Genomic DNA, 57,043 nt, shown 5'->3' with positions numbered 1-57,043 from the left:
CTTCGAGATGATTTCCGGGGGGCTCGGTTACAGGTTCAGTCCGGCCTTCAAGGTTACCTCGGGCTTCTATTACCTGAAGGATCGTAACCACTCGTCCAATCAATCGGATGAGTTCGCGCTGGGCGCCGAATACAGCCTGTCCAAGGCGACCCTCGCCTATGCGCAGGTTGGCTACGTCAACAACCGCGGCAGCATGAGCCAGACGATCACCTATGGCGCGCCCGTTCCGGAAGGCAGGTCAACCACGGCGGCGATGATCGGTATCCGCCACGGCTTCTGATCACCTCACACAGACAACGACGACTAGAGCATGCAATGAAAGCATACTGGGCGCTCGGGATTGCGGGCGGCGTATTGATCGCTTCGGCATCTGTTCATGCCTGGGCGCAGGCGGGCGCAAGCGAATCGAGCACCGCTTCGAACGGAACCGCGATCGCTGCCTCGGGCAGCATGTCGGCGAAAGATACCCGGAAAGCCGATCGTGCGCTGCGCCGCAAGGTCTACTCCGCGATTGTCACGCACAAGGAGATCAACGCCGGCAACATCAGCGTCATCGCGAAGGCCGGCGCAGTGACGCTCGACGGAACCGTGGTCGATGCATCGCAGCGGTCAGGCGCGCAATCCCGCTACCTCGCAGACCACGAAGCGGCGCAGGCATGTTTCCGGGACGCCATCGCGATCGCCCGTCAGCAAGGCGCCAGGTCGCTCGAGTTGCGTACGGCGACGAGTCTGGCTCGATTGTGCCAGCGCGAGGCCAACGTGGGTGCCGCCCGGCAAACGCTAGCCGCGATCCATGGTGCTTTTGCAGAGGGCTTCGACACCGCGGACTGGCAAGAGGCCAAAGCGCTGCTGGACGCGCCGGTGTGAATCGGATACAGACAATCTCGACAAGAGAGACGGTTATGTCGTCGATGTGACGTTGCAGGCGTTGCGTCAACAACGCCATCAGGAAGACCCGTTCGCGTTCATCAAAACATCAGCGGTGCGGGTCACGCGCGGCAACGCGTGGGTCTTGCTGTCAGTTGTAGCCCAGAATCGCAGCCGTCGCGACATCGGGCCGATCGTTCGGGTTACCGGCCAGCGAGACGGTCGGCTCCCGTAATGCCAAAAGATACGACGGCGTATATGCTGCGTTCGCTTTATTCGCATCGCGATGCATGCGTTCCTGCGCGTGGCTGTTTTCCGGATAATTCATCGATGTTCCTGCTCGCGGGCTTGTGGTTTCAAATCGATTGATTCAGAGGACGACGACCTGTGATTCATCGCTCGCATTGCGCTTCAATAACCGGCTGCGGGTCCGTCGTGTGATCGCGATCACGGCCAGCACGACGGGCCCTATCGCGAGGCCTTCGGCCAGCTCGGGCTCGATGGGAAGACTCAGCACATGCAACGCCTTGAACGCCGCGGCCGCCAACGAAAGCACGTAGTACGAGATTGCGGCCACGGATAGCCCTTCGACGGCATGCTGCAAATGCAGCTGGTTGCGTGCCGTGCGCTCCATGCCGGCTAGCAGCCGGGTGACGTCCTTTTCCTGCGCGAGATTGACGCGCGTGCGCAGCAGATCAACGGCGCGCGCGATGCGGGCCGCGATCTGTTCGTGGCGTGCCCAGACACTGCGGCATGTTTCCATCGCGGGTGCGAAGCGCCGTTCCATGAATTCCTGGATGGTCGGCATGCCCTCGATGCGTTCTTCACGCAGTTCCTGAATGCGCGCCAGCACCAGTCTTTCGTAGGCTCGCGAAGCACTGAACCGCCCGCCCGATCCCGACAGCGATTCAACGCGAACCGCGAGGTGCGTGAGTTTGACGAGGAGCTGTGAGTCGTCACCATCGGCGCCTTGCGCATCCATGCTTTGCATCAGCGACTGAAGGGACGCATGGATCTCGTCCAGATCACGGCTCATCCGACGCGCGATCGGCAGCGCCAGCAGTGCCATCATCCGGTACGTCTCGATTTCATAGAGCCGCTGCAGCAGCCGTCCACCTTGCTCCTCGCGAAAGCCCTCGTCGATGACGAGAAAACGCATGAAGCCGTCCTGCCTCACGTTCCAGTCGCAGAACACCTGGCCGCCGCCAAGCACGTTGCTGCCGACGAGAATCGGCCCGTCGATCCATTGACGCAACGAATCGCGCGCCGCGCGTGCGCTATCTCCCGTCAACAGTTCCATGCGGGACGCGACGAACCGGCTTCCGGCGAGTTGCGTGAACCAGCCGGCGGGGATGCACTGTATCGCACTGTCGTTGAAATAGTCGCTGTCGTTGCGCGGGATGACGAAAGTGAACGTGGAGAATTCGGTGTGACGCTCCCACTTCAGATGCCATCCGCTCGGCGATTGCACCGAATAATGCGTCGCGCCTTCCGCAGGCATCGGTATGCCCGTGTTGCGGCACAACGCATGTAGCAGCGTCTCGTGTATCGATGGATTGTGTTCGGCGTAAATCGCGTAGTGCGTGAGGGCTACAGACTCGGCCAGCTTAAGGAACGGGCGAGCATGCAATTCTGCCGCCAGCATGGCGCGCAATGGATGGTCCATGGTTGATGTTTTCACGGGTTGCAATTCACGCAGCCATCGATGCTGCAACACACCTGCATGCAGGAACTATGGCAGAAGAGTGCCGACTATGAAATCTCATAGTTTTGATCGCGGCCTTCAGGTTTTCTGATTGCATGAGGACAGCACGGCTGCGAAGGATCACGTGTCATAGATCCCGTTTCGCCGGCGCATAGCCAGGCCGAGCCGATAGTAGGTCATACGCCGGTGCAGGCCGAAATCCATTCGCGAAACGCTGGAACGTGAGGCCGCCGTCGCGTGTGCCCGTGACGAGCAACCGGTCATCCACCGGGATGCGGCACTTGTCTTTCACTACGGGCACGCAAAAGCTGGTGCGCACTCGTGTTGCTCGCGAGCAAATCCGCTCCCGTCGTGCTCACGTCCCTGCAGATCTGGCAAACGGTATCAATACAGCAACGAACTGACGGTCTCAATCCTCGCCGGGAAACGCACTCGCGCTCGCATTCGCATCGGGCGTACGGCAGTGAACCCGGACCTCTGTGTTGTGATCGGGTTCGCTGCCTCATATATCCGTGCACCAGAAAAAAACTCGTAGGAAACTAGCTATAGTGTCGGGCGCGGACTTCAGCCGCTGCAGCCAGTGCTTGCCGATAAGCAGCTCTTTTGGCCCTGGCCTCCGGCTTCATTTGCTCGCGGTTCTCGCGACTCTTGTGGTAGGTCTTCGATTCGATGAAAAGACGCAGGCTTCCGCCCGTGACGGATCCCAGGTTACGCAGCACGGGAGGTTGATCCGGATCGACCCAAAGAATCTGCTGCATCTCGTTCGTCGTCGGATCCACCCAGCTGATGTACCCGCCGGGGAGAACCTGCCGCGGCCTCTTCACCGCTCCCGTGAAACTGTAGCGCGCATCGGGCGCGGCATCGGGGTCGTAAAAGTGCGGCGTAATGAAATCGGAGACCGCGATTCCATCAATCATATAGGTGTATGGATCAGCTTCACACGGGTCGCAGGCTTCGACCAGATATTCGAAGCGGCCTGTCCCATCCTGGATTTTGCCACCGACGATCTCTATCGCATTCGAGGTCTGTAGCCGGTTGCCATTCGGGTCGATGAGCATTTCAATGGTTTCGTGACTCGCATCGACTGCCCACTCGTCACTGCCGGGCGTAACGATCACCTTCGCGTACGGCTGGTTATGGCGCGTCATATGGAAGCCGCCTTCGTCGGGAGGCAGGGTTTTAACGAGCTGCACGGGCCACACGCCCTGCGGGATTGTTTTATGGTCGGTAAGGTATGAGACCGACGCACTGACTGGCCAATATTTCGGCAGATCCCGCGTCACCTGAATATTCAGCGCCGCGGCAACCGCGGCCATCGTTTGCATATCGACCGTACCCGTCGTGTCGACGAGACCAACTTTGGTTGCCAACATAATTACCTCCTGTACATCCGTTCGGATGATGCGAACTACCACTCGGGCGGATTTCCGCCTGGTACTTCCGCATCGTCACTTTCGAAAGGCGACAGGCGATGCGGTCCCTTGCGACTGCGGTCCGGCGGCAGACAGGCGTTATTCTTCAAGCGCTGTGCCTACCAGCTCACCGCGTCGCTGACTGCGGCGCTGCCGGACGATGGTGTATTCAGCGTGCGATTGCCTCCGTCCGGCAGGTTCTCCCACGTCACGCTGCCGTCGGCGTTCTTGCGGTAGTACTTGTATTGAATGGTGCTGGCCGCCGGCAGATTGAGCGTATTGCTCCATATCGGGTAGGCGGCAGGATCCACGGGCAAGCCGAGATTGGTGTTCCAGTTGCCTAGTGCATCAGCACTCCCGGTGACGTAGAGGTACTGCCCGGGCTGCGTTTTCGCGTTGACCCTGATCGAAATCGAAGCCTGGCCGGGTGCCGGTGCTACCGCGCAGTTGCTGTAGCGGGCGCACACGATCGACGGAATGTCGACGACCTTGCCTGCCTGGATGGAAGCCAGCAGGCTGATGTATTCACCCATCGCCCAGTTGAGCGGCGCCATGGATTTTGTCGGCGCACCAGGGGCAAATCCCGGCGGCGTGACAACCTGCCAGTTGCCAGGCAGCGTTGCAGTCTGGGTCCAGACCTGCTCGGGAATGAAGCCTTCGGGCGTTGCGTAGGTCCGGATGGCATTCAGATATGACATGCCGCTCGAGCCGACGCCACTTTTCGCGATGCTGTACATCCCCCGCTCGGCAGTGAAAATGGGCCACGCGCGCCCGACACCCGTACCGTCGAAGTCGCTGCCGTCGTTGTGTTCGCCATAGCCATCGGAGTTGTAGCGAAACCAGGCCGGACTGGCGTGCGGTTCAGTCATCGCGAGCACTGCGTCGTAGGCTGCCAGCGTACTGACGATGGTTGGATCGTCGGCCCGTTTCACACCCATGCGTACCAGTTCGAGAAAGCCGCCGTCAACCACCTGGCGCTCGTCGTGGGTGCCCCCACCATTTCTCAACACAAAGGCTTGCCCTAAGTCCGGGTAGCCGGCGGGTTCGTATACCTGGGGACCGCTTCCCGATCCGCTCATATTGGCCGGATTGATGCGCACATAATAGTGACCGTTGCCGTAGAAGCCCGTGTTTGTGTAGGTCCAGTGCGTGACGTTCTGCTGCCAGTAGTCGGCAGCGGCGAGGTAACTGCCGGCGCGTGCGTTGTCGCCGTTCTCCTGGGCAATGTACGCCGCGGCCACCAGTCCGGCGATTTCCGCGGCGATCGTTGATGGCGAATAGCCCGAATTCTCTTCCCAGCGATCCTGGTACGTCCACGGTCCCGTGTGGAGAATGTAATCGGCTGTCAAACGGATGGCAGGCCACAGTTGGTTATAGACGGCCGGACCGAGACGCCACGCGAGCAGGATCGGCATGGCCTGCTCGTCCATCTGCGTGCCTTGCCAGTACTGCGAGCCGCTGACCCACGAATTCTGCGGAAAGCGGCCGATCCGGCTGAAGCCTTGAGGGCAGCCGGCGGCGTTGTATTCGGCGGCGCCGCAGTCCGTCTTCTGTTGCAGCGTATCGAAGAGATAGTGGACGACGGTAACGGGCGTCGTGGTGTCACCCGCGGTGATCAGCGCATTGGCGAACTTGAACAGATCCCGCGACCACACGAGATGATAACCACCAGGATTTCCGTCGCCCTGCGTCTCGCCCCACGGCGTGCCGATGCCCGCGATCATCGCGCCGTTGCTCTTGTCCTGCATCGTTTTGAGCACCATTGCGGCGAGATAGTACTCGTTGTCAGCCGTGCCGTTTTGTGTCGAGAGGCCTGAAGTGTACTGATGCCATGCAACGTCGTACTGCGATTGCAGATCGTCGAGGTTGTCGTCGAGCGTGGCGGCCGCCGTCCGCATTGCGTTACTGGCAGACGTGCTATCAAAAGACAGCACGATGTTGAACGAGATGCTGGTCCTGGCTCCGTCGCCAAGGTCGAGCCAGCCTATTTGCGCAACGTTGCCGCCTGTCGCCGACGAATAGGTCCAGTCCATCTTCCTGTCGGGCGATGGGCCGCCAAGCAGATCGGTCCAGCCATCGCTGCGCCCGACAAAGCCGTTCGACACCATCATCGTGCCCGTCTGCATCGTCCACGGTAGTGAAGGTGCGAGCGCCGCATAGCGGGAGTTGCGGCTGGCTACGAGCATCGTCCGGCCATCGGTGCTGACTGCGGCGTATGCCGTGTTGCCTGAGCCGACGTTATCCAGATGCGGCTTGAACAGCAGATACAACCGGAAGTCACCCAGTGTCTTTCCGTTCAGTACCTCTAAGGTGACACGTTCGATCAGCGAATTGCGTGTGGGATCCGTGTAGATTGTTTTGCGGACCTGCCAGTCGTGGTTGGCATTGCCCGTTGTGACCTGCCAGCTCATCGTGCGCGGATCGGTCTGTTTCGCGCTGTACGGCGCGAGCTTCTCTTCGTCGACGAAGGTGCCGGCGGCATCGCCAATGAGTAACTGAAGGTCGACCGTCTCCGTCGTATCCAGCACCGGGTAATACACCTCCGACACGATTCCACGATACCCGGTGAAATAGATCTGCGAGGAGGGACTGAGTGCAGTGCCGAGAAAGGACTTCTGTGCTGGTCCGTGCATCGCCGCCACGCCCGGACTGCCGAACGCTTCTCGCGCAGCCGTCGCATGAGCGAGGCTGAACAGCAACGCGGTTGCGGCCGCGGTCGCTGCCCGACGCATGGTTACGAGTTTCATCGCGTCATCCTCGATTCACCATTTCCCGCGATGCGGGTCGGTCAATGCCTGACGCCAGAGGTCAGCTGTCCGATCATGTTACGGATCGAGCGCATCTGAACGCCTTGCTGGTCGGCGAAGTGACTGTCCGTGTAGCCCCACCAGTCCCAGCAGCCGTTCGGGTTGAGTGCGGGAATGGAAACAGCCTGCGGAAACAGCACGACGATCCGGTTGTTGTCCGCCCACTGTGTGTAGCCTGCGTGCCGGACGAAGGTCGTGCCATAGAACAGTCCCGCAGACCGCGAGCTGAGCGGCAGATAGTCCTGACCCTGCTCGCAGCCATGCAGCGCGACGTGCAACCGGCAAGATGCACCGGCATCACATGCGTTCGGTACATAGAGCCAGCCGGTAGTATCCATGCCCGTCGTCCACGTGAAACTCGAAGGGCGGTTCGTGGGCAGATAGCGGGTCTGGTCAAAACGGATGAAGCGACCCTCTCGATTCGTCGTACCCGGTGGCACGAGCGGGTCGGGACCGTAGATCCACCCAAGTATGTCCTTCGCGCCATCAACATGGCATTTGCCGATAAAGGGCGATTCACTCCTGGCGCACGCGACTCCATAGTTCGCGGTGGGCATCGTATGGCCGGCATCGGCGAGCTCGACCTTCGAGATGCTTTGCGCCGGCACGCCCAGTGCGGCATAGAACTGCTGTAACTGGGTGACGACTGGCGGCGGTACGGTCGCGTCGCTCGCGCCCGAGATCGTGATGATGCGTTGCCGCGTGATGTTCGCGATGTCGTCAATGCTGTGACCTGCCGAAGAAGCCCTCGTCAACGAGACGAGCTTCGGCACGTCGGTGCTGGTTTGCGAGACCTCACAGGCGCTGGACGGCTGGATGGTGCACGAGCATCGGGACGTGGCGATCTGCAGGTCATTTTGGGAACAGTAGTACGGACCGGCCGCGACAACCCCCACGCCCTTGATGATCGACGAATAGGCAACTGCCAGTTGCACCGCCATGAACCCGCCTGACGAGAGTCCGGAGACGGACGTTTCCGAGATGTCAATGTTGAGCGCGGGTAATGGCGGATACGTGGCCGGATTGCAGTAAGCATGTGATGACAGCATCGACAAGGCGATGGCACGGACGTAAAGAATGACTCTCACGGCTCGCCTCCCATTCGGGTGCAGTGCCTGCAGACGCATCGCAAACAATTCACATCCGCCTTGAGGCGGTGTATGTCGAGAAGTGCCCCGTGGATAGTGCTGCCTGCATCCGGGGTGGCGGCTGGGGGTAATCAACGTACAGCCATGCGATCGCGACGCGGAATCCTTTTTTGTAGAACGGACAGCGGAGTGCGATTTCAAAGACTTTGAAGCTCAATCTTACGCGGTACTTCTTGCATCCGATGGGGCGAGCAGCTATTCGATGCAGGTCGTTTCGAGCTCATACGTCGTTAGCGTGTGACCTGAAGCAGTTGACCGGCGCACATGGGAGCATAGCGGAAAGAAAAGGGCTGGAGTGTGTTGGCGCCAAGGTTTCAGCCGGTCAACACGGCTACACAGCAAGATCGGCCCGAGGAACCGCTGAGCACTTTCATGATCTCGCTCAGGCTTGTACCTGCTCGCAGTAGCGTATCGACCGCTCGAACGGCCGCACGATTGACGATGATGGCTCATTGACGCGCGTAGGCCGACGCGTTGTGAAAACTGCTTTATGCCGTCGAGGCAATATACGCAGAAGATGCGTGTATAGGGCGTCCGGATGTCAGTTGAGCTGTGCCACGAGGTCAATGTGCTTGCGGAAGCGGCTCGGTGCCGCTTCCGCAGCGAACACATCTCTATTATTTGATTGTCATTGCCAGTCGATCTGCTACTACTGACCGGAGACTGGAAGAACGCGCGGCTGGAGATTTCCAGTACAGAAGGGCTCTGGTTCCGGGCCAGCCTCGTTCGTGGCGGTGTAACAGCCCCGAGGCTTAGCCGGTTGCTCCCGTTGGTGGGCTTGACGACACTTGAGCCACGCGCGCGAGCGGGTATATATGCCTTTGGTGATAAGGACATTCAGTTATACCGCCGCGGCGAGATCGCATAGGCTTTCAAGGCCCGGGGCATGAAAGACGTAAAGACGGCGCAGCAGGGATAAGCGTGTTGGACCGTAGATGCGGGGCGTGTCGCCGAGGTGCTGCGCGAGCATCGCGGTGATGTCGAATCCGTGGAAGCGACTCCGGTGACAGCAATCGAGCGTCTCGTTGGGCCGCCGCGCCAGCCAGCAAGACCGGCAAAAGGCATCGGCCTGCCCGCCGGTCAGCGCGCTGACCCGCTATGGCTGCGGCCGGCATACGGCGATCTAAAAGTAGCGTCGCTGCCGAACGCGAGGAGCGTCCGATGAAAGTCGCTGCTGCCATTCATGGAATCGGCAATCAGCGCATGTGTGCTCAATGAATGCGGCGTGTAGAACTTGACTTCCAAACTGCAACAGGCGTTCCGTGCAAGTTTTCAGGAGCACGATGTTGAGATGGCTTGCCTGCATCGAATGACTTGCTCGGGTTGCCGCTGCTTTTACAGGGGGGCGACGGCGGGAGAGCAGGAGATGTAGAGCAACTATAAGGGCCGGCCAAGCCTGTCATGTAACTCGCGAACAGGCGCAAAATGAAGTCGGCGGGCACCTGTCCGGGTGCCCGCGCGGACGCTGCCGTGCCTCAGGCAGCAGGTATGACACTCATCAAGCCGCTGCGTCCTTCAGTTTCTTCAGCGCGCGGGCCTTGATGCGAACCGTTGCCGGCTTGGCGTCGAACCAGCGCTCCTCGCCTGTAAAGGGATCCCTGCCAAAACGGCGCTTCTTCGCCGGTACCTGCTGAACGCTGATCTTCAGAAGACCCGACAGCGTAAATTCGCCAGCTCCCTTCTTGTGGATCGAGCCGAGCATCGTGTCTTCCAGTGCGGCCAGAACCGCCTTGGCAGCTTTCGGCTTGACGTTGGCCGCTTGAGCAACGTGCGCGGCGAGCGATGCCTTGGTGAACTTGTCCTTCACCGGCGCGCCAGCGACCAGCTTTGTCCCCGTACCCTTTGCAGCCTTCGCGCTACCCGTGGTTGCAGGAGTAGCAGTCTTGCTTTTTGTGGCGACTTTCGGTGCAGCCTTCGTTGCAGTCTTTGCCATGGTCGTGGTTGATTCACTCTCGAGTTAGGAGGCGCTTGCTACGCTATTTATGCAGCAAGCAGGCGGATTCTATGACGCGCCATGATCGCTGTGTCAAGAAAAAGCCTTAAAAGATGCTCTCAAATGATTTTTTCATAGCAAAACTGGCCCGGGTAATTCAAGGGCGGGCGGCATCTACCATTTTCCCGCTCTAGCAGGCCAGGAAAAGGTGAGTTTCCAGGAGTCGGGGTCGGTGCCAACCTCCGAACGAGCCGGATCGTCACAGCAACGCAGAGGACGATACGGGGACCTTTCCATCATCGACCAAGCCGACACTGTGAACGGGCGTCGGCGCCGGACACGGCACTTCCCGCGAACAGCTCCCGGTGAAAACGTGCCGCCGTTTGCTTGCGACGGATCGAATTGTCCCGGAGGTGGTGAGTGACTGGCCGGACGCGGGCAAGGCAGCGGAAATCTGGGCCACTGGGATATCGGACGTTTGGCTGTTTTCCGGTGGCGCTGTTTCCTGACCGCAACGTTCATGGCGCTAATGGTCGCGCATACCCTGTCGCTCGAACTCATAAAGCTCATACATGAGCCCTGGATCCAGTGACGTTGATGGTCGGAGCGATGTAGTGACTGGAAAAGCGTGTGAAGCCGGTTGCGCCAGTATGCCGTCGTGGTGGCATCGGCAGTGCGTCGGAAAACATCCACGACGATGAGCCCACTCAGCTGGAAGCATGTTGTAGCAATCACAATCCCTATCTGGGAAGGAAAGCGGTACCTCTTGTGCCCCGGCCTCTCACCTTGCGATTCTCATCCCAAGCCTTCACCCAAAAGAAGGTCCGACGGAAGCGCTAACCGTCGTACGGGTAGCTTCCCGCATGCCCAGCGACGGTCGAGGGAAAACGACAACGTACAAGTGACCTGCCATGGTTCAGCGAGCGGTGTAGCGTTCGCCCCGCATATTCCAGAATTGCTGGCATTCACGCGGAATCGGTTCAGCCGTGCAAACAGATACGCTTTATGGAACAGGACATCATGCATCCCGGTCGGGTTTTTGCGCGCGTTCGGATGAATACAGGCTTCAAACTGGCTTGCGAGACCGACCAGGAATAAAATAGCCCGTCTCGTCGACACGACTGCAATCGCCGAGCGGCGTGCAGGGAAGAAACAGGATTTGCTCCGATATGAAGCGACGTTTCTGCGCGGTGAGTGAGGCCGAAAGGGTTGCTGACGTCGCATGTGCCTCCTTGCCGCTTGCTGAACGCAGGCTGAAGGCTAACAACAACGTAATCCAGACCAATGTCCAGCACTGCCGTTCTTCTTGTGGTCGCCCTGGTGTCATGCGTCGCAAGCGCCGCCGTGCTTGGCAGCCTCGCGCGTCATCGCATTGCGGGTCTTGAGCGATGGCTCGCCGCGCACTGCATCTTATTTGTCGCATTCGCTCTGCTTGTTTCAGGGCGCGGTCATTACCCGCCACCGATCGTACTCACTGCCTGTACCCTGCGTTCTTGCGGCTGCAGTGCTGATCCTGCAAGGCTGTCGTCGCTTTGCCGGTCATCCGGCTATCCGGAGGTACGAGTACCTCGGCCTGGCTGTGTCGGTCGGCGCCGTGTTTTATTGGGCTGTGTTTGCGCCCAATGAGAACGCGCGAGCAGCTGTGATGTCGGGCGTACTCGGCTATACACGAATGGCCGTGGGCTGGACCATCTGGAATTCCCACACGGTGCGTCGGCGTCAGTACGCGCACTGGCTGGTTATCCTCGCTGCGGCTGCAGGCACCGTGGTACATGCGTCGAGAGTCGTTCATTGCATTTTCTTCGCCAGTCCGACGGCAAGCGTTCTACAGCCGTCGGCATGGAATATCGGCTTCGTTTCAGCCGGCATCCTTTCGCTGCTATTGCTTTCCATCGGCCTCGTCATGCTGGTGAACGACAGTCTCGTGGACGATGCGCAACGCCTCGCAACAGTCGACGAGCTGACCGGCCTGCTGGCACGACGCGAGCTCCTGTTGCGCGGAGCAGAACTTTTGAAAGCGGCCCTTTCTTCCCGTTCGCTGCTCTCGGTTGCCATCATTGATCTCGATGACTTCAAGGTCATCAACGATCGGTATGGGCATCCGGCCGGTGACCGCGTCCTGCAGAACTTTGCGATTGACGTGTCGCGTCAGCTTCGCCGTACAGACCTTTTCGGGCGACTCGGTGGGGAAGAGTTTGCAATTTTCTTTCCGCAGACAGGACGGGAACAGGTCGCCCGACTGATCGAATCCGTTCTGTTGTCGGCCAGCGTTAGTTCAACACACAAAGATGCGCCTCGCTGGAGCTTCAGTGCCGGTATCGACGAATGCCGTTCTGGCGATACGCTCGGCGAACTGATAAGTCGCGCCGACGCAGCGCTGTATCGCGCGAAGCGGAACGGGAAAGGGCGCGTTGAACTGGCAAGTTCGGATTCCCTAACTGCGGCGTGAAACTTCGCAACTAAAAAGGCAGTCGTCTTCTTCTTTTAATACACGCGACATGCTCTTTGCTAGAGACGATTAACACTAGCGCCTGACTAGTGCTGTGTGGCATAGTGCGGCCATCGCTAAATCAAGGGGAAAATAATGGCGACGCTCGAACAGGTACAGGCACGCATCGCAAAGCTGCGGGCGCAGGCCGATGCTCTTGCCAATCAACAGTCGTCCACCGCCATCGCAAAGATTCGTGACCTGATGGAAAAGCATGGCTTGACCATCGCGGACATCGATGCACACATCAGCGGAAAGAAACGTGGCCGAAAGCCCGGCTCCAAAGCCGCTGTCAGCACGGCGACGTCGGCGAAATACCGGGATCCCAAAACAGGCGCGACCTGGACGGGGCATGGCCGTGCGCCTGCGTGGATTGCGAGCGCCAAAGACCGCACGAAATTTCTGCTCGGCGGCAGTGCTGTGCAGGCTGCTGTTGTGTCGAAGACGACCGCAAAGACGGGCAACTACGTGAGGGGACCCCAGGCTGCCAAATACCGCGACCCGAAAAGCGGGGCGACGTGGAGCGGTCGTGGTCCGGCGCCGGCTTGGCTGGCTGGTGCCAAAGATCGTTCGAAGTTCCTGATTGCAGGCGCGCAAGAGGGCGTCGCAGCGTCGAAACCGGTCGCGGCGAAAAAGGCGGCGGCGAAGAAAACAGCGACCGCCGGGGTAGCAAAGAAGAAGGTTGCTGCGAAAAAGAGCAGGACGGTCGCCAGGACGCCCCCTGCAAAGAAGGCCGCGGTAAAGAAAAGCGCGGCGAAAAAGGCTGTCGCGAGAAAGGCGGCAGCGCATGGAACTGCAGCAGCATCTGTAACCACGCCCAACGTTGCGGCAGCTTCCACTCAAGCATCGTGATCGGACGGAAGGGGCAGGGACCTTCAGAAAGAGCTGCCTCGCGTTGTCCGGAGCAGTCGTCCGACGTGCCGCTGCGGCCCCCCGATCGGTATGTCCAGCTGATCTGCGCCGGCCGTATCATCACGACTGTTCCGAGGTGGCCGGCGCGATCGCCCGATCATTCGGGATACTTTTCAGGCCGTGATTGGCGCCTTGTCGGGGATGTTTCGGCATCCTCAACAAAAGATCAAACAGGTTAGTCAGGGAGCACGTACGCGTGCAAGACGAAGATATCCAGGTCGATCGCTACGAAATTGCGGTGTCGGGCAGTGGCGACACCGTATGGATCAATGGCAACGATGGACTCTGCTGGGCGAGATTCAGCAAGAGATTCGGTATTGACGTCCACCGAAGTGCGTCGATGCAGCAGGCCGATACCGAGTGTCTCTATTGCACGCACGGCGAGGCCGGGGTCGACGATTGGGCGATCTTTCGTGCCGAAGTTTTGCGGCATCATGGCGTCGCCGTTGACGCAGATACGCTTTCGTTCGCGTGAAATCGAGACCCCGAGCGGGTCAACGTGACCGATAGCGCCGGCTGGCTATCGCGCGCCACCTCTCCGGGGACCTGCTCGCCCGAACACCTTAGCTATGATCGAGCGCGGCAAAGCCGTCCTGCAGCAAGGCAGCCTGCTGGGCAAAGCGCGTTGCGTCGCGCGCCTTGAGCTTGCCGAGATTCTCCAGCTTCCAGCGGATTGCCGGCAGCTTGCGCAGATGCTCATTGGGCATCAGTGACCAGTCGGACGCAAGCCGGACGAGCGAGACGAGAAATTCGCGGTGCGGCCCGCTCAATGCGCACGGGAGCTCATGATGGAGCCGTGTCGGCACCGTCTGCAGTACATGCAGATCCACCGGGTCAACCGTCATCCCGACAAAGCCGCCCTCGTACTCGTGCTCGAGCGGTCGCGGCTTCGCAAAGAGCACCTCGTGGACGGGCCGGTTGTGGCCGGCGAGGTAGCCGACAAACGCTGAGACGAAATCCTCGCGCAGCCCGTACGCGTCGTACATGTGCTGCACGTCGAAGATATCGCGCGGATGTTGCCGGTCGAGTGCAGCGACGAGCTTGCTGCCGTACAGCTCCGCATCATCGATGCGTCGGCACCTCAAGATCGACACGGAACATGCTCTGCGCGCGCGGCACGACACTGCGCATCACTGTTGGCATCAGCGTGCCGCGGAAAACGTAGTTAGCCTCGACTTTCACCTGTGCGTCTGCGGACGATGCGGTCAGCTTCACATCGTCACCCTGATGCCGGCCACTTGCTGCTGCCACCGTGACCGTGTATCCCTGCCTTTCGATGGCTGCCTTCGCACGCGTCAGCTCGGCGTCAATGATCGCAAGCGCCTCGCGTCGGTCAGGGCCACGCGCACGCATGACGACATCGATGTCGACCGACAGGCGGGGGAGGTCCTGCACGAACATGTTGATCGCGGTGCCGCCCTTCATCGCGAAGTGGGGCGTGTCAAGCACGTCAGGTGCAATCGCCAGCATCAGGCGAACGGTATTGAAGTACTTGCTTGTCGTTCATTGCATTCAGTTTTCACCGCAGAATCGCGGTCAGGCTTTCGGGGTGAAGCGGGGACCGTCCTTGCGGCTGCTCGTCCAGCGTCGGCCGGCCCCCAGTCGGTCGACATGCCGCTGCAGATCCTTGCCCCAGGCAAATCCGCTCGCCTCGCCAAGGTCGCGCACCAGCTTCACGACCTTGACCCGCGTGCAATGCGAAAGCCGGGTATCGAGAACTTTCGGGCGAAGATTGCGCAACGAGGCAGCGATGCTCATGGCTTCCTCGAGCGACTGGCCTTTCGCCCGCCGTTTGCCGACGTCACTGGCCAGTTCCAGCAGCGCGCGTTCGGGCTCGGACTCGACGAGTAAAGGATCGCGGTTGGGAAGCGGCGACAGACCCGTGTCGGCGGGCAGGCTGGCGTCGAACAGGCGCGTCGTCTGCAGCGTGTACGGCATGTGTTCGCCGACCCGGTCCGGCATGACAGAGGGGCGATCAGCCCACAGCACGACACGCTCGCGAAAGCTCACATTGTGGCGCACCCCCTGTCAGTCCAGGGCCGTCCTGCCGCCGACATGCAGGCCCCGTATCCGCAGGCTCAGGTAAGCCAGGATCCCGTCACGCGTTGGCGTATCGCCGGTGAGCAGATAGGCGCCCTTGGACAGACGTTGCAACCATCCGGCTTTCACCAGAATAGGTGGTCTGTTGCGCGCTGATGCCGCAATCGCGCAGCATCTCCGGATCGAGCGGCTGTCCGCGCGGCGCGACGTCCATCAGGCGTTGAAGTGTCTTGCTGGCCATCGGGTCCGGTTGCATGGTTTTTTCGGCAGAACATCGGACCCGCATCGCTGCCGCGCGCATGATTTATTCGCTGGAACATCCAAAAGCTTGCATTTGTCGAGAATAAATCATGGTTTGCGCCCGCGGTTTGTGCGATGCGCTCAGATCGCTTGAAAATCCCCCGAAGACTGTATATATATACAGTATGATCATACATACAGTACTGGAGGGCGTGATGGAGCATCTGGTGCGCGTGCAGAATGAGCGGGACCGCCGCACGCTTGCGTGGCTGCGCGAGCAGGTTGGTGATGCAGCAATCGCGGCAGCAGCGCAACGGTACGGCGCGTCGAAGCCATACCTGTCAGCGGTGTGCCGGACGCTCGGCGTGAAGGCGCCCCGGTTCGTCGCATCGCGCCGTCTCACGCCGAGCGCGGCCGCCGAGCAATCGCTGGCCACCATCCGGGAGATTCTGGCTACCCGGACCGGCCACCCGAGGTCCGCGCTCGTGCAGGTGCGATGGGGATAAAAACGCCGCCGCGCGCGGCCGCAGTGACTATCATGTAGACGTGGTGCGTGTTAACGGCATTAACGGCACGTGCCGCAACGCGAGGCACCGGCGGGGCTGGCGGGAAACTGGCCGCCTGTCTGTGCCTCGCCAGAAAAGGGTCCGCGAAGTGCGGGCCATTTTTTTGCCACCGCTTCAAAGGCCTGACGGGCATGGCGGGGATTGACCGCGTGTCCTAATGTCCGTATGCCGACGTATCGGCCGGCCACGCGAGGTGACGATCATGCTCGAACAGCAGATGCTCGGCAAGGTTCGGATCAGCTATCTGCCGGACTGCATCAGCCCGGATGAGGTTGAAGCAGCGTTGGCGAGAATCAGTCCCGCAGAAGCCAACGTATTTGCGCACGAGGCGCTGGACGGATGTTCGCTGAGCCTTGTCTGGACCAACCGGGCGGCCGGCGTGCTGAATGCGCCGATCAGCGGCATCGCCCAGACCTTCACGGCCCGCGATCCCGACAAGATCACCGGCCTGGCCAGCGTGATGATTCAGGCAAGCCGCAGGATCGCTCACCGGCTGACGCCTTGACGGGCGTCCGGGGCGGACCACGGCATGACGACGCTTGCGTCGCATTGTTTCGACCTAAAAAGCACGACCGTTCATTTTCGTTGATTCTTGGCACCTATGGTGTGGTGTTGCGTTAGGTTGTTTTTTCAGGTTTTGTTATATTTCAACGGGTAAGGCGGCCGATTTATCCACAGGATATCCACTTTTTCAAGTGTTTCCTGTTGCGTGACCGTCCTCCGCGCATTTGTTGCGTCGATACTCATCCAAGGACGCAACGGGATTGATCTTGGCAACAGGATATTGCCAGCTTCAGTGTTGCGCTCCTGCCGGAGCCGGATACATTTTTGACTTCACCCCCAATTCCCACAGCATGTCGATGTTCTTGAGATAGGTAGCGACGTTCTCGGCCGAACTGTGGATGATCGAATGTTCGTGGCCGTCAGTGCTATCGACTGTCGCCGACCATGGGTCTTCCAGGCACTGGCAGATTTCGTTGATGTCGTCGCGATACTGCTTCAGGGTTTCGGGAGCCCAATTGCGCACAACATCGGTGGCCAGGAGCACCGAGAGCGTCCCTTTCCGCTCGCCGATATACCGTACCGGCGCGAGCAGGCCACTGATGTAGAGCACCATAATCGCGTCAACCACGCGATCGTCGTGATCCTCATCCCAGATGATGGCGAAGTCGAGGAACGCGCAACGTTCGAGCCTGTTCATGGACTCGTCGTGCCAGACCGGTGCCCGTAGGACAGAGTAGTGAGTTCCCCTGCCGAGATTGCCCACCGGGCGCGTTTCATCGTGCAGGGTCTGGAAGAAGGGGCAATAGGACATGTGATACTCCTTTCGGGAGAGAGGCGGCTTCCACCGCAGAACCGCAGCCATTTCGTGGCTGAGAGGATCATGCGTACATTGTCGCGCCAACCAGACAGTCATCGACGTTTTGTTTCACGGCGATGCTTCGGGCTGTCCGCCGGCATTGGAGATACTGTCGCTTCAGGTATTGCGCCAAGCTCCGCAAGTTTGTCCCGTGCATCGCGATATTGTTCATAGAACCTGGCCCACTTGCTGAAGCCGCCGAGTTCGCCGACGGCGCGCAACATTGCAAGGTGGGAAGCGGTCAGTAGTTGCACAGTGGCTTCGAGTTCAGCGATCCGGATGTCCTTGTCGGCGAGCGATGCCGCGGTGTCGGTACCGGACCGTTTCGCTACGCGGCCTCGCCAACGCCGGTATTCGGTCTGCCGTTGTTGATATTCAGCGAGCAGCTTGCTTCGGGACCCGTTACGTGTGATCGACGACGCCGCGTTGATGGACGGGTGCAGCCGCGCGACCGCGCGAGCCGTAATGTCTTCGTCATTGGCCAGCAGCGTTTCAAGGATCTCGCGCATCGGCTCGTCGCCGGACGCTGTCGTTTCACTGGACTCAGTCATCAAGTACTCCACGTTGCGCCGGCGCCGAGAGGTCGACGCCGTCAGGGAAGGGATGTCCACCCGGCGCCGTCGCGAGCAGCTTCTGTACGCCGGCCAGCCGCTTCTCTGCGTGGTCAAGCTGGTTTTTCCAGCCAATGCTCGTTGAAGGACGGGCCCTGATCGTCTCCAGCGCCAGCTCGAACTTTCCTTCGAGACGGATGAGGTTCTGCCGGTGCTCCGGGAGGTCGGTCGCCGAGAGATGACGGCAGTCGGCGAAGCACTCGAGATGCTTCGGGCAAGGGTCGACAGTGAACGAGTTCAGGCAATGCCCATATGGTGTGGCATGGAAGCCGTCCGCTTCTGCGCGCAGGTATTCGTATGCAGCCATATCGCCCTTCGTGACCTGAATGCGCCGGAACATATCGACTATCGGCCCGTTTGCTTTGCCGCCCTTGATGAGTCGGGCGACCGTGCTGGCTTTCTCGCCCAGCATGACTTCGATCTCCTGTGGAATTTCAATGTGGTCAAGTTCTTCCGCGAGGCTTCGATGGTCGTACTCGTAGCTCTGGGCGACGCTGCGGCGGTTGAAGCGTTTAGATATGATCGTGTCGGCAACGCCGAGCCGGAACAGTTCCGTGTTTTGTAGATGACGCAACATGTGCGATTCCATCCGCAGCGTACGATCCTCATCCGTTTGCCCGTATTTCTCAAACACAGTTTCACAGGTTGAGTGCTCGCCGAGCGCCAACTGAATCAGATCGGGACCAGGGCGGCGGACACACATGTAACGATTAACGTCACAGAGCAGGTCATTACGTTCTTCTGCGAGTGAACGCTTTGGCTGCACGAACAGAAGCTCGTACGGGTGAACGGAGCCAACTGCCAGCGGTAAAGGCGTGGTGTCAGACACCTTCGTTGGTGTTGTCAGCCGGATGTGCTCCTCGAACTCTCCGACGTGCAGGTATGTTGCATGCCATCCCGTCCGTGCCAGGAGACTGATCGGTGAACCGTCGCCATGACGGAAGCGCAGGCGGGTCTTGCCTGCGCGCATCGCTGACTTCAGGCGATGTCCGAACTGATAGACGGCCATGTCGAGCGTCATATCGCCGCTGTGCCGCCGCGCATGCTGATAGTCCTGCAGTTCAGCAAGGACGGCTGGTTCGAAGCCGTTCCGATAGCGTTCGATGAATGGTTCCCGTTCAATGTCCAGCCAGAACGGATTGCCCATGAGGCGCGTATAGATTTCGATGAAGGGCACAACGCTGTCGACCGGATACCATGGCAGCAGTCGGCCCGTTTCGCATTGCAGCTTCAGCGTCGCACGCAGCGGTTCCGTGATCCGTGCCACGTGGTCAAGCGTCTCTGTCAGTAGCGTCCGGAACATCTCTGGTACCGGCTGGGTCGCTTCATACAAGACCCGGCTATCCGTTTCATCCCCCTGCTGCTTTTCTGCGAAGTGGCGAACCATCAATGAAGTCGAGATGCCACCGGATTCGCCGGCTGGCCGTCCCTTCGAATCCAGATACGTGCGCTCCCGCTTCCAGTCCGCGGGTAAAAGTGCTGCCTCACCCGACCGCATTCCCGTAATGATCATCGTGCGCAGCGCCGCAAAGCGCAGTTCATCCATGAATGTGCGCGGCTTTTCAGTCATCACGATGCGCGTCAGTTCCCAGAATGCCCGGCGTTCTGGCAGACGCTCGCTTCGCTTGCGGGCCTCGAGATCGTCACGAAGCTCGACCGGCGACCACGTATGTTTTGCCCTGATCGCGCTTTTGCCTTTCATCCGCGGAACGGCAAGCGCCGGGTACAACGGACCGGCGTCACAGATATGCTGGGCGTCGAACACGAGCTTGACGATGCCACTCACCGCATCCCCCAGTTTGCCCGAGGCCTGGACAGCCGTGCCTATACGGATGGCAACGTGCAGATCATCAACAGTCAATTCCCACGGCTCGCTGTCTACGCACGTAGCAACTATGCGCAGCGGGCGAAGAATGTGCTTGTACACATGTCCCGTGGTATTGCGCCTGAACAGCAACTGTTCTGCGACGGCCGCCTTGACCAGGTCCTGCCATGCGGTGGACAGCGGCTTTCTGGCCAGTGGTGCCAGTCCGCGCTCGGCGCGTTCCGCGTTGACGATTGCGAGCGCCTTCGTGTCCGCACCAAGGTCGCGCAGGTAGTGATTCGGCGGCGGTACGTCGCCGGCAATGACCGTGAGGTTCCATCCCACGCCGTCCTGAACCGTGCCCGACTCGTCTAGAGGCATCTCCCAGTGCAGCCCTTTTTGACGGGCAAGGGTCTTCCCCAGCTCAATGAACGCGGAGTAATGCGGGTTCATTGGTCCTCGCTTTCCATCTCGTCGATGACCATCTGTATTTCGGCAATCGTGCGCTGTAACTGCAGATAGGTCGGAGACCGGGTGTCGCCACGCGAACCCTGTTCGAAGAACACGACCACCTCGCGCATCGAGGCCAGCACGCTCTCGTGCGTCGCCCTGTCATGCAAGGGCATGAACTTCCTGCATCCGTAGCACGACGTCACCGGGTTATAGGGGCACGCGGGCTGTCCCGATGCGCAGCCGCCGATGCCGGCGATCGGAATGCCGTGAGGCACGCCGGCGATCTGCTGTTCACCCTTGAGTTGGGTGAGCTCTTCCGGGGAGATGAACCGGTCGTGCGCGATCTTCGCCACGCGTCGATAGACGTCCGACGCGCCGAGCGCCCGGTTGACCCGTTCCGCGTGGGAGGCTGACGTCCGGAAGTACACCAGTCCGGTCTGAACGTATGAATGCCCCATGAACTCGGCGAGCTCTTCGTGACTGGCGCCAGCGTCAACGAGCCGCTGGGCCGCCGTATGTCGAAGGTCCATCGCGCAGGCATCGTCTCCGATCAGGCGTTCCACGCGTCGCGCAATACGCGACCCAGCCTCATGGTTCGAGTCGACCTCGAAGACGCGATCGCCTGGCTCGCGATGCTGCGCGTCTGCGTGTGACACCAGGGCGACGAACAGTGCAGCCCATTCCTGCTTAACACGACGGACCATCGGCCTTTTTCGAAGCTTTCCCCGTTGCTTGACCATGAGAAACGTGAGGTGAACAGCCGGTTCGTCGCCAGGCTCGGGCTCCCAGATCCGTATGTCACGCCTCGTCAGCATCGCGATCTGAATCGGACGCATGGCAAACTGGTAGGAACAGAGCACCATCGCGGCGTCGCACAGCTCCTCGTACGCAAGACCTGACCAGCCGCGGGTTCTAACGAGGTCTGACGTTCCGTCCAGATAGCGAACGATCGCCGCTTCTTCATCAGCAGTCAGGAACACATCGCCCGACCGCACGCGGGCATACGAGTCCGACGCAGGGCCGGGCAGGGCAGTGCCCACATAGGTCAGATACGACTCGGACCACCCATACAGGCGATGTTTGCACAGAAGACGCAGAACAGCCTTGACGAAACGGTAGGCGTGGATAGCTAACTGACGGGCACGTAGCGCCATCCATACCGCCGATATACCGGTCGGGCCAGCGTCCACGACGCGTTCGACGTCGTTGGCATCGAGGTGCATGGCCGCATTCAATACGTTGAAGCAGGTCGAGATATGCAGGTCTTCACCCAACAGGAAGACGAGCAGGTGCTTTTGCAAAGCACCGTAGGCAGTGGGATACCGGCCAAGGTCGAGCCGGAACAGCCGGCCGTTAATGTGAAGCGCGAACACATCGGCCTGGCACACCCCGGAGATGGAACGCGGTTTTTCCTCAAAGTCGTCGTAGTAACGAATGACGGGTGGTAGCTCTGGCAGGGCTGCCACGATCCTTTCGAGCAGCGACGACGGATCGGCTTGCCCAAGAGAGAACGGGACATCGCTTTGCATGGTCATTGCCCCTGCGGAAGCGCGCGCAGCATAGCCACACGATCGTCGAACTCATCGTTCCATACGTTCGCGAGCCGACTCTCAAAGACAGCTCTGGCATAACGTGATGGCATGTCCGATTCTTTCGACCATCCGAAGAACGTACGCAGTTTCTGCAAAGCTTCAGGCATCGCGTCACCACGCTCCAGCAGTTGGTGAAGGCGCAGGACCGCGCAGGTGTGGCGGAGGTCGTGGCAGGTAACCGACTTCTTTCCGGTGCGGTCATGCAGTTCCTGCAGCACTTCACTGGGCAACGCTTTCGATATCGCTGTAAAGATCTTCGTCAATGATTCCGTGGAGAGCGGGCCACCAGTCTGGGCGCTCAGCATGAACGAATGGGAGGGCCGTCCCCGGTAGTTTTCGCAATAGGTCTGCACCAGACGCGCTGTCGCGTCGCTAACGGGAATCTGCCTGACCGAATGGATCGTCTTGATGCTCGGCTTCGAGTATCGGCTGTCGCTGTCCGCCTCTTCATATCCGTTTTGCTGGATGTTCAGCCAGTGCCGTGTGCGGCCGAGCTTGCGGTCATGACCGCTCTTGATGGCGTTCGCAGGCAGCAGCAACAGTTCACCGCGACGCAGGCCCTGATGGAGCATCAGCACGAAGGCGATGAAGACTCGCCAGCGTGTGTGCGTGCGTTGGAACGGATTGGCATCCGATTCCGGATCAAGCATCTGATAGAGACCCTCGACCACGCAGGCAGGCAACGACCGGACCGCCTCACTGCGGCCGCCTTGTCGAATGTGAAGCTGGCTGTAAAGCGTCGAGAGCCGGTGGATTCGCGCTTCGATCCGCCGCATCTTCGCGTCCGCCGATTTCGACAGCCAGTTGACTACCGACGTCACGAACGCGAGTCCGGTCTGCCAGCGGTCCTCGTTGCTGCGCGTAGCGACAGGCTGGTTGCGCAGGCTCACGAACCACGACTCGAGAATGTCCGCGAGCCGTGCATCATCCAGTTCAGACAGCGAGTCGTCCAGCGCATTCGCCTTGAACGCCCGGTCCGCGTGCTCATACAGGTTTTCGACGTACCGAAGCCGCATCGTCTGCGTGGACGTTGCCCATTGTGATCCAGCAACGATCAGCCAGACTGCGGCCCAGTATCTCGGAACGTGATTGCTGTCGACCAGCGCGACACCCCGCAGCGCCCGCGCCACGCCCTCGGTGCTGACCTGAACGAACATAAAAAGGTCCAGAACAAAACGCAACGGCGGAACATACCATAAATGAGTGTCGCCGTTGCGGTATCCGGAGCCTCAATGCCGTTCCATGCGCAACACTTCAGAACATACCAACAGCGTTGATAATTAAGATTATGTAAAATCAATATCCATCGGCGATGTTCGGCCTATCTGGGCAATCTCCTGTCACGCGTAGTCATTCCTTTGACGCGTTTAACCAGCACTTACACGACGACCAAGGGTTGCGCGGGATCTCTCACCCATCATTGAGATCGAGTGAGAGCCGTTCGTGCTTGAAACGCCGTTGCTCGGCGCGGTCCGGACAGGTGACCTCGGCCCCGCGAGTCGTACGCTCAAAGGTGAACAGGACCGCATCAGTGCAGCGCTCAATCGTCTATTCCGCGCTTACTGATCCCACTTATCCAGCGTCTACTGCGAGGAAGTGATGACCGATGCGACAGTATCGGCCCCGGACCTCCATGTCGCGGCACCCTCACCGCGACACATCCCGAGGCGGCTGGGGCATGTTCTATGTGGTCATTTCCGGTCGCGCCAACGCGAGACCTGTTCAACTGCTCACCAGCGACCAGTCGCTTTCGCATTCAGTCGTGCTTGTTGAACTCTCATATGTCACTCTGCCTGCACCGCGCGCCCGGACACTCCGCGACATAGGGCTAGCTGTAACGGCCCGGCGCCGATGATGCCCTCCGATGACGCCTTCGTCACGGTCGACATGCTTTCCACTGACGCGAAAGAACATCGGCGGCATCGTACTGGCGCTCTTGGTGCTGCCTACCGAGGCGCAGTCGTCACCCATCGGTCTGCGCCCCTGGCTAAGCGAAAGACTTCGTCTTCGGGTGGCGTCTACTTATCGGTGCAGGTCGAGGACGATCGGACGAGAGTACGGCCGAAATTGCAGGACGGCACATAAACCAACATTTGGTCTTCTGTCGCATGGGAACGGTCTCAGACCCCATGCCTGCCAGCGACTGCGGGACTTCCGACGCGCAGCATCTTCACGGACTGACTCAAATCACTCATTGACAGATCACGGCTATCATGTTCATATTTGCGATCACCATTCCATTTTACGCATGAAAGCTGCCGATCCGGCGAGTACATCGAGCGATCCATACGCGGTGTCACGCGTGACCTCCAAAGTCTGAGCCCAATGCCTTCAACGAAACCACCACCGGCGTCAGACCCGCTTCGCTATCGACCATTCCGGGCGATATGGATGGCCATGCTGGCCGCGAGCCTTGGCGCCTGGGTGCAAAACGTGGGGGCAGCCTGGTTAATGACGTCGCTCACGACGTCCCCAGTGATGGTTGCGCTGACCCAGGCTGCCACCACGTTGCCGGCGTTTCTGTTCGGGATGCCGGCGGGAGTGCTCGCCGATTTGATGGACAAGCGCCGCCTCTTGCTGGCCGCGCATTGCTGGACGCTGATCTTCTCCGTCCTCTTTTGCATCCTGCTGGTGCTGAACGCGATCAATCCGATCAGGCTGCTGCTTTTTACTTTTCTGCTCGGAGCAGGGAGTGCCGTGTCAGTTCCGGCGTGGCAATCCTCCACTGCTGAAGCAGTGCCTCGGTCAGCGCTGCTCTCCGCGATCGCGCTCAATGGTGTCGCTTTCAATGGCGCACGAGCAGTCGGTCCTGCTCTAGCGGGTGCGGTTATCGCCGGATCAGGATTGCACGCGGTCTTCGCTCTCACGACGGGACTATTTGCAGTCGCGGTGTCCATCTTTCTGTTTTGGTACAAGCCGGAGAGAACAGTCGTTTCGGAGCCCGAGCGTCTGGTAAGCGCGATGCGTATCGGTGCACGCTATGTGCTTTGTTGTGTCGCGCTGCGCGGGCATCTTGTTCGCACAATCATTTTTGTAGGTAGCGCAAGCGCCTTGTGGGCGCTACTACCGCTCGTAGCGAAACATCATCCAGGTTCTGGCCCCGGCGGGTATGGAACGTTGCTCGGTAGCCTGGGAGCAGGAGCCGTTGCTGGTGGAATTGCGCTCGGTCGGATACGTCGCTATTTGACGCTCAATACTCTAGCTAGCGGTGCGTCTGTGCTATTCGGTTTGGCAACATTGATTGCGGCCCATGTGCCATACGTCGCACCTGTCTGTGTGTCTCTGCTCGTCGGGGGGGCCGCATGGATCACATTCAACTCCACCGTCTCTTCCGCCTTCCAGGCGAATCTTCCCGCGTGGGTGCGCGCTCGCGCGTTAGCCGTTTTCTTGCTCTCGTTCCAAGGCTCTATGGCCGTCGGTGCGTTCGTGTGGGGTGTCTGCGCGGATCAATTTGGCGTATCGAAGACGCTAACCGTTGCTGCTTTGTGCATGGTCATGGGGCCGCTATTTGCGCGGCGACATCCCGTGCAAATGGAATCTGAATTCATGCAAACACCCACAACGATTGAATCCCCGAGGTAGAAACTAATCAGGGAGCGGTTCAGTAAGGCTGACATTTCGAAATCTGACAATGCGAGCCCGGCAGTAGCACAGCCCCAAAGTTTCGCGATTTAATGCGCCCAAAGCGCTTTTGCAGGACTAGCACTTCTAGCGGGTCGTTCCGTACCACTTCTACTAACGGTTGAAGCGATTGCTTATCAACGACTGACGTGATGTCGAACGGCTCTGAACTTCCCTGATATTCGGCTTTCGAAAACACCTCTCCGCCCCGATTCAAGGTGCCCGTCAATCGGCAAGGTTGAAAGTGCCCTTCCGACGACAGCTGACGCACGGGTTTGCTCTGCGCCCTGATGCGAAGGCATGACCAAACTCAGGTGAAAGCAGCCCGTCAACAATGAGTGTATGTATATCGCTTCCGCGGCATAGTCGACATGGTTCGTGACCTCGAGATGTGCGGCCGTGAGCCTTAGCGCGGATTTGATAGACGACTGCGCGACTCGTGCAGCTGCCCCCAGCATCGATGTAGAAACAACAGCATTTCCTTCGGATCTTGCTGTGGAGAATGCAAAGACGTCGTTGTGGGCCGGGTTGAAGGACATCGGTCAATCGCTGTTCAAGTTCCGTGCGCAAAGCATTGAACGTTGCCCCATTTAACCTCTCCGCCGAAATTGTGAATGGGTCTAGAGGCAGCGCCGATCGCTCAAACAGAGCCGCAATGAGTGCCCATTTGTTTGAGAAGTGCCCATAGATAGCGCCCCTTGTCATACCAGCCGCGTGAGCTATGTCCTGGAGAGACGTGGAGCTAACGCCACGCTCGAAAAATAAAATGTCCGCGCTGTCCAGGATCTTTTCCCGGGTAACGAGTCCTTGTACTTTCGCTTCACTATCCCCTCATCTTCTACGCGCTCCCGTTTCGCGCTGCACCGCTTTCAGCCTTTTCTGCCGCGAGATGTGAGGTCTTGTCCGCGTGCCTACTCGAATTTGACGAACATCACGTCGCGCTGGCTGGATGCGAGATGTTGACCGCCGTCAACAACCAGAGTCGTCCCGGTAACTCCGCGGGCCTCGGCGAGATAGATGGCTGCATCGATGATGTCCTGAAGTTGAGATCCGCGCCGAAGTGGAGTCATTCTGTGAGCCATCTCAAACTGCTCTTGCGTTTGATCACCAGAGACAAGCGTAAGTCCGGGAGCCAAACCGACCACCCTGACCTTCGGCGCTAACGCCTGCGCAAGCGCAATCGTGGCATTCGCCAATGCGGCTTTCGTCAAGGTATAGGAGATGTAGTCTGGATTCATGTTGTAAAGCTTCTGGTCCAGAACGTTCACAACGACGCCGCGCTGCACCTCGTCGGCAACTGCACAATCCGGTATCGCGTCGTAGAGCCCCCGCGCGAGAGCCAGCGGTGCAGCGACGTTAATTTCCATGAGGTTCAGCAGGAGATTGTAGGTAAAGGTCTGTGCCGTATCTTCCTCGAACCGCGACGCGCAGTTCAGGACACAATCGAGTCGTCCGAACGCTTGCACACAAGCGGGCACAAGTTCTCTCACTTGTTCCTCGTTCGAAAGATCTGCGCAAAGGGAAATCGCGCGTCCGCCTTGCGCTGCGATCTGATCAACAATCTCCTGCGCTTCGCGCTTCGACTCGTGATGGTGAACGGCAATGTCCCATCCTCGGGCAGCAAACCCCATGGCCACCGCCCGACCGATTCGTCGGGCGCCTCCCGTCACAAGCACCGATCGCCTACGGGAGCCGTCGTGATGAATCGCTGGTTCAGTCATAACGAAACGTTAATTTCAGGCAGGCGCAGGCCGCGCCTTCGAGTTGCACTCTCGCCCTACCTCTCGATAACAGTGGCAAGGCATAGCATCGGAGGTTCAAATCTCAATGTTGTCAATAAGGCGCGTGCTGCCGAGACGCGCTGCTGCTAGCACAACGAGCTTTTGCTCGACGACATCCGGCTCCGTCGGAAAGCGTAAGTCGGCTTGCTTTCGGACCGAGATGTAATCAGGCTTCCAGCCGCGATCGACGAGCGTTGAGAATACACGCCGCTCAATTCGCTGAATATCTTGTCGCCCGCTCAAGATATCCTCGCGCACGCTGTGCAGGAGCCGATGCAGCGTGGGAGCCTCCACCCGTTGCTCCGGCGTGAGGAAGCGGTTGCGCGAGGACAGCGCGAGTCCATCAATGTCGCGGATGGTTTCGCCGGCTATTACATCCGTGGGCATGGCGAACTGCTTACACATTTCCCTAACTATCATCAGTTGTTGGTAGTCCTTCTTTCCAAACACCGTCACACGCGGCTGCGCGCATAACAGCAACTTCATTACGACCGTGCAAACGCCTTGAAAGAAGCCAGGCCGGAACTCCCCCTCCAGCATGTCGCCAAGCCCGCCAGGAGGCTGCACACGATACTCTTGCGCTTGCGGATAGAGGTCTCGTTCCGTCGGGGCAAAGACAACGTACACATTCTCCTTCTGGAGTTTCTCCAAGTCCGCCTCGAGTGTTCTCGGATAACGCTCGAAATCTTCGCCGGGTCCAAACTGCAGCGGATTCACGAAAATGCTGGTAACGACAGGATCGCCATGCTGCCGCGCAAGCCTGATAAGCGACAGATGCCCTTCATGCAGATTGCCCATTGTTGGCACGAAGGCCGTGCGGTTTTGTCCGCGCAACTGAGCTCTCAACTCCTCGATAGACCGAATCAGTTTCATACTGGATCTTGCCTCTGAGACTCATCTGGTACTGGTCACATATTCGGATAATTCGGCCCGCCGCCGCCTTCGGGCGTGACCCATACGATGTTCTGCGTCGGGTCCTTGATGTCGCAGGTCTTGCAATGCACGCAGTTCTGCGCGTTGATTTGCAGACGGTCGCTGTTGTCGTCGTTCTTCACGAACTCATAGACGCCTGCTGGGCAGAACCGCGTCTCGGGTCCCGCGTACGTTTGAAGGTTGATACCGACGGGCACCGTGATGTCTTTCAACGTCAGGTGCGCGGGCTGGTTCTCCTCGTGGTTCGTGTTCGAAATGAACACCGACGAGAGCCGGTCGAACGTGAGCTTGCCATCAGGTTTCGGATACTCGATCGGCTTGCACTGCGACGCGGGTTTGAACATCTCGTGATCGCGATGGTGGTGATGCAGGGTCCACGGCACGTTGCCGCCCAGCAGCTTCTGCTCGATGCCGACCATCAGCGTGCCCAGGTACAGGCCCTTGCTCATCCACTGCTTGAAGTTCCGCGCCTTGTACAGTTCCGTGTACAGCCACGACTGCCTGAACGCCTGCGGGTACGCGGCAAGTTCGTCGCTCTGGCGGCCGGCCTGCACGGCTTCGAATGCCGCGTCCGCTGCGAGCATGCCGGTCTTGATCGCCGCGTGGCTGCCCTTGATCCGCGAGGCGTTCAAAAAGCCCGCATCGTCACCGACGAGCGCGCCGCCCGGGAAGGTAAGCTTCGGCAGCGACAACAGGCCCCCCGCCGTGATCGCGCGCGCGCCATACGACACGCGCTTGCCGCCTTCCAGATACTTGCGGATTTCCGGGTGCGTCTTATAGCGCTGGAATTCCTCGAACGGAGATAGATACGGGTTCTGGTACGCCAGCCCGACAACGAAGCCCACCATCACCTGGTTGTTGTCGGTGTGGTACAGGAACGAGCCGCCGTAGGTGTCCGACTCCAGCGGCCAGCCGGCCGTGTGAATCACGAGACCGGGCTGGTGCTTCGCGGGATCGATTTCCCACAGTTCCTTGATGCCGATGCCGTAGACCTGCGGATCCGAATCCTTGCCGAGCTTGAAGTTCTCGTTCAGTTGACGGCCCAGGTGCCCGCGGCAGCCTTCGCAGAACAGCGTGTACTTCGCGTGCAGCTCCATGCCGAGCTGGAAGTTCTCGGTCGGCTCGCCGTCCTTGCCGACGCCCATGTTGCCGGTGGCGACGCCCTTGACCGAGTCGTCGTCGTTGTAGAGCACTTCGGCGGCCGGAAAGCCGGGGAAGATTTCCACGCCCAGCGCCTCGGCCTGCTGACCCAGCCAGCGGGTGACGTTGGCGAGGCTGATGACGTAGTTGCCGTGGTTCTTGAAGTTGGCGGGTAGTGCCCAGTTCGGCACAGCCGTAGCCCCCGTTTCGGAAAGAAAAAGGAATTTATCCTCGGTCACGGGCACGTTCAGCGGCGCGCCTTGCTCTTTCCAGTCCGGAATCAGCTCGTTTAGGGCACGCGGATCCATAACAGCGCCCGAGAGGATATGCGCCCCGATTTCCGAGCCTTTCTCCAGCACGCAGACGCCGATTTCGACGCCTTTTTGCGCGGCCAGCTGCTTCAGGCGGATCGCTGCGGACAGCCCTGCGGGGCCACCGCCAACGATCACCACGTCGTATTCCATCGACTCGCGTGGACCATGCTCTTGCTGATTCACCTCCCCCATCCCCACTCTCTCCCTGGCCTCGTAACGTCGCCATGCTCGTTGGACTCTCGCCCGTCGAGGGCGCCGTCAACACGGGGAATCGCTTCGAGCATCTCCCGTAGATGACAGCACGGAGTATACATAAATGAATACCGTATAACAATATGAACGCACGGGTGGGGGAAGCGCCACATGGACGAGCACGTCCATGTGCACAGCCGTCACCGGCTCAGATCGGCGCGCCTCGAAACACGTCGAGGAAACCCATCGCCTGGAGTTTGTCGAAGATCGCTTCTACAGCCGTTTCCGGGGAAGAGCTCGTGGTGTCGATGCGCATTTCCGGATTTTGCGGACGCTCATAGGGCGAATCGATCCCGGTAAAGTTCTTCAGCTCGCCGCGGCGTGCCTTTTTGTAGAGTCCCTTAGGGTCGCGCTGTTCAGCCACTTCGAGCGGAGTGTCGATGAAAACCTCAATAAACTCACCGTTTTCCATAAGATCACGCGCCATGCCTCGTTCAGATCGGAACGGCGAAATGAACGCAGTGATCACAATCACGCCCGCGTCGGCCATCAACTTCGCCACCTCGGCGATGCGCCTGATATTCTCGACGCGATCCTCAGCCGTGAATCCCAGATCTTTGTTCAACCCGTGCCGGACATTGTCGCCATCGAGTAAATACGTGCGCATGCCCATTGCGTGCAGGCGCTTCTCCAGCAGATTGGCAATGGTCGATTTGCCCGCTCCCGATAGTCCGGTAAGCCAGACCACACCGCTTTGATGCCCGTTCAGCACCCGTCGCGCGCGTTTGTCGACCTCCAGGGTCTGCCAGTGGATGTTGCTTGCGCGGCGCAACGCGAACCGCAACATGCCGGCGCCAACCGTGTTGTTGGTCATGCGGTCGATCACAATGAAGCCGCCCGTTTCGCGATTGTGGTCGTATGGGTCGAAAGCAATCGCGCGGTCAAGCTCAATTTCCGCAACACCAATTTCGTTCAGGGTCAGCGTCTCGCCGGCCACATGTTCGAGCGTATTGACATTCACTTTGTACTTTAGTGGCAATACGGTTGCCGTGACGGTCCGCGTGCCCAGCTTGAGCAAATAGCTGCGTCCACGCAGCATAGGCTCGTCGCTCATCCACACGAGTGTTGCTTCAAACTGGTCGGCTACCTGCGCGGGGGAATCGACCGTCGAAATCAGGTCGCCGCGAGAAACGTCCACTTCGTCGGCAAGCATGAGTGTGACGGATTGCTCCGCGTAGGCCACGTCGAGATTGCCGTCCGCCGACACGATCCGGGCCACGGTGCTCTCCCGTCCTGACGGCTGTACCTGTATGCGTTCCCCCACGCGCACCAGGCCGGACGCAATCGTCCCAGCGAAGCCACGAAAGTCGAGGTTTGGACGGTTGACCCACTGGACCGGGAACCGGAAGGGCTGCGCCTGCAAACGCGCCTCGTCGATCTCGACACTCTCGAGGTGATGCATCAATGAAGGACCGTCGTACCACGCGGTCTTTTCACTTTTCCCGATGATGTTGTCGCCGTTCACGCCGGAGATCGGAATGGCCGTCACATCTCGAATGCCGATCTTCCCTGCAAAGTCACAGTATTCGCGCGAAACCTCATCGAATCGTTCGCGCGAGTAATCGACGAGGTCCATCTTGTTGACCGCGAGCACCACGTTGCGAATACCGATCAGCGACACAAGATAGCTGTGTCTGCGCGTTTGTTGCAGCATGCCCTTGCGGGCGTCGACCAGGATAATGGCCAGATCGGCCGTCGACGCTCCCGTGATCATGTTGCGGGTGTACTGCTCGTGCCCAGGCGTATCGGCAACGATAAACTTGCGGCGATCGGTCGAGAAGAACCGGTAGGCGACATCGATGGTAATGCCCTGCTCGCGCTCCGCGGCCAGGCCATCCAGCAGCAACGCATAGTCCATCTCGCCGCCGCGTGTGCCTATTTTCCTGGAATCGGCTGCGAGCGCCGCGAGCTGGTCCTCGAACAACATCTTCGATTCGTACAGTAATCGGCCGATCAGTGTGCTCTTGCCGTCATCCACGCTCCCGCATGTGATGAATCGCAAAAGGCTCTTCGTTTCGTGCTGTTTCAGGTACCGCTCAATGTCGGTTCCAATCAGGTCTGAGACGTGTGCCATTAGAAGTACCCCTCCTGCTTCTTTCTCTCCATGGATGCCGCCCCGTCATGATCGATGACACGGCCCTGCCGCTCCGAGGTCGTCGTGAGAAGCATCTCTTGAATGATTTCAGGCAAAGTCGTGGCGCGCGACGCCACCGCACCGGTCAGCGGATAGCAGCCGAGCGTGCGAAAGCGCACCATCTTTTCCTCTGGCTTTTCACCAGGTTTGAGTGGCATGCGGTCGTCGTCGACCATTACGAGAACGCCGTCTCGCTGCACTACCGGACGTTTCGCCGCGAAATACAGCGGCACGATCGGAATGTTCTCCAGGTAGATGTACTGCCAGATGTCAAGCTCAGTCCAGTTGGAGATCGGAAACACGCGAATCGACTCGCCCTTGTTCTTGCGTGCGCTATACAGGCGCCATAGCTCGGGCCGCTGGTTTTTCGGGTCCCATTGATGCGTCGCAGTACGAAACGAAAAGACGCGCTCTTTTGCACGCGACTTTTCTTCGTCTCTGCGTGCTCCACCGAAGGCCACGTCGAAACCATGATTGTCGAGCGCCTGCTTCAGACCTTGGGTTTTCCACACGTCGGTGTGGACTTGCGACCCGTGATCGAATGGATTGATTCCGAGTGCCTTGGCTTCAGGGTTCTGGTGAACGATCAACTGCATTCCCGTCTCACGTGCCATGCGATCGCGCATCGCATACATGTCCCGAAACTTCCACGTGGTGTCCACGTGCAGCAGTGGGAACGGTGGCGGCGCAGGATAAAACGCCTTCTTAGCGAGATGGAGCATGCAAGCGCTGTCCTTTCCGATCGAATAAAGCATCACCGGACGCTCTGCTTCTGCGACGACCTCTCGCATGATATGAATGCTTTCGGCTTCGAGCCGCCGCAGGTGAGTCAATGTAGGCATGTCAGGTCCTTCAAGAGAAACAATTCACTGCGAGGCCGCAATGGCGGCCAGCATCGATCCGGCGATCTCGCGACGACAAATGAGCAGATCAGGCATTCGGGCATCCGAGCCGTTATAAATGCATGGGCTTCCATCAATGCGGCTCGCGTGAAGGCCGCAGCGAGTGCGACGCCTACCGGTGCACACGAATCCCATTCGTATTGGCCACCGGCATGGAGATAGGCGTGCGCCTCCCCACGCACAACCGCCATTGCCTTTGCGCCTGCCGAGCCCATCGGCACAAGTTCAGCGCTCAGGCGCTCGGCGACCTTCTGCGCCAGTTCGGGTACACGCGTACGGCTAACGAGAATTTTCAGTTGCCCTTGGGGTGCTGCGAGCAACTTTGCTGGCGTGCCGGTTGCGAACGTCCGCCCCAGAGCCGGAAGCGCGACTGCACATGCATCAGGCTTGCCTCCGACAGTCAGCGCAACATGGACCGCCCAATCGTCGCGTCCTTCGATGGACTCGCCATACTCGCGCGTGCCGTCGAGCGGATCGATGATCCACACACGATCACACTTGAGGCGTCTCGCGTCGGGCGCTGATTCCTCCGAGAGAAAGCCGTCGTCAGGTCGTACCTGGGCGAGCATTCGCACGATGAGCTCGTTCGCCGCAGCGTCGCCGACTGCACCCAGCGGCTTTCCGGCAAGTACCGCCGATGCGCGTATCGCGTTTAACGCCTCGCCGGCCGCTGTCGCGATCCGGGCAGCGAGACGATGGTCGTCATCCAGCGAGAACGCTTCGTCGAGTGGGTTCATAGCTCCACCCCATTGCGCGGCAATTGCTCCATTCCTGCGAGACCAGCAGGCGTATACCAGATGTGCTCGATATAGTGGCCCAGCGTGGCACGGTGGTCTGTGTAGAAGTAGCGGGCGGCTCCCGGCGACTGGCCGTCGATGACGATGGGTACACCTCTCGCAGCCATGTCGTCACGCTGCGTTTCGAAATCGGCTTCGCTTTCGATCAACTGGGCGAAGTGATGGTGGCGAATGGCGAAGCCGGTTTGAGGCAATGCGTCGCGGTAGATGCGATCGTCGCCCGAGAGCGGTTCGATCAACTCAAGTTGTGTCTCTCCGACGAACGCGAGTGCGATATTCAGTTTGCAGTGGCGCCCGCCCATGGATTCGATTTCGATACCCGGCAACCGCGCCCATGCCGGAACGTTGTGTTCAGCAGCGAAGCGAGCAATCGCCTCGTCCACATCTGTCGTTACATAGGCAATCTGGAGGAAGCCGGAAAAACTTGAAAGCGAAAGGGTTTTCATCTGTCGAGTCCATAGATGGTCATGTAGCGGGAAAAGCGCTCTCTGGTCGCTCCCGGTGCAAGACCGAATTCTTCCGGCGTGTAGTCGTGCGCGCCGTGAGCGCGCTCGGGATTCTGCTTGACGCGCTCGCGCATCGCGTCCTCAGTTTCCGCACTCAACCTGAAGCCGAAGTAGCCGTAGATCCGCCTCACCGTACCGATCGGATCGGCCTGAAAGTCCTTTTGTCGGATATCGAGGAACTGCTTCGTTGGCAAATGGGCGCGCGCCTCCATTGCCGCATCGGCGGCGCGCGCCCAGTTTTCCATTTCACGCAGGCCTATTTCCCCCTTGTCGACGCGCTCGCCCTCGGAGACCCGGCGCGCCATCGTCAATACACTCGCGAGCGAAGGTAGCGCCTGCACCGGATCACGGTGCGTCTGCACGACACAAGCACCGGGAAACACCTCGAAGAGCGCGGGCAACTGCATGATGTGGCCGGGATTCTTCAGCAGCCACGTCTTCTCGTTATCGCTCGCCCCGATCAAACCAATGGCCTTCGCAAAGTAGCGATATGCGGGCAATTCGCTTTGCTCGCGCCACCAGCCGTCGTATTGCGGTACGCGGAACGACGATCCCCAGAGATTGCTGCAGAAGCCTTGCTTGAGGATCTCAAGGCATTCGTCCACCTCATCAGCCACAATGTTGTGCGCCGCGCGCATTTCGGGCGCAACTTTGAAGAACGCTTCGAGACCCGCCGCGGTTGCCTGGAACTGTGCATGGCCGCCCCACGTCCCCCGCGGGGGGCGCGGCTGCGGAAAGACCGTCAGCCATTTCTCCAGTCCCTGGAACTGGGGATCCACTGAGAGCAGCTTATGCAAGGCCGTTGTGCCGGTCCTTGGTATTCCCGTAATGACGAGCGGGCGTCGCGGCATTTTCGGCATGGCGCCGGCATGTTTGCGCAACCCCTCTACTAGCACGAGTCGTGAGACCAGCGCGCCGACAAGGGCATTCCAGGCAAACTCGCGCCCCCCGGATACGAAGCGTGGACCGTCTTCGTCGAGGGCGATCAAAAACTGCGTGAGGCCCGGCATATACTCCGTCGCGGCCCCGAAATCGCTCAAGCCGGAAACCCCGCTAGCGGCAGCGTGCAGCGCATCCTCCGCGCCTGTGAACCGCTCAGGCAATGTCATGTCGCATCTCCTCGAATCTATTTGCCAGGTTTACCAACGCCGCCTCAACTGCGCACCGATGCGTCGTTCCCGAATACGTTTTTCGCGCTCCCTTTCATCGATGAAGGGGGTTTGAGCGGGGAGGTGGCCACGCACATCAGCCAATGGAACACGTTTGAGCGTCGGAACCGGCTCCGAACTGCACGCATACCATCTTCCGATCGCCGTCCCGCGATTCATGCCACAGGTATCGAGCCAGTTAGGCACGCCCGGGTCACGATGAGCGATCACTGCCCGAAAGCACCCGTCTTCGTCGACGTGCGCCTGATGTCCGTTGAGGCTGCTTTGATGGTCGATAAAGTCAAGCGTGTTGAAAAGCGCATCGTTTAACTGAACGTTCCAGTATCGGTGCGTCTGCGGCAGAGCAGTTTCAAGGATCAACGCCTCGTCGGGGCCAAAGTCGAAGATCGCCTGCCAATAGGCCTGCTTCGCGAGGCCACCGCCAAAAGCAAAGAACTCGAATTCGTTCACCTTGATACGCGCACGCAATTGCTGCATATGTGTGAGCCACCGACGCGACAACCGGCCCGCATAGTCCATCAGCTCGTCGGTTCGACGCGCGATTTCCTCGTACCCCATCAACGGCTTCGCGATTGGCGGATCGAGGCACTCGATGGCAATACGCGCGTCGCGTTCCATACCCCACGCATAGGAACGCTGGCGCAGCATCGCAAAGTCGGCTTCGCTGTGCAACGGCAGCCAGTTGCCCTCGTAACCGGCCGGTCGTTGTACGCTCAACAGCACCTCGAAGTGGCCGTCGCCGTCGATCGCCAGATCGTCGAGATCGAACTGTCCGAGCGGTGGATGGACTTCGTCGGTCGTGCCCATGATGCCGCGGCCGATATCGAGCGTCAGCAAATGTACGCTTCCGCGCTCCCCCACCAGCCGGTATCGCAGGTCGCCGCGCAGTGGGGCAATGAAGTACGTGTCGTCCGGATTTGGCTGGAGCATGAACACCGAGTTCAGGAAAGGCAACCAGTCGGGATGGAGCGGATCGGACTGGAAATAGATGAAGTACGCAAGCGCGAAATTCATCTGGAACTGACGATACAAATCGGCCCGCGTTTGAGGGTCGTCAGGCGCCTCGGTCAATTCGAGCAAATGCTCGGCCTCGGCGAGCCTCGCGAGGTATTTACTCCATGATTTCAGCTGAGCCATGGATTCACCATGACCTTGCATTGCGTCGAACGGCTGCGCAGCGCTTCGAAAGCGTCGGGCAGCGCGTCGAGCGAAATGCGATCCGTGATCATCATCTGCGGTTCAACGTGCCCCGCGTCGAACACATTCGCGACGTGCGTGAACTCCTGCATGCTGTACGTAACAGCGAACTGGATCGGTACTTCCTTCCACACCGCCGCAGCAGGAACAAATTGATCGGGGACCGTGCAGAAGCCGAGCACAACGACGTCACCCTGCGGCCTGACACAGTGAATCGCCTGCGCGATCAAGCCCTTCTGTCCCGCGCATTCGAATACGACATCCGGTGCGCCTCCAAGTGCATCGGCGGCCAGCGCCGCCAGATCCTGGCCGGTGTCAGGAACCACGAACGCATCAGCACCCATATGTCGTGCGAGTGCCTCGCGGCGCCATGAGGATGCCGTCGCAACGATGCGTCCCGCGCCGAGCCGCCGCGCCCAGAAAATCGCTGCAAGCCCAACGGGGCCGGCGCCGATTACCAGTACCTTCGCGCCCGGCGTCAGTTTCGCGAGCGCAACGCCGTGCAAACCTACCGCCATCGGTTCGATGAGCGCGCCGTCCTCCATGCTCAGCGTCTTTGGAAGCTTCGTCGCGACGCGCTCGGCAACGACCGCATACTGCGCAAAGCCAGCCGCAGCGCCCTTGAAATCCGCACAAAAATTGGGGCGACCCGAAAGACAGGTTCCACAATGGCCACATCCCGTGAACGGGAGCGCCGTAACAGGATCTCCGATTTTCAGTCTCTCTACGCCTTTTCCAACAGCAATCACTTCTCCGGCAAATTCATGACCCAGTGTCGAGTTTTCCGGAAGAGTAAAGTGCGGCGCGTGTCCGTCCGTCATGTGAAGATCCGATCCGCAAATCCCGCAGCGGTGAATTTTCAGCACAACTTCGCCAACGCCTGGAGTTGGATCTGAAAGACTCCTAATTTCCAGCGGCGAACCTACCCTCGTAAAATACGCGGCTTTCATCGATCGCATCTCCGTTTCGCATGAATGTCCTGCTCAGATCGAGCATCTGAATTTACTTTACTGGGAAAGTATATGGATTCCACCAGGTGTTTATACGGAGAGCGCGCGGGAAATCCGCTTCCGCGCGGAGTGCCGTCAGGCAGTTGCAACGCGCGAAGATGTACCGCGCATGCCGTCGATCACGGCCGCGCGAATCGCGGGCAAAGAAAGATGAGGGAAGCTGCTGGCGAAAGAATGCCGGCGTGAGACCTGCTTATGACCGTGGCCAGCGTAGCGAAGTGCCACGGAGCGTGACCCGGAATCCAGATACGGTAGACGATCGACGAAAAGGATCAGGCGCGTTCGTCGCTTCTGCGTGCGGCCTCCGCATCGGCATAAAGCTGAAGTTCGCGCAATAGAATCGAGAGCGCAGCACGCCGTTCGGGCGGCATATGGCTGGATGCCACCCAGTCGGTTCCGTATGCCCCTTCGCGGAGAATGTTTTCCAGGATTTTGCGCGCTCGCGGCTTCATTCGCACGAGAATCCCGCGTCCATCCGCGGGGTCCGGCGTTCGCTCCACCAACCCCATCTGCTCCAGACGGCTAACGCACTTCGTGATGCCGCCAAGCGTCATCGCCAGAGGCTTCTGAAGCTGTGTCGGCGACTGCGTATAGGGCGGCCCCGAAACCAGTAGCGCGTCCAGCAGCAGCAACTCGGCAGACAGAACGCCTTGGCTTGCAGCGGCCTCCTTGAGCGCCCGGTCGATGTGCGTCGACAGTCGAAGCAGTCGTTGCCCGATAAGATAGACGTTCGCGTCTTCGGTTGGCCACTCTCGCGCCCACGCAGCGGCCTGGGCGTCCAGGACGTCGCCTGCTTCAGGGCTTGCAGGTGTCTGCAACGCGACGCACTCCGCAAAGAATTGCGCTTCGGCGTGCGCGCGCTTCGAGTACAGCGCTTCGCCGCTGTCGTCATGAACGACGTCGACCCAGCCCGCCTCGTTCAGTGCACCTAGGTGACTGAGCACACTCGCGCGCGATATGTTCAATTCGCGCGCCAGCGCAGGCGCGCTTTGCGCACCCGCGCCAAGCAGCGCCAACAACTGTCGTCGGCATGCGTCCGCGAGAGCGGCAAAAAGCGAATCGGCGGTCTTGCGAGCACCCATACCATCATCGATCGGTCAAGACCCGCCTGCCACATCGCGAAAGCTCGTAAGAGCCATGGGCGCAATGATGTGGACGGTAACTCTACAGCTCACGTCAGCGCCATACAGGTGCCGGTTCCTGTAGCGGGGGTCATTTCGGCAACGCTAAGTTACCAGAAAAACCCGCCCGGAAAGCAACACATCAGAATGGCGCGCGCATGGCTCAGCGTATGGCTCCAACTATTGTCCCACCAGATCGTACGCTGCGAGGGCTGCGACCTCCGTTACGCCGCCGTCCACTGGCAAGCATGTGCCGGTGATGAACCGGGACTCATCGCTGGCGAGAAACAGCGCGGCAGACGCAACATCCCACGCGTCCCCTTCCAGTGGAAGCGGTGCAATCTTGCGGCGGCGCTCGCGCGCGTTTTCATTGAGCATGCTCTGCACCATGGGTGTAAAGATGTGCCCGGGCGCGATGGCGTTGGCGCGCACATTATCGCGGCCGTACATCACCGCTAACTCCCGCGTAAACGCAACCATACCTGCCTTCGATGAACCGTATGCGGCCGACCCGTGACTGCGTATGCCAGCAACCGAACTGATGTTGACGATTGCCCCGCCTCCGCGCGCCACGATGTGCGGCACCGCGCTCCGACTCATCAGAAACGCGCTCTTCAGGTTCACATCCATCACACGGTCCCACGACGCTTCGTCGATGTCCTGCAACCTTCCCGGAGCACCCGAAATTCCGACGTTGTTCACGAGTATGTCCAGACCGCCATATCGCTCAACGGTCTCTTCGACAATGCGCGCGCACAAGGCGGCGTCCGTGATGTCGCCGGTGCAGACAAACCCCTGCCCGCCGGATTCGGCAACTAATGCAAGCGTTTCAGCCGCCCTTTCGTACTGTTGATCGACAAGGCAAACGGAAGCGCCCTCCGCCGCAAAAAGGCACGCAATGGCTTTGCCCGTGCCGTAACCCTGGCCGAGCGACCCTGCGCCGGTGACGATCGCGATCTTGCCGCTCAAACGCTGATAAAAGACTTTTGGAGAAGGCATGCTGTAATCGAATGATGTATGTTGCTCGCCCCCGAAGCGGTTGCGCGGACTCAGGCGGCATTTCCAACCAAGCTTAGTCTCATGAGGCCGATAATGCAACCAATCGTTGCATTACCGGCCTGTCGCACAACCCGGGCCGACCCTGCCGTGACCCACCAATGCCGCACCAAAGCGCGCCGCGTAGGCCGTATTCACCGCCTCTGTCTGGAAGCTTGTCTCGTTGATGGCGAAGATGAAATAGCCGTATGCGAGATCGCGTCGATAGTCTTCCAAAGCTTCGTCGAACGCAGGCGCCTCGACACCGCCAGCCTTGAGTCGCGATAAATAGTGTTCTAGCAGCGGACGCTCCCACCTGCGGCGGTCTTCGATATCGAGCGAGCAGCCTATGTGATAGCCAACCTCTAGGCTCCACGGTGCCCGACTTACCTGAGCATCAAAAAAGCCTGGCGTGTCGTCGGGCTCAACGAACAGGTTGCCCAGATGCGTATCGCCGTGAATGAGACACGCGGGCTTGCCTTTGTGTTGGCAAGCAATATCTGCGAGGGCGGCCACCATCCAATCGCGGTCGTGCAAATACCGGCTCACAGCAGCCCCTCGTGGCAGCGAGATGTAGTGGGCCCACACATCAGGTTCGAGATAGCGATTCTGATATTCCAACGACCAGTCGGAAAAGCGCGCTCCCCGACCCAATCGAAGCGGCCGCCGGTCTTGAATTCCGAGCTGTTCCAGGTTTGTGCGTGATAGCACGCCATTGCACTCAAACGACGCTCCACCTCTTCATAGCTTTGCGGTCGCTGGGCCCTACAAAAGCGGGCCGCGCGCTGCTCAAGGTCTTCCATCACAACGACAGATTGCCAGTGATCGGGATCCGCGCCCGCATAGAAGCATTTCGGTGCGTTCATGTTTATGAATGGCAAAACGTCTCGATAGAACCGCATTTCGTTGCGGTACATATTCTTCATTGACTCGCTGTGATTCTGAAAGCCACCTTTCACGATCATGCGTGAGGGCAGCGCCATCTCCCTGCCCACCTCGTTGTACTCGAGCTCCACGCGCACTTTCGTCGACGTTCCGGGCAGCACAGCTACGTGGCTGCACGAAGTCACTTCCACGCCCGGGAAGCGGAACGCGAGTGCGGACGTGAGCCATTGTGCCGTCACATCTTCGACCGTGACCGGCAATGCCATGTCACAGATCACAGCGAATGCAGACAAGATTTCCCCCTGGCGATTGAGATGCGAAGACGCGTGCGCATCGTCGCGCAGAGCATCGTCCAACCGCAACATGGGGAAAACCACACCTCATCGAGCGTTGCATATTTTGAATGGCGTACATATAGTTGCATTCAATTGCAGATACTTTTTTGGCAGGCACCTGATGAACCTCGTTGACTCACCTGGTCTGGCCCATGACTTCGCCGGTGCAGAGCCAGCCAGAATGCTTGCCCCGGAGGAATACCGAACGGAAGAAAGCGTGGCCTTCAAGATGAATCAGGTTCACCTTCTGCTGGGGAGCGAAATCGACCGGAAGCTCGCCGCCAGCGGGCTTTCCGCTCTCCAGTGGGGCATTCTGAAAGCGCTCTACGACGAGCGCGCACGCACGCCCACCGCGCTTTGCCGCATCCTTCTCGCGGACAGTGGCGCGATGACCCGCAAGCTGGACTCTCTCGAGAAGCGCGGATTGATCGAGCGAATCCGAAGCATTTCCGATAGACGCAGCGTCGAACTCGGATTGACGGCAAATGGCTGTCAATTGCTCCGCAAGACCCTGCCGCACATCGTCGAAACGAGCAACCGTCAGCTTTTCGGCTTCACGATGGACGAAGTCGCAACCGTCAAACGTCTTCTCGAGCGAATGATCGTCAACCTGAGTTGAAACGGCGACGGCCATGGCCGAATTGGGCGGCGAACCGCCAAAGCTCAACGCTTACCTCAATTGAAAAAAGGAACTCTTCATGGAGCACACCGAAACAACCGCAAGGCCAAGCGAGACGCCGACGCAAGCGTCGGTTTCCGCGCCGCTGCCAGTTCCGCATGTGTATCGCGGCCGCATGATCACCGGAAACGCAACTAAGCACGTATCGCGAGATCTCGGTCAGGGTTTCTGCACGCCGAAGGTCGAACTGGATGACCTCGTCTGGCCGCGCGCCGAGTCAGGACCTGCGTTTGATGTGCCCGTCGAGCAAATCGTGGATTTCCTCGTCGAGCTCGGTCCTCGCCTGCATCTCGATGTCAATCCGCTCATGCAGGCCGCGCTTGAATCGATGATCCAGGTGAGTCCCCTCGGACGCCGGATTCTTGAGAACTGTTATCGGGACATTCCTAACCTGTTTTTGCGCGAGGTAATCGAGGACGAGTTGCGTGTGAGCCTTGGCGACGCGAGGCTCGTCGACGGCTGGGTGGAACGTACACTGCGCGGTCGCCCAAGCCGTCTGCGCGCATTCCCGCCAAGGCTCGTTCATATTCTGGCGGGCAACTCGCCGATGGTTGCGGCCATGACCGTCATGCGCGCCGCGCTGACGAAAGGCGTGCACTTGCTCAAGCTGCCGTCGAATGACCTGTTTACGGCCACCGCGATTCTGCGCACGATGGCCGAAATCGATCCGAACCATCCCGTCACGCAGTCCTTTTCCGCCGCTTACTGGCGCGGGGGCGACGAAAACGTCGAGTCCATTCTCTATCGCCCGCAGTACTTCGACAAGATCGTCGTTTGGGGCGGCGATAGCGCGGTACGTCATGTGATGCGCTACGCGGGACCGGGTCTGGAACTGGTTGCCTTCGACCCCAAGGTGTCCATATCACTGATAGGCCGCGAGGCCTTCAGCTCCGACGAGGTTCTGCGTGAGGTCGCGCGGGCGGGCGCCGCCGATGTGCTGTCGTTCAACCAGGACGCGTGCAACGCCAGCCGCTATCAGTTCATCGAGGGCGATGAAGACGAAGCCGACCGCTACTGCGAGCAACTCGCTCTCGCACTCGGCGAGGATTACCGCTATGGCGACGGACAGGGACCGCTGGTGCCGAATGACATTCGCGAGGCTGTGGACGTATTGCGCGAGATTGAGCCGCTTTACCGCGTGTTCGGTGGCTATGACGGCAAAGGGCTCGTCATTCGCTCGGACGAAATGGTTGACTTCCATCCGATCTGCAAGACCGTCAACGTCGTTCCGGTGGGCAGTTTGCGCGACGGGGCGCGCTACGCGACTGTCGCAACGCAAACCGTAGGGATTTATCCGCCGCATCGGGTAACCGAGGTGCGCGATGCCCTTGCATGCGCAGGCGTACAGCGCATGGTCGCATTGGGCGAGTCGATTTCAGATGGAGTCGGCGGCTACCCTCATGACGGCATGTTCCCGATTCACCGATTCATGAAATGGGTCTCGGAGGAATCGGGTCCGAACCAGGAGGAGACGCGATAATGAATGCCCTTTCTTCCCTTCTGCAACTTACGGATCATCAGGACCCCTTTCGCAACGCGCCTGATAACCTCCATGCCGTTCAACTGCAAGCCGTACGGGAGCGCTTCGCGCAGCGCCGTCAACAGATTCGCATTCTCGAAAAGCGGGCCGGCGAGGCCGGCGTAACGGAACTGGAAACGCTGGACGACGCAGTTCCGTTGCTATTCGCCGACGCCGTTTACAAGAGCTATCCCGATTCGTTCATCGAAAGTGGCAAATGGCGTCACCTCACGGCATGGCTTCAAACCCTTACGACGAATAAGATCGATGGGCTCGACTATAGCAAGATCCACGATCTCGACGGCTGGATCAACGAGCTGCGCCGCAACGGCCATTATGTGATGAGCTCGAGCGGCACCTCGGGCAAGCAGTCGTTCATCTACCAGAGTGAAACAGATCGTGAACTGGGCTGGCGTCTGCTCGACCAGGGCATTCGCTGGGCGGCGAGCGGCATGCGCGATCGGTCACGTCGCTATCCCGCTTACCTTTTGACGCCCTCTTCCGGTTCCTACACCGGCACGGAACGCATGGCTAAATTCGCCGACTCGATTGCCCTTCCCGGCGATATTCACTACATGTCGGATGTGCCGCAAAGCGCCGCCCAGACCACACGCATGGCCCGCATGCGGCGGGCGATCGCGGACGGCACCGCGCTGCCCAGCGAAATCGAAGCCTTCCAGAACGAGAATCGTGAACGCACCGAGCGCGTGCAAGCCGACTTCCGGCGCTTCATCGATGAGTTGCTCGAGCGGCGCCGCGAACCGATGTTCATCATGGGCATGATGGGCATGCTTTACCAGATCGTCGCTACGGCGCGCGAACGAGGCATTCCCGACGGCGATTTTCACCCCGAGACGATCATCAGCATCGGCGGCGGCAAGAAGGGCGCGAATTTACCGGAAGATTTCCAGCAGCAGTGCGCACGCTTCTTCAATTTCAACGCGACCAATTTCAACGATGGCTACGGCATGGGCGAAGTATCGGGGTTCTGCCCGTGGTTCCATGAAACGAAGGCGTGGACAGTGCCCCCGTGGCTCGTCCCGCTCGTGCTCGACTCCACCGGCGAGCGGCTGCTGAATCCGCGTGACGGAAAAGGTGTCGTCGAAGGACGGCTCGCGATGATCGACCTGCTTGCCGATGGCCGCTGGGGCGGTGTCATCAGCGGGGACAAGGTCACCGTGGAATTCGGCCACGGCATCGACGGCGTGCGAACGCCCATCATCCGGGACGTGGTGCGCTACAAGGATCTTCCGGGCGGCGACGACAAGCTGTCGTGCGCCGGAACGATCGATGCCTATGTTCGCGGAGAGATTGCGGATATGACCGAAGCTCGTACTGCCAAATGAGCCAATTCTTCCTAACACTATTCAGACCTATTCAACTATGACTGCGCAAACGACACATCCAGCCGTGTGGTTCATCACGGGCGTTTCGTCCGGCTTCGGCCGGTCCCTTGCGGAAACAGTCCTCGCCCGCGGCGACAAGGTAGTGGGCACCGTGCGTAACGACGCGCAGATAGCGCCGTTCGAAAGTCTCGCGCCCGGGCGCGCCTATGGCGTGTTGCTCGATGTCACCGACACCGCGTCGGTGCCCCGCGCTGTCGAGCAGGCCCTTAGCCGTGCGGGCGCAATCGACGTTCTCGTGAACAATGCCGGCTACGGCCTGTTCGGCGCACTCGAAGAGGTTTCCGACACGGAAGCACGCCAGCTATTCGATACCAACGTGTTTGGCACGGTCAGCGTGATCCGCGCCGTGCTGCCCTATTTTCGCGAGCGAAAGCGAGGACACATCGTGAACTTCTCCTCGGTAGCCGGCGTAATGGGTATAGCGGGTTGCAGCTTCTATTGCGCCTCGAAACATGCGATCGAAGGACTGTCTGAATCGCTGTCACGAGAACTGAAGCCGTTCGGGATTCACGTGACCATCGTTGAACCCGGCGGTTTCCGCACGAATTTCGCGGGCGGCTCACTGAAATGGAGCGAGGTCGAATCACCTGCCTATGCTGACACCGTGGGAAAGATGCGCCAGATGATGAGTGGCTATCACGGCACGCAGGCGGGAGATCCAGCCAAGGCCGCCGCAGCCGTCGTGCGTGCGGTGTCCGCAGAGAACCCGCCGTTGCGGTTGCCGCTCGGCCCGGATGCCGTCGACGTCGTCCGAAAGAAGCTCGCGTCCGTACAGGACAATCTTGAAGCGTGGCTCGACGTGTCGAGCTCCACTGACTTTGATCGCTAACGCCGCAGAAGATAGTTGCTCGGGAGACGACATGTCCGCACTGGACCCATTTTACGCAATGCTTCGCGGTGACGCCGATCCGTTTCGCACTCACCCTAAAGAACTTCGCGAGCTTCAGCTCGCCGCCATGAAAGAGCGTTTCGCCGAACGCCGTAACCAGATCAGGCTGCTGCGCCGCCGAGCGGACGATATGGGCGTTGAAACCATTAACCGCCACGCGGACATGGTTCCTCTCCTGTTCGCGCATCAGATCTACAAGAGCTATCCCGAGCAATTCATCGACAACGGTCGCTGGAAGCATCTGGCGGCCTGGCTGCAGACGCTTTCGAGCGCCCCAGTGAGCGACGTCGATATGACGGGAGTGGAGGACGTCGACGCATGGATGGGTCGGTTGCGCGAAGGGGGACACTACGTGTTTAGCTCGAGCGGCACATCCGGGAAATGCAGCTTCATCAACCAGACACGAGCCGATCTCGAGAACGTCACCGAGTCCTGTGTGAAACTTGGCATTCACGGTAACGAACTGATCCGCCGTGATTTCGGCAAGCGCCCGGTATTCCTGATGATGCCGCCTGCTGGCGCGCATCGTCATATCGAGCCTGTACTTGGGGCTGCAAAGCGACTCGGCGCCGAAAGCACGCTGATGTTCGACGAACCGGTGCTTGCTTCTGCAACGATCTCGATGGGCCGCATGCGTCGCGCAATCGCCGACGGTTCCGCCAAACCCAGCGAAGTCGCGGCTTTCCAGGAGCATGCGGTGGCGCGCCAGCGCCACACCGGCGCGATGATCGACAGTTTTCTCGACAAGCTGACGGCGCAGCGCGACGTTCCTGTTCTCGTGCAGGGAAACTGGTCGCTGCACTGGACACTCGTGGAGCGCGCGCGCCAGCGCGGTATCACCGATGGAATCTGCCACCCCGACACCGTAATCACGACCGGCGGTGGATTGAAGGGCACCTCGGCACCTGCCGATTATCGGGAGCAGATCATACGCTTCTATGGCATTCGCCCGGAAAACGTCCAGAACAGCTATGGCATGTCCGAAATGATCGGGACCGGTCCCTGGTCGGAAGTCGCGCAGGGCTACGCAATCTGCCCCTGGATCGTTCCATTCGTGCTCGACAAGACCGGAGAGCAACTACTGAATCCGTCCGATGGCCGCGGCCTTGTGGAGGGCCGCTTCGCGTTTTTCGATCTGCTTGCCGAGGGATACTGGGGCGGCTTCATTACCGGCGACAAAGTCACAGTGGACTTCTCACCGGCGGGGAACACCGACGGCCTCCAAGGACCGCTAGTCAGGCAAGTTGGCCGCTATGCCGACCTCGAGGAAGGTGAAGACAAGCTCTCTTGCGCGGGCACGATGGAGTCTTACGTACGTGGAATGATCAACGTTTGATTCCAGCCGCGAGCACTTCGAGCCCCAGGGGGCGCCATTATTGGCGCCCCCTGGGGCTCGTTAGTATACTGATGCCCTAATTCCGTCATCAAATGCTCAACGATGTCCAAACCTCTGGCAGTTCAGGCTCCCGACAGAGCCTCGCGGCTCGCTGCGGCGGGCAAACCTCGAACGGCCGGCCGGCCCACCCACGACGACGCGCTACAGTTGCGTGAGCGGTTGCTCGACGCCGCGAAATCGGTCTTCATGAGGGAAGGTTTTGGCGCCGCGAGGGTCGAAGAAATCGCATCGCTGGCCGGTGTCAGCAAAACGACCGTTTACCGCCAGTTCGGCACAAAGGAAGAACTTTTTCGCGCTATCGTCTGGCGCGGGATGGCGGACCTGCGAGGCAAGATCGCTCAGCACCTGGAACCCGGCCGCGACTTTTCGACGAACCTGGCATCCCTTATCGATGCACTCGTCGAACACATGGCAATACCGGACAGCATGCACACGTCACGCATGGTCATTGGCGAGGCAATACGGTTCCCAGACGTCGCGAGGCAGTTTCTGCAGTTCGTCGTGACGATGCTGGAGCCGCTCACGGGCGTTCTGGAAGCCGCAGCGGCGAATGGAATGATCGACATCGACGATCCCGCGACTGCGGCACGCGATCTCCTGACGCTGGTCACTGGCGCCCCGGAAGTGCACCTCGCGATCCAAACTACGCGCGTAGAACGTAAGCGTCGGGCCGAGCGGATTCACCGGATTCTGTTGACGGCGTGGAAGTATCGGGCGACGCTGGACAAAGCTCGAGTCAGGTCGATGCCGTAACGTTTGCCGCGCCCCCGTGCCTCGCCTGCATACTAGCTGCCGGTTTCCCCCATCACCTGGAACTGCCCGGATGCTTGTGCGATGCACCTCGCATTGGCCCAGATCTGGCAGTCCGAGAAAATCACCCGTTTTCCGGAACGCAGAACGTCGACATGGGCTTCCACCCAGTCACCCGGTTCTGCGTTGCCCATGAAATTGACCGTCAAGCCCGTCGTCAAGACCTTCACGGCGGGTTGACGCGAATACTTGCTTGCCCACGTAATGGCTGTATCCGCCAGCATGCAAACGGCGCCGCCGTGCATCATCTGGCCGAGGTTTCGATGCGCTTCGCGCACGTACATGCCGATGACGTGCCCGCGCTCGCTCTTGCGAAAGTACGTAGGACCGAACATCTGGTGAAAAGGGCCAAACTCCGGCATCAATGCAAAGCCCTCGGGAATGGGCTTTTCCCTTTCCTCTGCAAGTTCGTCTACCACCAGTGCGTGTGCTTGTTCCAACGCCATCCTCCTCTTGAGCGCCGCAGTTCACCGGCGCCAATAATTTCTTTTTCATCAGCAAGACATAGCGTATCATTATTCGCACACAAGTCAACTATCTGAATGCGCATGGATACCGGATCGCTCTTTACGCCCCTCGCTGTTCGAGGCGTCACGCTTGCAAACCGAATCGTCATGTCACCCATGACTCGCGGTTTTTCGCCCAACGGACTGCCCGGCAGTGACGTCGCGGCCTACTACAAGCGGCGCGCGCAGGGCGAGACAGGCCTCATCATCACGGAAGGTGTCGGTGTCGATCATCCGGCGGCGCTCGGCGAAGCCGGACTCGGCGAGAATTCGATTCCCGTACTCGCCGGAGAACAATCGGTTGCCGCGTGGCGGCGAGTGACGGACGAAGTTCATGCAAGTGGCGGAATCATCTTTCCTCAGCTGTGGCATATGGGGCCGATGAAAGAGGCGAATACTGGCCCCTTCCCCGCCGCCTCGCCACTGCGCCCATCGGGACTGTGGGGGCCATCTGGACGCACAACCTCGCTCAACGCTGGCTACATGGAACGGGTCATGCCACCAACCCGGCCAATGACCGACACTGAGATCGCGGATGTCATCGCTGCCTACGGTCGAAGCGCGCGCTTTGCGAAGGCCGCCGGATTCGACGGCATCGCCATTCACGGAGCCCACGGCTATCTGATCGATGCATTCCTTTGGGCCGAGACCAATCAACGCACGGACGGATGGGGTAAGAATCTCGCGGCACGCAGCCGCTTTGCCGTCGAAATCGTGCGCGCAATACGCGAAGCGATCGGCGATACGATGCCGATTACGTTCCGCTTTTCACAGTGGAAACAGCAGGATTTCCGCGCGCGCCTCGCCAACGATCCGCATGAACTCGAACAGATCCTCGCACCGCTCGCGGACGCCGGCATCGACATCTTCGAGGCGAGCACCCGTTATTTCAATCGCGCGGAATTTCCGGGCTCGGAGATGAATCTCGCAGGCTGGGTAAAGAAAGTGACCGGCCGGCTTTCTATGGCGGTGGGCGGAATCGGAATTAATAAGGGTTACTATGATTCAATGGCGGGAGTTGAAACATCTGCGCAGCCCGACCTTACACCGCTGCTGGATCGCTTCTCACGCAACGAGTTCGACCTTGTTGGCGTAGGACGTTCGCTTTTGCATGATCCGAACTGGGCTCGGCGTGCTCGCCTTGGCGAACCGTTTCTCGGTTTCAGCAACGATTCGCTCGCACGCCTCACCTGAAATGAATCTTGCAGTTGGCGCCTTTGCATCAGGCGTCAACTGCTGTTGGCGGCGCGCGAATTCTCAGTTGCGCCCGGTGACGGGAATCAACGCACCGGTTACCCCAGATGCGGCGTCTGACGCGAGAAAAAGAATTACGTTGGCGATTTCCTCGGGCCGTACCCAACGTGAAAAGTCTGCGTCGGGCATGTCCTTCCTGTTTTGCGGCGTATCGATAATACCCGGCAAGATCGCGTTGACGGTGATTGAACGATCCTTAAGCTCTTCGGCTAGCGCTTCTGTCAAACGCATCACCCCCGATTTCGACGCCGTGTACGCACCCATCCCCATCCCCGCCTTGAGTGCAGCGCCAGCGCCGATGTTGACGATGCGGCCGCCCCGCGCACCGTCAGCAAGATAGTCGAGTGCCGCTTTCGATGCCGTGGCCGCAGTGCGCACGTTCATCTGGTACATCAGATCCCAGGTGTCGAGGCTACCGTCGGCCAACGTCTCCCAGCGAAATCCCCCTGCTACATTGACGACTGCATCGAGCTTGCCAAGCTGCTCGACGGCCGCTGCCATCGCCGATTGCGCCGCGTCAAGATCGGCAAGTTCGACGCCGCCGCGCCACCACGCCGCGTTGAGTTGCGCCGCATTCGCATCATCTGGAGCAGGCGCCTTGTCGAGCAGCGCGACCTTCCAGCCATTTTCGGAAAATACTCGGCCCACCGCGCGTCCCAATGTGCCGAAGCCACCGGTTACCACCACTACCCGTTGCATGTCGGATCACTCCCTCGCAGCGCCCGGCGCTGGCATTCGCCCCGCGCCCGACGCGAAAAAAATCAACGTCCCTTGAAAACCGGCTCACGCTTCTCGCGAAACGCATTGACCGCTTCTTGATGGTCTTCCGTCAAATTCGACAGCGCCTCGTAGGCGATCGATGCATCGAGAATCGAATGCGCGAGTTGCTTGAGTCCGATGTTGATTGAAGCCTTCGTCCATTGAATCGCGCGCGCGGCTCCGTTCGCCAGCCGCCTCGCCATGGCATCGACAACGGCATCGAGCTCGTCGGCCGGCACGGCATGGTTGATAAGACCCAGGCGCGCCGCCTCTTCCGCGGTCACGAGGTCTCCCGTCAGGAGATATTCCTTCGCCTTCGCGTAGCCCACGAGCTGCGGCCAGATCACCGCGCCACCATCGCCCGCCACGAAACCGACTTTCACGTGCGGATCGCCAATCTTTGCGTGATTGGCCGCGTAGCTCAGATCCGAGAACAGCGCGATCGTCGCGCCAAGGCCAATTGCATGACCATTGATCTTCGCGATGACCGGCTTCGGGCAATCGAGCATCGAAAAGACGATTTTCTTTGCGCGCTGCATGCCCTCGAGAAACAACGCCGGGTTGTCGATGACCTGCTGCATATGCTCAATATCGCCGCCCGCGCTGAATGCGCGCCCGGCGCCCGTCAGCACCACGACGCGCGTCTCGGCGTCCTCCGCGACATCGAGAAAGAGCCGCGACATCTCGATATCCATCTGCTCGTCAAAAGCGTTCAACGTTTCGGGACGGTTGAGCGTGACGGTGAGAACGCCGCCATCGCGTTCGAGCAATAGCGCCTTATAGTCCGAAATATTCATGACCAACCTGTTCACAATGGAGAAATCGAGCGGGACGGCAAAACCGCCTGCCGTCTTCGCCGCCCGCTATATTCGCCCCGCCGCGGAAAATGCGGGGCGCAATTCCCGCCGTACCCGGCGTCCCGCGCGACTTCGATCACACGTGCAGTGGAATGAACCTGCGGCCGTTGTCGTACATGATCTTGCGCGTGTCTTCTTCAGTGAGCTCGGTGCACGCTTCCGACGCGAAGTCCTTCGGTTCCGGCACGCCTTCCGCGTGCGGATAGTCGGAGCCCATCAACAGGAAGTCCGACGAACCCGTTTGAGCGATGATCTGGCCAATGTCGTCTTCAGGATACGCGACCACAAACACGTTTTCCTTGAAGATCTGGCTCGGGCGCTTCTTCAGTTGACCGCACGGCCAGTAACCATTCTTCGCCATGCCCCGGCACTTGTCCATTTTCACGAGCAGCGAAGGCACCCATTCGGCACCGTTTTCCGCACTGCATAGCTTCACGCGCGGGAAACGCTCGAAGAAGTTGTAGAAGATGAACGACGACAGCGTTTCCATCACCGGCCGCTCGCCGTATCCGTGCATCCAGACAAATGCGGTTTGACGCTGGCGCGACTGCTGCACCGGCTCGCCCCACACCGCCATGTGATCCTTCATGTAGATCGCTTCCGACACGTGGAACGTGACACGCACGCCCGCTTCGTTGAGGATCGACCAGAACGGATCGAAGTACGGGTCCGCCGGCGAGCGGCCATTGAACGGCCCCATCGGCATCAGGATTACGCGGACACCGTTCGCCACCAGCCATTTGGCCTCGGCGACAGCCGCGTCGAGATCGTCGAGCGTCACGACCGGCGTCGTGTAGATGCGGTCCTTGTAATTGAAGCCCCAATCGTCGAGCATCCACTGGTTATACGCATGCAACACCGCATTTGCCGCGACGGGCTCATTGAGGTAGGAAATGCACGCGACCATTTCGCCGATGTACATCGTGCAGGCTTCCACGCCGAATTCGTCCATCTTCTTCAGGCGTGCGTCGCGATTGAACATGTCCGGTGTCGGGGGAACACGCATGTCGACGTTATCCTTGCCGTCCTTCATTGCGCGCAGCCATTCATGCAGCTTGCCCGGCGGCGGCACGTGCCCCTCGGCCGAGGTGTAGCCCTCGCTGATTTCCACCTTGCGGTCACCGACATACATGCAGCGGTTGCCGTCCGCCGTGACACGGCTGGTGAATGACCAGTCCTTCTTGAATTTCTCGGGCAAGTGACGGCTGTACGCGTCCTCGACTTCGTAGAAGTGCGTGTCGGCGTCGTAGATTTTCCCTTCATACGCTTGCATGAACTCTCTCCTGATTGTTGGGGGGAGCGCTGCTGAACGTGCGCCCTTGAGAGAAGTATCGGCTCAAGCCATCAGCCAAAAAACTCTCATATCGAAGCTAGAAACGTCGATATCGATTTGATATCGGTCGACGCCCTTGCCATTCCTGAAGTTCGCGTAATACTCTTCAGAAAAATCAAAAAGTTGAACATAGTTCGTATATAAGTATACTCGATACGATACTTGCAACTGGAGACGTTTATGCAAGCTGAAGTCCTCTCACAGCAGGCACACCGAGCGCAACCCGTAGCAGGGGCGCCCCGCGGGTTCACGATGGCGATCCTGCTGGCCGCAGTGGCAGCCTCGTCTGGCATCACTGTTATCTATACGGTGCTGGTCACGCTCTACAAAGCCTTCCCTGCCTCGAACTCTGTGAGCTGGACCGTTACCGCATACTGGCTCGGCTCGGCCATCTTTGCTGCTGTGAGCGGGCGGCTCGGTGACCTGCTGGGCTACCGTCGCATTCTGCTCTCGGTGATGTCGGTTGCTGCCGCCGGCGCGGTCGTCGCCGCGTGTGCAACGCACGTCGGCATGCTCGTCGCGGGGTGCGCGATGCAATCGATCGCGGCAGGCATTACGCCGCTCTCCATCGGACTGGTTCGCGAGAACCTGCCACCTGCCAGACTGCCTGCCGCGGTGGGACTGATCAGTGCTGCAGGCATGGTATCGGCGGGGCTGATCTACATTTGCGCGGGCGTCGTCGTGGACCACTATTCGTGGCAAGGCGGCTTCTGGTTCAAAGTCGCGCTTTGCGTCGTGGCAGTCGTTGCAGTACGCGCGTGGACGCCGCCGTCGCCTCAGCACCCCGGCGTACGGATCGACTACGTTCGGGGCCTTGCGTTCGCTCCAGCACTTTGCGCCATCCTCTTCGCGGTACAGCAGATCCGCACGTGGGGCCTTGGCGATCCGCGACTATGGGGCTTGCTCGTTGGCGGGATGGTCGTGCTCGGCCTCTGGGGACGCCATCAACTCAAGACGCGTCATCCGCTCATCAATGTGCGCCTCCTGAAAACACGAGAAGTCGCTTTGGCGAATGCGTGCATGGCATTTCTCGCGGCTGGCGCCATGCAACTGGGACAGGTTTTCTCGCTGCTTGCCCAGCAGCCTGCCGGCACGCATGCCGGATTCGGGCTGAGCGCAACAGCAGCTGGATTGCTGATGTTCAGCATCAACATCATCGCACTGGTCGCGAGCCCGTGGAGCGGCCGCGTTGCGACCCGCTACAAGGCACGTCGCGCTGCCTTGATCGGCATGATCATACTGGCGCTTGCCTGGGCCTCGCTGATCGTCCTTCATCGCAGCCTGCTGCTCTTCGTTCCAGGTGCGGTCTTGTGCTCGTTCGGGCTCGCCTTCGCGAGCACGGCGCTGTACAACCAGATCGTGGAAACAACGCCCGCGCATCAGACAGGCGAGGCAACGGGCATGCTCTACGTCTTCTTCTCGTGTTTCTTCGCGGTAGGCGCCCAAGCGGTATTCGCGCTGCTGCGCGGCGCGGCGGCGGGACATGATGGTGCGTCGTTTCCCGCCGACAGTGGCTATGTTTCGGTATTCGTCTACATCGCCTGCAGTTCGATTGTCGGACTGCTGATCGCTTCCATGCTGCCGAAGCGCCACACCTACTGATCGTCGTTGCGACCGATCCGTTTCACGTAGCTCTGACTCTGTTTCAACTAAACCACGACCGCCAGATATTGAAGCACATGCCTCAATATCTGGCAGGCTGCCAATCACTCCTCTTCGGCTTGACCTAATGCGGATGCGCGCTGGGCCACCCTGATCATATTCTGCTCGAGCCGCAGACGTTCGCGGTCGAACCGCTCGAGTGGCGCACCAATCGCCATCGCCGCAATCACGTTACCGTTCGGCCCGAAGATCGGAGATGACACACCTGCAGAGTCCGGCAGCAATTCGCCGCGGCTCACTGACAGGCCGCTTTCGAGGATGTGATCGAGCTCGTCACGCAGCGCCTTCTTCGACGCGATCGTCTGGGGCGTGCGGCGCTCGAATTTGACCGTCTTCATGTAGTCGGTAACGAAAGCGTCCGGTGCATGGGCCAGCAGCACGCGCCCTGCAGCCGTGCAATAGAGCGGGCGGCGCAAACCGATATGCATCGAATAGCGCACGGATTGCTCGCTCTCGATCACGTCGACATAGGTGATCTCTTTGTGCTCGACGTCGAGAACACCGATATACACCGTTTCATTGGTGCTCTTCGAGAGATCGGCCAGGAACGGGCGCAGCATCTTCGAGAAATTCCACGCGGCCATCACACCTGCGGACAACCGGAAGATCGACGGCCCCAGGCGATAGCGGCCTGCGTCGTGCATCAAAAACCCTTCCGCCACTAGAGGTCTCAGCAGATTGAGCAGGCTGCTCTTCGGCGACTCCAGGGCGACATTCAGTTCTGCCAGCGACATTCCTTCGGGAGACTTCGCCAGCACATCGAAAATTCCGAGGAGCCGGGTCAGCGAGCGCGGCCCGCTGACATCCCTGTCCGCCGGCGCTGAGGTCTCTTTCAACATGATTTTCCCCATGAATTGACTCTATAGATTATACGGGAACTATTCACATAGTTTTACAACGATCACAATCTGGCACACTTTCGCGCCACCTGAATTCGGGAATACGCCAGGGCGCCTCCTGATCCAGGTTGATATATAGTTGAACGATGTTCATAAAATTGGACGCTGGAGCAGCGCTTTCAGGATCATCGATGTGGCACGCTCCCGTGTCGAACAGCAACATCAACTTTCACTTCTGGATCACCCATGTACACGAAAAAGCTGGCAGAGAAGGTCGCCATCGTGACGGGAGGCGGGCAAGGCGTTGGACTCGGCATCGCCCGCGCGCTCGCCACCGAGGGCGCGAGTCTGGTGCTGACTGGCCGCACGGAAAGCAAACTCAAGCAGGCTGCGGAGCAATTGAGCGCCCTCAGGCCGCAAGTGCTCGTCGTGCCTGGTGATACGCGTAATCGTGCCGATGCCGTGCGCACGGTCGAACTTGCCGTCGAGCGATTCGGACGCGTGGACGCGCTTATCAACAACGCACAAAGCAGCAACCCCGGTGTGCCGCTCGAGTCCGTTACCGACGATGACTGGAGCAACACGCTCGAGTCGGGCTTGTACGGCACTCTGTATTTCATGCAGGCCGCATTGCCACAGATGAAGGCACAGGGCCGCGGCGCCATCGTCAACTTCGGCTCACGCACCGGCATTGAAGGTCTCAAGGGATTCGGCGCGTACGCCGCAACCAAGGAGGGCATTCGTGGGCTTTCACGTGTTGCTGCGCGCGAATGGGGCCTCTATGGCATTACTGTCAACGTCATTTGCCCAGCAGCGCTCACGCCAGCCGCTGAAGCCTACCTCGAAGCCAATCCCCAGGAACGCACTCGCTATCTCTCTGAAATTGCACTTGGCCGCTTCGGCGATCCTGAGCGCGATATTGGACGAACAGTTGCATTTCTGTGTAGTGACGACGCTAATTTCATAACAGGGCAGACTATCAGTGTGGATGGCGGACAGTCAATGCTTTAGTGCGTCTTTTTGAACACAGTGCAGTATATGAAACGAAAAGTTGCATTTTTCGACAATCGCGAAGAATTTAATTGAACTAATAGTTGCATTATAGGGAGCCTCGATCCGAGGGAGAGTTCGCACCAGGCGTGTACCGCGACGATCGAGGGTGATCGGGTATTTCTCCTCCGGCACACTTTGCGAGAGCGTGTGGAGTTTGGCCTTGGCTGCGGGACACCGAGCCAAGGCGTTTTTTTCGCCGTTATGTTTTGAATTTTCCGAGGAGCACCGACGCCCAGACTCGCGCGAGTCCGTAAAGCAATCAACGGATTTTGAGCGATGGCCGGGACGTTGCGCACCGCGATAGAGCGAATCGGCCATTCGGTTGCGAATCGCCAGAACTTCGAGTACGTGTACGTTGAGGTACACGCGCAGACCTGCCGAGCGGTCCCTCATGTGCAACGCCGGACCAGCGGCCCGGGGTTGCACTAGCGGTTCAAGCGGGTTGTGGAAATTGTGATCTGATCCTGCTTGTCAAGAAATCAATTAAAACCATTCCGATGTGAAGAACGGCAAGTGCACGTCCATCCAATCGAATCCGCTGGGGCAGACCGCCCATGCCCACTGAGGTGACTTTCCACCGCGGTGGGCAGCGTCCGATCGTTGAGGCAGACGTGAATTATTCGGATCATCCTTTCCCGCATCGACATACTCGACTTCTGCGTCGTTCGTACCTACGATACCGCTGTTGCTTTTCTCAGTCGTCATGATTCGCCCTTTAGCCGCCGCCTATTCCACCGTCTTCACCATGTCTTCGATCACCTTTTTCGCATCGCCGAAGACCATCATCGTCTTGTCCATGTAGAAGAGATCGTTGTCGAGACCGGCGTAACCCGCCGCCATCGAACGCTTGTTGACGATCACCGTGCGCGCCTTGTACGCCTCGATGATCGGCATGCCCGCGATCGGCGACTTCGGATCGTTCTTCGCGGCCGGGTTCACCACGTCGTTCGCGCCGAGCACCAGCACCACGTCGACCTGGCCGAACTCGCCGTTGATGTCCTCCATCTCGTG

52 protein-coding genes and 4 pseudogenes (1 of these 56 cut by a window edge) are annotated in these 57,043 nt (G+C 59.6%); 16 read left to right on the top strand and 40 right to left on the bottom strand.

Going from position 1 to position 57,043, the window contains the following annotated elements; all coding sequences use genetic code 11:
- On the top strand, positions 1-280 hold the final stretch of the coding sequence (locus tag BMW76_RS33580) for a porin (protein ID WP_090873106.1). 866 nt of this gene lie to the left of the window's left edge; only the last 280 of its 1,146 coding nucleotides appear in the window; the start codon falls outside the window, past its left edge; it ends in the stop codon at positions 278-280.
- Positions 281-315: 35 nt separating this feature from the next.
- A complete protein-coding gene (locus BMW76_RS42670) occupies positions 316-867 on the top strand; it encodes a BON domain-containing protein (protein WP_090873104.1) in 552 nt (183 codons plus the stop codon).
- Between the two features lie 151 nt (positions 868-1,018).
- Here BMW76_RS42670 and BMW76_RS41420 read toward each other — a convergent pair whose 3' ends face one another.
- From BMW76_RS41420 to BMW76_RS33550, 7 genes and pseudogenes are all read right to left on the bottom strand, one after another.
- Entirely contained in the window at positions 1,019-1,195 is a 177-nt protein-coding gene (locus tag BMW76_RS41420) for a hypothetical protein (RefSeq protein WP_177200568.1), read from the bottom strand.
- A gap of 42 nt (positions 1,196-1,237) precedes the next feature.
- Positions 1,238-2,533, bottom strand: a complete 1,296-nt coding sequence (locus tag BMW76_RS33570) for a DUF3422 family protein (RefSeq protein ID WP_090873103.1) — start codon at positions 2,531-2,533, stop codon at positions 1,238-1,240.
- 208 nt (positions 2,534-2,741) lie between these two features.
- A pseudogene (locus BMW76_RS42170) lies at positions 2,742-2,885 on the bottom strand (exo-alpha-sialidase); the annotation flags it as partial.
- A 226-nt stretch (positions 2,886-3,111) separates the two neighbouring features.
- Positions 3,112-3,945, bottom strand: coding sequence for a hypothetical protein (locus tag BMW76_RS33565; protein WP_090873101.1), 834 nt, complete (start codon positions 3,943-3,945; stop codon positions 3,112-3,114).
- Positions 3,946-4,103: 158 nt separating this feature from the next.
- On the bottom strand, positions 4,104-6,731 hold the full coding sequence (locus BMW76_RS33560; protein WP_177200567.1) for a glycoside hydrolase family 15 protein: 2,628 nt from the start codon (positions 6,729-6,731) through the stop codon (positions 4,104-4,106).
- A gap of 41 nt (positions 6,732-6,772) precedes the next feature.
- Complete coding sequence (locus tag BMW76_RS33555; RefSeq protein WP_245763490.1) at positions 6,773-7,879, bottom strand: extracellular catalytic domain type 2 short-chain-length polyhydroxyalkanoate depolymerase; 1,107 nt, start codon at positions 7,877-7,879, stop codon at positions 6,773-6,775.
- Positions 7,880-9,437: 1,558 nt separating this feature from the next.
- Positions 9,438-9,872 carry an HU family DNA-binding protein gene (locus BMW76_RS33550; protein WP_090873095.1) on the bottom strand — a complete coding sequence of 145 codons (435 nt, stop codon included), beginning with the start codon at positions 9,870-9,872 and terminating at the stop codon, positions 9,438-9,440.
- A gap of 1,504 nt (positions 9,873-11,376) precedes the next feature.
- Here BMW76_RS33550 and BMW76_RS33545 point away from each other — a divergent pair.
- The gene (locus tag BMW76_RS33545) at positions 11,377-12,321 is read left to right on the top strand and encodes a GGDEF domain-containing protein (RefSeq protein ID WP_245763489.1); all 945 of its coding nucleotides are present in this window, start codon (positions 11,377-11,379) and stop codon (positions 12,319-12,321) included.
- 135 nt (positions 12,322-12,456) lie between these two features.
- A complete protein-coding gene (locus tag BMW76_RS33540; protein WP_090873093.1) occupies positions 12,457-13,212 on the top strand; it encodes an H-NS family nucleoid-associated regulatory protein in 756 nt (251 codons plus the stop codon).
- A 235-nt stretch (positions 13,213-13,447) separates the two neighbouring features.
- Here the strand turns inward: BMW76_RS33540 and BMW76_RS41415 are convergent, their stop codons facing one another.
- From BMW76_RS41415 to BMW76_RS33525, 4 genes and pseudogenes are all read right to left on the bottom strand, one after another.
- Entirely contained in the window at positions 13,448-13,708 is a 261-nt protein-coding gene (locus BMW76_RS41415) for a hypothetical protein (RefSeq protein ID WP_177200566.1), read from the bottom strand.
- A 127-nt stretch (positions 13,709-13,835) separates the two neighbouring features.
- On the bottom strand, positions 13,836-14,366 hold the full coding sequence (locus BMW76_RS42665) for a nucleotidyl transferase AbiEii/AbiGii toxin family protein (RefSeq protein ID WP_322789322.1): 531 nt from the start codon (positions 14,364-14,366) through the stop codon (positions 13,836-13,838).
- Entirely contained in the window at positions 14,335-14,742 is a 408-nt protein-coding gene (locus BMW76_RS42660; RefSeq protein ID WP_322789321.1) for a nucleotidyl transferase AbiEii/AbiGii toxin family protein, read from the bottom strand. Before BMW76_RS42660 ends, BMW76_RS42665 begins: the two co-directional genes overlap by 32 nt.
- Positions 14,743-14,808: 66 nt before the next feature.
- Positions 14,809-15,553: pseudogene (locus tag BMW76_RS33525) on the bottom strand (type IV toxin-antitoxin system AbiEi family antitoxin domain-containing protein).
- 214 nt (positions 15,554-15,767) lie between these two features.
- On the opposite strand from BMW76_RS33525, the gene BMW76_RS33520 reads away from it, so the two are divergent.
- Positions 15,768-16,058 (top strand): hypothetical protein, encoded by a 291-nt coding sequence (locus BMW76_RS33520; RefSeq protein ID WP_090873138.1) that lies wholly within the window; start codon positions 15,768-15,770, stop codon positions 16,056-16,058.
- A 262-nt stretch (positions 16,059-16,320) separates the two neighbouring features.
- Entirely contained in the window at positions 16,321-16,623 is a 303-nt protein-coding gene (locus tag BMW76_RS33515; protein WP_143062390.1) for a hypothetical protein, read from the top strand.
- Between the two features lie 288 nt (positions 16,624-16,911).
- On the opposite strand, the gene BMW76_RS33510 is transcribed toward BMW76_RS33515, so the two are convergent.
- The 5 genes from BMW76_RS33510 to BMW76_RS33490 form a co-directional block, all read right to left on the bottom strand.
- On the bottom strand, positions 16,912-17,433 hold the full coding sequence (locus BMW76_RS33510; protein WP_090873087.1) for a hypothetical protein: 522 nt from the start codon (positions 17,431-17,433) through the stop codon (positions 16,912-16,914).
- 98 nt (positions 17,434-17,531) lie between these two features.
- Positions 17,532-18,029 carry a hypothetical protein gene (locus BMW76_RS33505; protein WP_090873085.1) on the bottom strand — a complete coding sequence of 166 codons (498 nt, stop codon included), beginning with the start codon at positions 18,027-18,029 and terminating at the stop codon, positions 17,532-17,534.
- Positions 18,022-20,346, bottom strand: a complete 2,325-nt coding sequence (locus tag BMW76_RS33500) for a hypothetical protein (protein WP_090873083.1) — start codon at positions 20,344-20,346, stop codon at positions 18,022-18,024. Before BMW76_RS33500 ends, BMW76_RS33505 begins: the two co-directional genes overlap by 8 nt.
- Positions 20,343-21,881 (bottom strand): site-specific integrase, encoded by a 1,539-nt coding sequence (locus BMW76_RS33495; RefSeq protein ID WP_245763488.1) that lies wholly within the window; start codon positions 21,879-21,881, stop codon positions 20,343-20,345. The genes BMW76_RS33500 and BMW76_RS33495 overlap by 4 nt, the downstream gene beginning before the upstream one ends.
- Positions 21,878-23,095, bottom strand: a complete 1,218-nt coding sequence (locus tag BMW76_RS33490) for a tyrosine-type recombinase/integrase (RefSeq protein WP_090873081.1) — start codon at positions 23,093-23,095, stop codon at positions 21,878-21,880. The genes BMW76_RS33495 and BMW76_RS33490 overlap by 4 nt, the downstream gene beginning before the upstream one ends.
- 1,168 nt (positions 23,096-24,263) lie before the next feature.
- Between BMW76_RS33490 and BMW76_RS33485 the strand changes: the two genes are divergently transcribed.
- Positions 24,264-25,520 (top strand): MFS transporter, encoded by a 1,257-nt coding sequence (locus BMW76_RS33485; protein WP_090873079.1) that lies wholly within the window; start codon positions 24,264-24,266, stop codon positions 25,518-25,520.
- A 264-nt stretch (positions 25,521-25,784) separates the two neighbouring features.
- Here BMW76_RS33485 and BMW76_RS42655 read toward each other — a convergent pair whose 3' ends face one another.
- The 17 genes and pseudogenes from BMW76_RS42655 to BMW76_RS42140 all read right to left on the bottom strand — a co-directional run bounded on the left by BMW76_RS42655 (position 25,785) and on the right by BMW76_RS42140 (position 41,100).
- The gene (locus BMW76_RS42655; protein WP_322789325.1) at positions 25,785-26,342 is read right to left on the bottom strand and encodes a TetR family transcriptional regulator; all 558 of its coding nucleotides are present in this window, start codon (positions 26,340-26,342) and stop codon (positions 25,785-25,787) included.
- A gap of 128 nt (positions 26,343-26,470) precedes the next feature.
- Positions 26,471-27,280 carry an SDR family oxidoreductase gene (locus BMW76_RS33475; RefSeq protein WP_090873075.1) on the bottom strand — a complete coding sequence of 270 codons (810 nt, stop codon included), beginning with the start codon at positions 27,278-27,280 and terminating at the stop codon, positions 26,471-26,473.
- Between the two features lie 96 nt (positions 27,281-27,376).
- Entirely contained in the window at positions 27,377-28,213 is an 837-nt protein-coding gene (panC, locus tag BMW76_RS33470) for a pantoate--beta-alanine ligase (RefSeq protein WP_090873073.1), read from the bottom strand.
- A 35-nt stretch (positions 28,214-28,248) separates the two neighbouring features.
- Positions 28,249-29,919: an electron transfer flavoprotein-ubiquinone oxidoreductase gene (locus BMW76_RS33465; protein WP_090873071.1), complete on the bottom strand. Its 1,671-nt coding sequence runs from the start codon at positions 29,917-29,919 to the stop codon at positions 28,249-28,251.
- A 208-nt stretch (positions 29,920-30,127) separates the two neighbouring features.
- Complete coding sequence (cysN, locus tag BMW76_RS33460; protein ID WP_090873069.1) at positions 30,128-32,053, bottom strand: sulfate adenylyltransferase subunit CysN; 1,926 nt, start codon at positions 32,051-32,053, stop codon at positions 30,128-30,130.
- A complete protein-coding gene (gene cysD / locus BMW76_RS33455) occupies positions 32,053-32,955 on the bottom strand; it encodes a sulfate adenylyltransferase subunit CysD (RefSeq protein WP_090873067.1) in 903 nt (300 codons plus the stop codon). Before cysD ends, cysN begins: the two co-directional genes overlap by 1 nt.
- On the bottom strand, positions 32,943-33,752 hold the full coding sequence (locus BMW76_RS33450) for a 3'(2'),5'-bisphosphate nucleotidase CysQ (RefSeq protein ID WP_245763487.1): 810 nt from the start codon (positions 33,750-33,752) through the stop codon (positions 32,943-32,945). The genes cysD and BMW76_RS33450 overlap by 13 nt, the downstream gene beginning before the upstream one ends.
- Positions 33,749-34,258 carry a VOC family protein gene (locus BMW76_RS33445; RefSeq protein ID WP_090873062.1) on the bottom strand — a complete coding sequence of 170 codons (510 nt, stop codon included), beginning with the start codon at positions 34,256-34,258 and terminating at the stop codon, positions 33,749-33,751. The genes BMW76_RS33450 and BMW76_RS33445 overlap by 4 nt, the downstream gene beginning before the upstream one ends.
- Positions 34,255-35,427, bottom strand: coding sequence for a sulfotransferase family protein (locus tag BMW76_RS33440; RefSeq protein WP_090873060.1), 1,173 nt, complete (start codon positions 35,425-35,427; stop codon positions 34,255-34,257). Before BMW76_RS33440 ends, BMW76_RS33445 begins: the two co-directional genes overlap by 4 nt.
- A gap of 30 nt (positions 35,428-35,457) precedes the next feature.
- The gene (locus BMW76_RS33435; RefSeq protein ID WP_090873058.1) at positions 35,458-36,624 is read right to left on the bottom strand and encodes a DUF1214 domain-containing protein; all 1,167 of its coding nucleotides are present in this window, start codon (positions 36,622-36,624) and stop codon (positions 35,458-35,460) included.
- Complete coding sequence (locus tag BMW76_RS42160; protein WP_245763493.1) at positions 36,612-37,202, bottom strand: zinc-binding dehydrogenase; 591 nt, start codon at positions 37,200-37,202, stop codon at positions 36,612-36,614. Before BMW76_RS42160 ends, BMW76_RS33435 begins: the two co-directional genes overlap by 13 nt.
- Positions 37,203-37,298: 96 nt before the next feature.
- Positions 37,299-37,505 (bottom strand): annotated as a pseudogene (locus BMW76_RS42155) (alcohol dehydrogenase catalytic domain-containing protein); the annotation flags it as partial.
- A gap of 461 nt (positions 37,506-37,966) precedes the next feature.
- Positions 37,967-38,512 carry a MarR family winged helix-turn-helix transcriptional regulator gene (locus BMW76_RS33425; RefSeq protein WP_245763492.1) on the bottom strand — a complete coding sequence of 182 codons (546 nt, stop codon included), beginning with the start codon at positions 38,510-38,512 and terminating at the stop codon, positions 37,967-37,969.
- An 87-nt stretch (positions 38,513-38,599) separates the two neighbouring features.
- A pseudogene (locus tag BMW76_RS42150) lies at positions 38,600-38,776 on the bottom strand (ArsR/SmtB family transcription factor); the annotation flags it as partial.
- Between the two features lie 219 nt (positions 38,777-38,995).
- A complete protein-coding gene (locus BMW76_RS33420) occupies positions 38,996-39,814 on the bottom strand; it encodes an SDR family NAD(P)-dependent oxidoreductase (protein ID WP_090873054.1) in 819 nt (272 codons plus the stop codon).
- Between the two features lie 111 nt (positions 39,815-39,925).
- Positions 39,926-40,399, bottom strand: coding sequence for an aminoglycoside phosphotransferase/kinase family protein (locus BMW76_RS42145; RefSeq protein ID WP_245763486.1), 474 nt, complete (start codon positions 40,397-40,399; stop codon positions 39,926-39,928).
- Complete coding sequence (locus BMW76_RS42140) at positions 40,396-41,100, bottom strand: ecdysteroid 22-kinase family protein (protein ID WP_245763485.1); 705 nt, start codon at positions 41,098-41,100, stop codon at positions 40,396-40,398. The genes BMW76_RS42145 and BMW76_RS42140 overlap by 4 nt, the downstream gene beginning before the upstream one ends.
- A gap of 91 nt (positions 41,101-41,191) precedes the next feature.
- Here BMW76_RS42140 and BMW76_RS33410 point away from each other — a divergent pair, with 91 nt between their 5' ends.
- From BMW76_RS33410 to BMW76_RS33385, 6 genes are all read left to right on the top strand, one after another.
- Positions 41,192-41,689 (top strand): MarR family winged helix-turn-helix transcriptional regulator, encoded by a 498-nt coding sequence (locus BMW76_RS33410; protein WP_090873052.1) that lies wholly within the window; start codon positions 41,192-41,194, stop codon positions 41,687-41,689.
- 160 nt (positions 41,690-41,849) lie between these two features.
- Positions 41,850-43,229, top strand: a complete 1,380-nt coding sequence (locus tag BMW76_RS33405; RefSeq protein WP_245763484.1) for an acyl-CoA reductase — start codon at positions 41,850-41,852, stop codon at positions 43,227-43,229.
- Positions 43,229-44,614, top strand: coding sequence for a hypothetical protein (locus BMW76_RS33400; RefSeq protein WP_090873048.1), 1,386 nt, complete (start codon positions 43,229-43,231; stop codon positions 44,612-44,614). Before BMW76_RS33405 ends, BMW76_RS33400 begins: the two co-directional genes overlap by 1 nt.
- Before the next feature lie 37 nt (positions 44,615-44,651).
- Positions 44,652-45,503, top strand: coding sequence for an oxidoreductase (locus BMW76_RS33395; RefSeq protein WP_090873046.1), 852 nt, complete (start codon positions 44,652-44,654; stop codon positions 45,501-45,503).
- Between the two features lie 31 nt (positions 45,504-45,534).
- Positions 45,535-46,899, top strand: coding sequence for a phenylacetate--CoA ligase family protein (locus BMW76_RS33390; RefSeq protein ID WP_090873044.1), 1,365 nt, complete (start codon positions 45,535-45,537; stop codon positions 46,897-46,899).
- Between the two features lie 102 nt (positions 46,900-47,001).
- Positions 47,002-47,712: a TetR/AcrR family transcriptional regulator gene (locus tag BMW76_RS33385; protein WP_090873042.1), complete on the top strand. Its 711-nt coding sequence runs from the start codon at positions 47,002-47,004 to the stop codon at positions 47,710-47,712.
- Positions 47,713-47,744: 32 nt separating this feature from the next.
- On the opposite strand, the gene BMW76_RS33380 is transcribed toward BMW76_RS33385, so the two are convergent.
- Positions 47,745-48,215, bottom strand: a complete 471-nt coding sequence (locus BMW76_RS33380) for a PaaI family thioesterase (RefSeq protein WP_090873040.1) — start codon at positions 48,213-48,215, stop codon at positions 47,745-47,747.
- A 102-nt stretch (positions 48,216-48,317) separates the two neighbouring features.
- On the opposite strand from BMW76_RS33380, the gene BMW76_RS33375 reads away from it, so the two are divergent.
- Positions 48,318-49,469, top strand: a complete 1,152-nt coding sequence (locus BMW76_RS33375; protein WP_090873038.1) for an NADH:flavin oxidoreductase — start codon at positions 48,318-48,320, stop codon at positions 49,467-49,469.
- Between the two features lie 63 nt (positions 49,470-49,532).
- Here the strand turns inward: BMW76_RS33375 and BMW76_RS33370 are convergent, their stop codons facing one another.
- The 3 genes from BMW76_RS33370 to BMW76_RS33360 form a co-directional block, all read right to left on the bottom strand.
- Positions 49,533-50,228, bottom strand: a complete 696-nt coding sequence (locus tag BMW76_RS33370; protein WP_090873036.1) for an SDR family NAD(P)-dependent oxidoreductase — start codon at positions 50,226-50,228, stop codon at positions 49,533-49,535.
- Positions 50,229-50,290: 62 nt separating this feature from the next.
- Positions 50,291-51,085: an enoyl-CoA hydratase/isomerase family protein gene (locus tag BMW76_RS33365; RefSeq protein ID WP_090873035.1), complete on the bottom strand. Its 795-nt coding sequence runs from the start codon at positions 51,083-51,085 to the stop codon at positions 50,291-50,293.
- A 136-nt stretch (positions 51,086-51,221) separates the two neighbouring features.
- Positions 51,222-52,418, bottom strand: a complete 1,197-nt coding sequence (locus tag BMW76_RS33360; RefSeq protein WP_090873033.1) for an amidohydrolase family protein — start codon at positions 52,416-52,418, stop codon at positions 51,222-51,224.
- Positions 52,419-52,730: 312 nt separating this feature from the next.
- On the opposite strand from BMW76_RS33360, the gene BMW76_RS33355 reads away from it, so the two are divergent.
- Positions 52,731-54,080 (top strand): MFS transporter, encoded by a 1,350-nt coding sequence (locus BMW76_RS33355; RefSeq protein WP_090873031.1) that lies wholly within the window; start codon positions 52,731-52,733, stop codon positions 54,078-54,080.
- Between the two features lie 104 nt (positions 54,081-54,184).
- Here BMW76_RS33355 and BMW76_RS33350 read toward each other — a convergent pair whose 3' ends face one another.
- Positions 54,185-54,991 (bottom strand): IclR family transcriptional regulator, encoded by an 807-nt coding sequence (locus BMW76_RS33350; protein WP_245763483.1) that lies wholly within the window; start codon positions 54,989-54,991, stop codon positions 54,185-54,187.
- Positions 54,992-55,225: 234 nt separating this feature from the next.
- Here BMW76_RS33350 and BMW76_RS33345 point away from each other — a divergent pair, with 234 nt between their 5' ends.
- Positions 55,226-55,990 carry an SDR family NAD(P)-dependent oxidoreductase gene (locus BMW76_RS33345; protein ID WP_090873027.1) on the top strand — a complete coding sequence of 255 codons (765 nt, stop codon included), beginning with the start codon at positions 55,226-55,228 and terminating at the stop codon, positions 55,988-55,990.
- Here the strand turns inward: BMW76_RS33345 and BMW76_RS40670 are convergent.
- Both BMW76_RS40670 and BMW76_RS33340 read right to left on the bottom strand, forming a co-directional pair.
- A complete protein-coding gene (locus tag BMW76_RS40670; protein WP_143062389.1) occupies positions 55,979-56,425 on the bottom strand; it encodes a hypothetical protein in 447 nt (148 codons plus the stop codon). The two genes, BMW76_RS33345 and BMW76_RS40670, sit on opposite strands and share 12 nt — an antisense overlap.
- A gap of 333 nt (positions 56,426-56,758) precedes the next feature.
- Positions 56,759-57,043 (bottom strand): NAD(P)(+) transhydrogenase (Re/Si-specific) subunit beta (locus tag BMW76_RS33340; protein WP_143062388.1); only part of this gene is annotated, 285 nt, incomplete at its 5' end.

The sequence above is a fragment of the Paraburkholderia diazotrophica genome (genome assembly GCF_900108945.1).
In the GTDB taxonomy this organism is placed as follows: domain Bacteria; phylum Pseudomonadota; class Gammaproteobacteria; order Burkholderiales; family Burkholderiaceae; genus Paraburkholderia; species Paraburkholderia diazotrophica.
Note: the sequence above shows the minus strand (reverse complement) of the source record. Positions and strands in the feature narration are given on the sequence as shown.

Coding starts and splice junctions, on each gene's coding strand:
- BMW76_RS33385 (WP_090873042.1), top strand. CDS start 47,002: ATGTCCAAACCTCTGGCAGTTCAGGCTCCCGACAGAGCCTCGCGGCTC.
- BMW76_RS33540 (WP_090873093.1), top strand. CDS start 12,457: ATGGCGACGCTCGAACAGGTACAGGCACGCATCGCAAAGCTGCGGGCG.
- BMW76_RS33485 (WP_090873079.1), top strand. CDS start 24,264: ATGCCTTCAACGAAACCACCACCGGCGTCAGACCCGCTTCGCTATCGA.
- BMW76_RS33395 (WP_090873046.1), top strand. CDS start 44,652: ATGACTGCGCAAACGACACATCCAGCCGTGTGGTTCATCACGGGCGTT.
- BMW76_RS33420 (WP_090873054.1), bottom strand. CDS start 39,814: ATGCCTTCTCCAAAAGTCTTTTATCAGCGTTTGAGCGGCAAGATCGCG.
- BMW76_RS33380 (WP_090873040.1), bottom strand. CDS start 48,215: ATGGCGTTGGAACAAGCACACGCACTGGTGGTAGACGAACTTGCAGAG.
- BMW76_RS33355 (WP_090873031.1), top strand. CDS start 52,731: ATGGCGATCCTGCTGGCCGCAGTGGCAGCCTCGTCTGGCATCACTGTT.
- BMW76_RS33505 (WP_090873085.1), bottom strand. CDS start 18,029: ATGACTGAGTCCAGTGAAACGACAGCGTCCGGCGACGAGCCGATGCGC.
- BMW76_RS33565 (WP_090873101.1), bottom strand. CDS start 3,945: ATGTTGGCAACCAAAGTTGGTCTCGTCGACACGACGGGTACGGTCGAT.
- BMW76_RS33515 (WP_143062390.1), top strand. CDS start 16,321: ATGCTCGAACAGCAGATGCTCGGCAAGGTTCGGATCAGCTATCTGCCG.
- cysD (WP_090873067.1), bottom strand. CDS start 32,955: ATGCCTACATTGACTCACCTGCGGCGGCTCGAAGCCGAAAGCATTCAT.
- BMW76_RS33560 (WP_177200567.1), bottom strand. CDS start 6,731: ATGAAACTCGTAACCATGCGTCGGGCAGCGACCGCGGCCGCAACCGCG.
- BMW76_RS33440 (WP_090873060.1), bottom strand. CDS start 35,427: ATGACATTGCCTGAGCGGTTCACAGGCGCGGAGGATGCGCTGCACGCT.
- cysN (WP_090873069.1), bottom strand. CDS start 32,053: ATGGCACACGTCTCAGACCTGATTGGAACCGACATTGAGCGGTACCTG.
- BMW76_RS42660 (WP_322789321.1), bottom strand. CDS start 14,742: ATGCTGGCGATTGCACCTGACGTGCTTGACACGCCCCACTTCGCGATG.
- BMW76_RS33390 (WP_090873044.1), top strand. CDS start 45,535: ATGTCCGCACTGGACCCATTTTACGCAATGCTTCGCGGTGACGCCGAT.
- BMW76_RS33370 (WP_090873036.1), bottom strand. CDS start 50,228: ATGCAACGGGTAGTGGTGGTAACCGGTGGCTTCGGCACATTGGGACGC.
- BMW76_RS33495 (WP_245763488.1), bottom strand. CDS start 21,881: ATGACCATGCAAAGCGATGTCCCGTTCTCTCTTGGGCAAGCCGATCCG.
- BMW76_RS33465 (WP_090873071.1), bottom strand. CDS start 29,919: ATGGGGGAGGTGAATCAGCAAGAGCATGGTCCACGCGAGTCGATGGAA.
- BMW76_RS33360 (WP_090873033.1), bottom strand. CDS start 52,418: ATGCAAGCGTATGAAGGGAAAATCTACGACGCCGACACGCACTTCTAC.
- BMW76_RS33520 (WP_090873138.1), top strand. CDS start 15,768: ATGGAGCATCTGGTGCGCGTGCAGAATGAGCGGGACCGCCGCACGCTT.
- BMW76_RS33510 (WP_090873087.1), bottom strand. CDS start 17,433: ATGTCCTATTGCCCCTTCTTCCAGACCCTGCACGATGAAACGCGCCCG.
- BMW76_RS33490 (WP_090873081.1), bottom strand. CDS start 23,095: ATGTTCGTTCAGGTCAGCACCGAGGGCGTGGCGCGGGCGCTGCGGGGT.
- BMW76_RS42160 (WP_245763493.1), bottom strand. CDS start 37,202: ATGGCGGTAGGTTTGCACGGCGTTGCGCTCGCGAAACTGACGCCGGGC.
- BMW76_RS41420 (WP_177200568.1), bottom strand. CDS start 1,195: ATGAATTATCCGGAAAACAGCCACGCGCAGGAACGCATGCATCGCGAT.
- BMW76_RS33375 (WP_090873038.1), top strand. CDS start 48,318: ATGGATACCGGATCGCTCTTTACGCCCCTCGCTGTTCGAGGCGTCACG.
- BMW76_RS33400 (WP_090873048.1), top strand. CDS start 43,229: ATGAATGCCCTTTCTTCCCTTCTGCAACTTACGGATCATCAGGACCCC.
- BMW76_RS33445 (WP_090873062.1), bottom strand. CDS start 34,258: ATGAAAACCCTTTCGCTTTCAAGTTTTTCCGGCTTCCTCCAGATTGCC.
- BMW76_RS33410 (WP_090873052.1), top strand. CDS start 41,192: ATGAACCTCGTTGACTCACCTGGTCTGGCCCATGACTTCGCCGGTGCA.
- BMW76_RS33500 (WP_090873083.1), bottom strand. CDS start 20,346: ATGAACCCGCATTACTCCGCGTTCATTGAGCTGGGGAAGACCCTTGCC.
- BMW76_RS40670 (WP_143062389.1), bottom strand. CDS start 56,425: ATGAGGGACCGCTCGGCAGGTCTGCGCGTGTACCTCAACGTACACGTA.
- BMW76_RS41415 (WP_177200566.1), bottom strand. CDS start 13,708: ATGATGCCGCAAAACTTCGGCACGAAAGATCGCCCAATCGTCGACCCC.
- BMW76_RS33550 (WP_090873095.1), bottom strand. CDS start 9,872: ATGGCAAAGACTGCAACGAAGGCTGCACCGAAAGTCGCCACAAAAAGC.
- BMW76_RS33450 (WP_245763487.1), bottom strand. CDS start 33,752: ATGAACCCACTCGACGAAGCGTTCTCGCTGGATGACGACCATCGTCTC.
- BMW76_RS33570 (WP_090873103.1), bottom strand. CDS start 2,533: ATGGACCATCCATTGCGCGCCATGCTGGCGGCAGAATTGCATGCTCGC.
- BMW76_RS42140 (WP_245763485.1), bottom strand. CDS start 41,100: ATGTTGCGGTTGGACGATGCTCTGCGCGACGATGCGCACGCGTCTTCG.
- BMW76_RS33435 (WP_090873058.1), bottom strand. CDS start 36,624: ATGGCTCAGCTGAAATCATGGAGTAAATACCTCGCGAGGCTCGCCGAG.
- BMW76_RS33365 (WP_090873035.1), bottom strand. CDS start 51,085: ATGAATATTTCGGACTATAAGGCGCTATTGCTCGAACGCGATGGCGGC.
- BMW76_RS33475 (WP_090873075.1), bottom strand. CDS start 27,280: ATGACTGAACCAGCGATTCATCACGACGGCTCCCGTAGGCGATCGGTG.
- BMW76_RS33345 (WP_090873027.1), top strand. CDS start 55,226: ATGTACACGAAAAAGCTGGCAGAGAAGGTCGCCATCGTGACGGGAGGC.
- panC (WP_090873073.1), bottom strand. CDS start 28,213: ATGAAACTGATTCGGTCTATCGAGGAGTTGAGAGCTCAGTTGCGCGGA.
- BMW76_RS42670 (WP_090873104.1), top strand. CDS start 316: ATGAAAGCATACTGGGCGCTCGGGATTGCGGGCGGCGTATTGATCGCT.
- BMW76_RS33350 (WP_245763483.1), bottom strand. CDS start 54,991: ATGGGGAAAATCATGTTGAAAGAGACCTCAGCGCCGGCGGACAGGGAT.